Origin of the sequence: Streptomyces sp. NPDC096324, assembly GCF_044763015.1 — a bacterium.
Taxonomy (GTDB): Bacteria; Actinomycetota; Actinomycetes; order Streptomycetales; family Streptomycetaceae; genus Streptomyces.
In genome coordinates, this window is the sequence record NZ_JBIWFK010000018.1 from 1 (window position 1) to 56,566 (window position 56,566).

The 56,566-nt window shown below is 71.8% G+C and carries 49 protein-coding genes (1 of these 49 cut by a window edge); 20 read left to right on the forward strand and 29 right to left on the reverse strand.

Going from position 1 to position 56,566, the window contains the following annotated elements; all coding sequences use genetic code 11:
- Positions 1 to 614 precede the first annotated feature (614 nt).
- Positions 615 to 1,619, forward strand: a complete 1,005-nt coding sequence (trpS, locus tag ACIQ7M_RS35280) for a tryptophan--tRNA ligase (protein WP_403651847.1) — start codon at positions 615 to 617, stop codon at positions 1,617 to 1,619.
- Between the two features lie 27 nt (positions 1,620 to 1,646).
- Here trpS and proC read toward each other — a convergent pair whose 3' ends face one another.
- From proC to ACIQ7M_RS35295, 3 genes are all read right to left on the reverse strand, one after another.
- Positions 1,647 to 2,456, reverse strand: coding sequence for a pyrroline-5-carboxylate reductase (gene proC / locus ACIQ7M_RS35285; protein ID WP_355766105.1), 810 nt, complete (start codon positions 2,454 to 2,456; stop codon positions 1,647 to 1,649).
- 185 nt (positions 2,457 to 2,641) lie between these two features.
- A complete protein-coding gene (locus ACIQ7M_RS35290) occupies positions 2,642 to 3,481 on the reverse strand; it encodes an ABC transporter permease (protein WP_355766103.1) in 840 nt (279 codons plus the stop codon).
- On the reverse strand, positions 3,478 to 4,317 hold the full coding sequence (locus ACIQ7M_RS35295) for an ABC transporter ATP-binding protein (RefSeq protein WP_403651851.1): 840 nt from the start codon (positions 4,315 to 4,317) through the stop codon (positions 3,478 to 3,480). The genes ACIQ7M_RS35290 and ACIQ7M_RS35295 overlap by 4 nt, the downstream gene beginning before the upstream one ends.
- A 409-nt stretch (positions 4,318 to 4,726) precedes the next feature.
- Here ACIQ7M_RS35295 and ACIQ7M_RS35300 point away from each other — a divergent pair, with 409 nt between their 5' ends.
- Positions 4,727 to 6,148, forward strand: coding sequence for a SulP family inorganic anion transporter (locus ACIQ7M_RS35300; protein ID WP_403652047.1), 1,422 nt, complete (start codon positions 4,727 to 4,729; stop codon positions 6,146 to 6,148).
- Here the strand turns inward: ACIQ7M_RS35300 and ACIQ7M_RS35305 are convergent.
- From ACIQ7M_RS35305 to ACIQ7M_RS35315, 3 genes are all read right to left on the reverse strand, one after another.
- The gene (locus ACIQ7M_RS35305; RefSeq protein ID WP_403651854.1) at positions 6,112 to 6,933 is read right to left on the reverse strand and encodes a class I SAM-dependent methyltransferase; all 822 of its coding nucleotides are present in this window, start codon (positions 6,931 to 6,933) and stop codon (positions 6,112 to 6,114) included. The two genes, ACIQ7M_RS35300 and ACIQ7M_RS35305, sit on opposite strands and share 37 nt — an antisense overlap.
- A gap of 334 nt (positions 6,934 to 7,267) precedes the next feature.
- The gene (locus ACIQ7M_RS35310) at positions 7,268 to 7,708 is read right to left on the reverse strand and encodes an EamA/RhaT family transporter (protein ID WP_403652050.1); all 441 of its coding nucleotides are present in this window, start codon (positions 7,706 to 7,708) and stop codon (positions 7,268 to 7,270) included.
- Between the two features lie 188 nt (positions 7,709 to 7,896).
- Complete coding sequence (locus tag ACIQ7M_RS35315; RefSeq protein ID WP_386985356.1) at positions 7,897 to 8,217, reverse strand: peptidase; 321 nt, start codon at positions 8,215 to 8,217, stop codon at positions 7,897 to 7,899.
- Positions 8,218 to 8,351: 134 nt separating this feature from the next.
- On the opposite strand from ACIQ7M_RS35315, the gene ACIQ7M_RS35320 reads away from it, so the two are divergent.
- A complete protein-coding gene (locus ACIQ7M_RS35320; protein ID WP_403651857.1) occupies positions 8,352 to 10,511 on the forward strand; it encodes a PQQ-binding-like beta-propeller repeat protein in 2,160 nt (719 codons plus the stop codon).
- A 68-nt stretch (positions 10,512 to 10,579) separates the two neighbouring features.
- Here the strand turns inward: ACIQ7M_RS35320 and ilvD are convergent, their stop codons facing one another.
- From ilvD to ACIQ7M_RS35340, 4 genes are all read right to left on the reverse strand, one after another.
- Positions 10,580 to 12,433 (reverse strand): dihydroxy-acid dehydratase, encoded by a 1,854-nt coding sequence (gene ilvD, locus ACIQ7M_RS35325; RefSeq protein ID WP_403651860.1) that lies wholly within the window; start codon positions 12,431 to 12,433, stop codon positions 10,580 to 10,582.
- Between the two features lie 179 nt (positions 12,434 to 12,612).
- Positions 12,613 to 13,230, reverse strand: coding sequence for a TetR family transcriptional regulator (locus ACIQ7M_RS35330; protein ID WP_386985361.1), 618 nt, complete (start codon positions 13,228 to 13,230; stop codon positions 12,613 to 12,615).
- Complete coding sequence (locus tag ACIQ7M_RS35335; protein WP_355766083.1) at positions 13,227 to 14,051, reverse strand: sugar phosphate isomerase/epimerase; 825 nt, start codon at positions 14,049 to 14,051, stop codon at positions 13,227 to 13,229. The genes ACIQ7M_RS35330 and ACIQ7M_RS35335 overlap by 4 nt, the downstream gene beginning before the upstream one ends.
- A 604-nt stretch (positions 14,052 to 14,655) precedes the next feature.
- A complete protein-coding gene (locus ACIQ7M_RS35340; protein WP_403651864.1) occupies positions 14,656 to 15,588 on the reverse strand; it encodes a Ppx/GppA family phosphatase in 933 nt (310 codons plus the stop codon).
- Between the two features lie 126 nt (positions 15,589 to 15,714).
- Here ACIQ7M_RS35340 and ACIQ7M_RS35345 point away from each other — a divergent pair, with 126 nt between their 5' ends.
- On the forward strand, positions 15,715 to 16,554 hold the full coding sequence (locus ACIQ7M_RS35345; RefSeq protein WP_355766077.1) for a hypothetical protein: 840 nt from the start codon (positions 15,715 to 15,717) through the stop codon (positions 16,552 to 16,554).
- A 33-nt stretch (positions 16,555 to 16,587) separates the two neighbouring features.
- Here ACIQ7M_RS35345 and ACIQ7M_RS35350 read toward each other — a convergent pair whose 3' ends face one another.
- Complete coding sequence (locus tag ACIQ7M_RS35350; protein WP_403651868.1) at positions 16,588 to 18,387, reverse strand: hypothetical protein; 1,800 nt, start codon at positions 18,385 to 18,387, stop codon at positions 16,588 to 16,590.
- 424 nt (positions 18,388 to 18,811) lie between these two features.
- Between ACIQ7M_RS35350 and radA the strand changes: the two genes are divergently transcribed.
- Together radA and disA are read left to right on the forward strand one after the other, a co-directional pair.
- Positions 18,812 to 20,221, forward strand: a complete 1,410-nt coding sequence (radA, locus tag ACIQ7M_RS35355) for a DNA repair protein RadA (RefSeq protein WP_351866145.1) — start codon at positions 18,812 to 18,814, stop codon at positions 20,219 to 20,221.
- 68 nt (positions 20,222 to 20,289) lie between these two features.
- Positions 20,290 to 21,414: a DNA integrity scanning diadenylate cyclase DisA gene (gene disA / locus ACIQ7M_RS35360; RefSeq protein WP_355766069.1), complete on the forward strand. Its 1,125-nt coding sequence runs from the start codon at positions 20,290 to 20,292 to the stop codon at positions 21,412 to 21,414.
- Between the two features lie 239 nt (positions 21,415 to 21,653).
- Here the strand turns inward: disA and ACIQ7M_RS35365 are convergent, their stop codons facing one another.
- Complete coding sequence (locus tag ACIQ7M_RS35365) at positions 21,654 to 22,490, reverse strand: hypothetical protein (RefSeq protein WP_355766066.1); 837 nt, start codon at positions 22,488 to 22,490, stop codon at positions 21,654 to 21,656.
- A gap of 192 nt (positions 22,491 to 22,682) precedes the next feature.
- Here ACIQ7M_RS35365 and ACIQ7M_RS35370 point away from each other — a divergent pair, with 192 nt between their 5' ends.
- From ACIQ7M_RS35370 to cseC, 5 genes are all read left to right on the forward strand, one after another.
- On the forward strand, positions 22,683 to 23,600 hold the full coding sequence (locus tag ACIQ7M_RS35370) for an A/G-specific adenine glycosylase (RefSeq protein WP_403651873.1): 918 nt from the start codon (positions 22,683 to 22,685) through the stop codon (positions 23,598 to 23,600).
- Positions 23,601 to 23,847: 247 nt separating this feature from the next.
- Complete coding sequence (locus tag ACIQ7M_RS35375; RefSeq protein WP_355766061.1) at positions 23,848 to 24,387, forward strand: SigE family RNA polymerase sigma factor; 540 nt, start codon at positions 23,848 to 23,850, stop codon at positions 24,385 to 24,387.
- Complete coding sequence (locus ACIQ7M_RS35380; protein ID WP_355766058.1) at positions 24,375 to 25,025, forward strand: hypothetical protein; 651 nt, start codon at positions 24,375 to 24,377, stop codon at positions 25,023 to 25,025. Before ACIQ7M_RS35375 ends, ACIQ7M_RS35380 begins: the two co-directional genes overlap by 13 nt.
- A gap of 17 nt (positions 25,026 to 25,042) precedes the next feature.
- A complete protein-coding gene (gene cseB, locus ACIQ7M_RS35385; protein WP_386985372.1) occupies positions 25,043 to 25,750 on the forward strand; it encodes a two-component system response regulator CseB in 708 nt (235 codons plus the stop codon).
- Positions 25,751 to 25,856: 106 nt separating this feature from the next.
- A complete protein-coding gene (gene cseC / locus ACIQ7M_RS35390; protein ID WP_403651878.1) occupies positions 25,857 to 27,284 on the forward strand; it encodes a two-component system sensor histidine kinase CseC in 1,428 nt (475 codons plus the stop codon).
- Positions 27,285 to 27,474: 190 nt separating this feature from the next.
- Here the strand turns inward: cseC and ACIQ7M_RS35395 are convergent, their stop codons facing one another.
- A complete protein-coding gene (locus ACIQ7M_RS35395) occupies positions 27,475 to 29,088 on the reverse strand; it encodes an MDR family MFS transporter (protein ID WP_403651881.1) in 1,614 nt (537 codons plus the stop codon).
- Positions 29,089 to 29,259: 171 nt separating this feature from the next.
- On the opposite strand from ACIQ7M_RS35395, the gene ACIQ7M_RS35400 reads away from it, so the two are divergent.
- Positions 29,260 to 29,853 carry a TetR/AcrR family transcriptional regulator gene (locus ACIQ7M_RS35400; protein WP_355766110.1) on the forward strand — a complete coding sequence of 198 codons (594 nt, stop codon included), beginning with the start codon at positions 29,260 to 29,262 and terminating at the stop codon, positions 29,851 to 29,853.
- 203 nt (positions 29,854 to 30,056) lie between these two features.
- Here the strand turns inward: ACIQ7M_RS35400 and ACIQ7M_RS35405 are convergent, their stop codons facing one another.
- Positions 30,057 to 30,743 (reverse strand): M23 family metallopeptidase, encoded by a 687-nt coding sequence (locus ACIQ7M_RS35405; protein ID WP_386985376.1) that lies wholly within the window; start codon positions 30,741 to 30,743, stop codon positions 30,057 to 30,059.
- Between the two features lie 558 nt (positions 30,744 to 31,301).
- Here ACIQ7M_RS35405 and ACIQ7M_RS35410 point away from each other — a divergent pair.
- The gene (locus ACIQ7M_RS35410; protein ID WP_403651884.1) at positions 31,302 to 34,430 is read left to right on the forward strand and encodes an NACHT domain-containing protein; all 3,129 of its coding nucleotides are present in this window, start codon (positions 31,302 to 31,304) and stop codon (positions 34,428 to 34,430) included.
- Between the two features lie 99 nt (positions 34,431 to 34,529).
- Here ACIQ7M_RS35410 and ACIQ7M_RS35415 read toward each other — a convergent pair whose 3' ends face one another.
- Complete coding sequence (locus tag ACIQ7M_RS35415; RefSeq protein WP_355770549.1) at positions 34,530 to 37,058, reverse strand: ATP-dependent Clp protease ATP-binding subunit; 2,529 nt, start codon at positions 37,056 to 37,058, stop codon at positions 34,530 to 34,532.
- A gap of 430 nt (positions 37,059 to 37,488) precedes the next feature.
- On the opposite strand from ACIQ7M_RS35415, the gene ACIQ7M_RS35420 reads away from it, so the two are divergent.
- On the forward strand, positions 37,489 to 38,082 hold the full coding sequence (locus ACIQ7M_RS35420; RefSeq protein ID WP_403651888.1) for an SCO3374 family protein: 594 nt from the start codon (positions 37,489 to 37,491) through the stop codon (positions 38,080 to 38,082).
- Here the strand turns inward: ACIQ7M_RS35420 and ACIQ7M_RS35425 are convergent.
- From ACIQ7M_RS35425 to ACIQ7M_RS35470, 10 genes are all read right to left on the reverse strand, one after another.
- Positions 38,061 to 38,396 carry an Lsr2 family protein gene (locus ACIQ7M_RS35425; RefSeq protein WP_355770543.1) on the reverse strand — a complete coding sequence of 112 codons (336 nt, stop codon included), beginning with the start codon at positions 38,394 to 38,396 and terminating at the stop codon, positions 38,061 to 38,063. The genes ACIQ7M_RS35420 and ACIQ7M_RS35425 overlap by 22 nt on opposite strands.
- 229 nt (positions 38,397 to 38,625) lie before the next feature.
- Positions 38,626 to 39,195 (reverse strand): amino-acid N-acetyltransferase, encoded by a 570-nt coding sequence (locus ACIQ7M_RS35430; RefSeq protein WP_355770540.1) that lies wholly within the window; start codon positions 39,193 to 39,195, stop codon positions 38,626 to 38,628.
- Positions 39,196 to 39,204: 9 nt separating this feature from the next.
- Complete coding sequence (locus ACIQ7M_RS35435) at positions 39,205 to 39,645, reverse strand: BlaI/MecI/CopY family transcriptional regulator (RefSeq protein ID WP_403651892.1); 441 nt, start codon at positions 39,643 to 39,645, stop codon at positions 39,205 to 39,207.
- 158 nt (positions 39,646 to 39,803) lie between these two features.
- Positions 39,804 to 39,989, reverse strand: a complete 186-nt coding sequence (locus ACIQ7M_RS35440; RefSeq protein WP_328554209.1) for a hypothetical protein — start codon at positions 39,987 to 39,989, stop codon at positions 39,804 to 39,806.
- Positions 39,990 to 40,044: 55 nt separating this feature from the next.
- The gene (locus ACIQ7M_RS35445; protein WP_355770556.1) at positions 40,045 to 40,641 is read right to left on the reverse strand and encodes a hypothetical protein; all 597 of its coding nucleotides are present in this window, start codon (positions 40,639 to 40,641) and stop codon (positions 40,045 to 40,047) included.
- A gap of 308 nt (positions 40,642 to 40,949) precedes the next feature.
- Positions 40,950 to 41,747 (reverse strand): type III pantothenate kinase, encoded by a 798-nt coding sequence (locus ACIQ7M_RS35450; RefSeq protein ID WP_355770535.1) that lies wholly within the window; start codon positions 41,745 to 41,747, stop codon positions 40,950 to 40,952.
- An 8-nt stretch (positions 41,748 to 41,755) separates the two neighbouring features.
- Complete coding sequence (gene nadC, locus ACIQ7M_RS35455; protein WP_355770532.1) at positions 41,756 to 42,733, reverse strand: carboxylating nicotinate-nucleotide diphosphorylase; 978 nt, start codon at positions 42,731 to 42,733, stop codon at positions 41,756 to 41,758.
- A gap of 5 nt (positions 42,734 to 42,738) precedes the next feature.
- Positions 42,739 to 44,508, reverse strand: coding sequence for an L-aspartate oxidase (locus tag ACIQ7M_RS35460; RefSeq protein ID WP_355770529.1), 1,770 nt, complete (start codon positions 44,506 to 44,508; stop codon positions 42,739 to 42,741).
- A complete protein-coding gene (gene panC / locus ACIQ7M_RS35465; RefSeq protein WP_355770527.1) occupies positions 44,505 to 45,497 on the reverse strand; it encodes a pantoate--beta-alanine ligase in 993 nt (330 codons plus the stop codon). Before panC ends, ACIQ7M_RS35460 begins: the two co-directional genes overlap by 4 nt.
- Positions 45,494 to 46,432, reverse strand: a complete 939-nt coding sequence (locus ACIQ7M_RS35470) for a DUF2520 domain-containing protein (RefSeq protein WP_355770524.1) — start codon at positions 46,430 to 46,432, stop codon at positions 45,494 to 45,496. Before ACIQ7M_RS35470 ends, panC begins: the two co-directional genes overlap by 4 nt.
- A 219-nt stretch (positions 46,433 to 46,651) precedes the next feature.
- Between ACIQ7M_RS35470 and ACIQ7M_RS35475 the strand changes: the two genes are divergently transcribed.
- Entirely contained in the window at positions 46,652 to 47,887 is a 1,236-nt protein-coding gene (locus tag ACIQ7M_RS35475; protein WP_403651899.1) for a threonine aldolase family protein, read from the forward strand.
- 133 nt (positions 47,888 to 48,020) lie between these two features.
- On the opposite strand, the gene ACIQ7M_RS35480 is transcribed toward ACIQ7M_RS35475, so the two are convergent.
- Positions 48,021 to 48,230: a hypothetical protein gene (locus ACIQ7M_RS35480; protein WP_355775948.1), complete on the reverse strand. Its 210-nt coding sequence runs from the start codon at positions 48,228 to 48,230 to the stop codon at positions 48,021 to 48,023.
- A 158-nt stretch (positions 48,231 to 48,388) separates the two neighbouring features.
- Between ACIQ7M_RS35480 and ACIQ7M_RS35485 the strand changes: the two genes are divergently transcribed.
- Together ACIQ7M_RS35485 and ACIQ7M_RS35490 are read left to right on the forward strand one after the other, a co-directional pair.
- Entirely contained in the window at positions 48,389 to 49,498 is a 1,110-nt protein-coding gene (locus ACIQ7M_RS35485) for a DUF5937 family protein (RefSeq protein ID WP_389837622.1), read from the forward strand.
- A 204-nt stretch (positions 49,499 to 49,702) separates the two neighbouring features.
- Positions 49,703 to 51,091 carry an RNA-guided endonuclease InsQ/TnpB family protein gene (locus ACIQ7M_RS35490; protein ID WP_403651904.1) on the forward strand — a complete coding sequence of 463 codons (1,389 nt, stop codon included), beginning with the start codon at positions 49,703 to 49,705 and terminating at the stop codon, positions 51,089 to 51,091.
- Between the two features lie 25 nt (positions 51,092 to 51,116).
- On the opposite strand, the gene ACIQ7M_RS35495 is transcribed toward ACIQ7M_RS35490, so the two are convergent.
- Together ACIQ7M_RS35495 and ACIQ7M_RS35500 are read right to left on the reverse strand one after the other, a co-directional pair.
- Positions 51,117 to 51,788, reverse strand: coding sequence for a response regulator transcription factor (locus ACIQ7M_RS35495; RefSeq protein ID WP_355770753.1), 672 nt, complete (start codon positions 51,786 to 51,788; stop codon positions 51,117 to 51,119).
- Between the two features lie 53 nt (positions 51,789 to 51,841).
- On the reverse strand, positions 51,842 to 53,047 hold the full coding sequence (locus ACIQ7M_RS35500) for a sensor histidine kinase (RefSeq protein ID WP_386984889.1): 1,206 nt from the start codon (positions 53,045 to 53,047) through the stop codon (positions 51,842 to 51,844).
- Positions 53,048 to 53,199: 152 nt separating this feature from the next.
- On the opposite strand from ACIQ7M_RS35500, the gene ACIQ7M_RS35505 reads away from it, so the two are divergent.
- Positions 53,200 to 54,354 carry an SAM-dependent methyltransferase gene (locus ACIQ7M_RS35505; RefSeq protein WP_403651908.1) on the forward strand — a complete coding sequence of 385 codons (1,155 nt, stop codon included), beginning with the start codon at positions 53,200 to 53,202 and terminating at the stop codon, positions 54,352 to 54,354.
- On the opposite strand, the gene ACIQ7M_RS35510 is transcribed toward ACIQ7M_RS35505, so the two are convergent.
- Complete coding sequence (locus ACIQ7M_RS35510) at positions 54,319 to 55,470, reverse strand: NADH-quinone oxidoreductase subunit D (RefSeq protein WP_389837635.1); 1,152 nt, start codon at positions 55,468 to 55,470, stop codon at positions 54,319 to 54,321. The two genes, ACIQ7M_RS35505 and ACIQ7M_RS35510, sit on opposite strands and share 36 nt — an antisense overlap.
- Before the next feature lie 31 nt (positions 55,471 to 55,501).
- Between ACIQ7M_RS35510 and ACIQ7M_RS35515 the strand changes: the two genes are divergently transcribed.
- Positions 55,502 to 56,005, forward strand: a complete 504-nt coding sequence (locus ACIQ7M_RS35515; protein WP_355770742.1) for a PH domain-containing protein — start codon at positions 55,502 to 55,504, stop codon at positions 56,003 to 56,005.
- A 68-nt stretch (positions 56,006 to 56,073) separates the two neighbouring features.
- Positions 56,074 to 56,566, forward strand: the 5' end (the start) of a protein-coding gene (locus ACIQ7M_RS35520) for a PH domain-containing protein (RefSeq protein WP_355770759.1). It continues 827 nt past the right edge of the window; 493 of the gene's 1,320 nt are visible here — the first part of the coding sequence; the start codon lies at positions 56,074 to 56,076; its stop codon lies beyond the right edge, outside the window.

The window sequence follows — 56,566 nt, forward strand, 5'->3', positions numbered from 1 at the left end:
CCTCTCGGGCTTTCCTCCGGGCGCTTCCCTTCGGTCTTGCGTTTCCGACTCTATCAGACCGTTTCCGTATCCGATTTCCTCGGTGCTTTCCAGGTTCTCGCTTTCGCGTTTCCCTTTCCGGCGACTCCGACTCTATCAGATCCTTTCGGGCCTGACTCCCAGTCAGCGGGTTTCGCCTTCCCGGCCGTTGGGCCGTTCCGACGAGTGAGACATTAGCGGATTCGCGGCTCCCGAGCTAATCGGGGTGGCGCCCTTTCGAACGCGGAATCCTCATTTCGCAAACACGCATGAAAACGTGCCGACGACGAGTCGTCGATCGTTGAATGCTGGTGCGGAATGGCTGTCCGGGGACCGACCGGAGTCGACGCTCACGTCGGACAACTCGGAGAACACTACGGACGGGCCCGAGTCGTGTCAACTGCGGTCCGGACGGGCCGGCCGAGGCGTACGCTGACGTGCATGACTACGCGTACGTGCACCCAGCAGTGGTGGGCCGCCTGACGGCGGCCGTACACACGTATGTACCCAACGGCCGCCGCCTCGGCGGCCGTTTTTGTTGCCCCTCCTGGGGAGCCGGCCGGCGAACGCGGCGGCCTCGACCAGGAGGTTGAGAGATGACGCGGATCTTCAGCGGGGTCAAGCCGACCGGGCATCTGACGCTGGGGAACTATCTGGGCGCCGTACGCCGCTGGGCGGAGGTCGACCAGCACCGGGCCGAGGCCTTGTTCTGCATCGTCGATCTGCACGCGCTGACCGTGGACCACGATCCGGGGCGCGTCCGCAGGCTCAGCAGGCAGGCGGCGACCTTGTTGCTGGCCTCGGGGCTCGATCCCGAGCTGTGCACCGTGTTCGTACAGAGTCACGTGGACGAGCACGCGCGGCTGTCGTATCTGCTGGAGTGCGTCGCGACCGACGGCGAGATGCGACGGATGATCCAGTACAAGGAGAAGGCCGCCCTGGAACGTGAACGCGGTGGGAGTGTGCGGCTGTCCCTGTTGACCTATCCCGTGCTGATGGCGGCCGACATCCTGGCGTACGGGAGTGACGAGGTGCCGGTCGGGGACGACCAGACGCAGCATGTCGAGCTGACCCGGGATCTGGCGGTGCGGTTCAACCAGCGCTACGGGCACACGTTCGTGGTGCCTCGGGCCACCCGGCCGGAGGTCGCGGCGCGCGTCATGAACCTTCAGGAGCCGACGTCGAAGATGGGGAAGAGCGACGACGTCGGACCGGGTGTCGTCTATCTGCTCGACGAACCGGAAGCCGTGCGGAAGAAGATCATGCGTGCGGTGACGGACAGCGGGCAGGACGTCGCGTACGACCCGGAGACGCGGCCCGGGGTCTCGAATCTGCTGGAGATCCTCGCGGCGTGCGAGGGCGGCGACCCCGAAGTCCTGAGCGGCGGATACGCGTCGTACGGGGCTTTGAAGAAGGACACCGCGGACGCCGTGGTCGAGCTCCTCAGGCCCGTACAGGCGAGGCACAAGGAACTGTGCGCGGATCCCGCCCATGTGGAGGGGGTGCTGCGGGAGGGTGCGCGGCGGGCCAGGGAGATGGCCCGGCCGACGGTGGACTCGGCGTACGACGCCATCGGGTTGCTGCCGCCCTCGGCCGGTTGACCGAGGGCCGGTTGGAGCGCGGCCGGCTCAGCTGTTGCCGGAAGCGAGTTCGCGACTGCGGTCGCGGGCCGCTTCCAGTGCCGCGATGAGTGCGGCGCGTACGCCGTGGTTCTCGAGTTCGCGGATGGCGTTGATCGTGGTGCCCGCGGGAGACGTGACGTTCTCGCGGAGCTTCACGGGGTGCTCGCCGCTGTCGCGGAGCATCACGGCGGCGCCGATCGCCGACTGGACGATCAGGTCGTGCGCCTTGTCGCGGGGCAGGCCGAGCAGGATGCCCGCGTCCGTCATGGCCTCGACGAGATAGAAGAAGTACGCCGGTCCCGAACCGGAGAGGGCGGTGCAGGCGTCCTGCTGCGACTCGGGGACGAGAAGCGTCTTCCCCACGGCGCCGAAGACCTCCTCCGCGTACGCCACGTGCTCAGCGGTGGCGTGGCTGCCGGCGGAGATGACGGACATGGCCTCGTCGACGAGAGCGGGGGTGTTCGTCATGACGCGGACGACGGGGGTGCCGGGGGCCAGGCGCTCCTCGAAGAAGGAGGTCGGGATGCCCGCCGCGCCGCTGATGATCAGCCGGTCGGCGGGGATGTGCGGGGCGAGTTCGTCGAGGAGGGCGCCCATGTCCTGCGGCTTGACCGTGAGGATCAGGGTGTCGGCGGTCTTCGCCGCCTCCGCGTTGCTGACCGGGGTGACGCCGTGGCGTTCCCGGAGTTCCCGGGCCCGCTCCGGGCGGCGGGCGGTGACCAGGAGATCGGTGGGGGCCCAGCCGGCTCGGATCATTCCGCTGAGCAGGGCTTCACCGATCTTGCCGGTGCCGAGGACTGCGACTTTCTGAGGCATGGTTGCGGTGCCCTCCGGGGGTTGAGTCGTCCGCGTTCATCCTCCCACCGGGTTCAGGGGGGCGGGTGGGATGTCCGGTGGGCGGACGGCCCTCGGTCCGTCCGCCCGTTCGCTCGTCCCCTCGTCCGCTCGCGCAGTCCTGCACGTCGTACGGCTTCGCGGGGCCCGTACGGCGGCTACGGGTTCTACGGCGTCCTGCGTCGCAGGGTCGCCGCTCCGAGTCCCAGCACCAGCAGCGCGCTCCCGGCGACGATCAGCGCGTCGCGCACGAAGGTCGCGGTCATGTCGGTGTGGTGGAGGACCTCGTTCATGGCGTCGACGGCGTACGACATCGGGAGGACGTCGGAGATGGCCTCCAGGACGGGGTGCATGTTCGAGCGCGGGGTGAACAGGCCGCACAGGAGGAGCTGCGGGAAGACCACCGCCGGCATGAACTGGACGGCCTGGAACTCGGAGGCGGCGAACGCCGAGACGAAGAGGCCGAGGGCCGTTCCGAGGAGGGCGTCGAGGAGGGCGACCAGCAGGAGCAGCCAGGGGGAGCCCGTGACGTCCAGGCCGAGGAGCCAGACCGCGAGTCCGGTGGCCAGGGCGGACTGGACGATGGCGATCGCGCCGAAGGCGAGGGCGTATCCGGCGATCAGGTCGCCCTTGCCCAGGGGCATGGCGAGGAGGCGTTCGAGGGTGCCGGAGGTGCGCTCGCGCAGGGTCGCGATCGAGGTGACCAGGAACATCGTGATCATCGGGAAGATCCCGAGGAGGGACGCGCCGATGGAGTCGAAGGTGTCCGGGCTGCCGTCGAACACGTAGCGGAGCAGGACCAGCATCACGCAGGGGACGAGGATCATCAGCGCGATGGTGCGCGGGTCGTGCCGCAATTGGCGCAGGGCGCGGGCCGCGGTGGCCGTCGTGCGGGAGAGGTTGAGCGCGCTCGGGCGGGACGCCGGTGCGGGTGCCTCCGGGGTGCCGGGGTCCGGGTCCGTGGGCGCGGTGGGCGGGGTGGGGCTCGTGGCCGCGGTGGAACTCATCGGGCGGTCTCCTCGCGGGAGTCGGGGCCGGTGGCCGGGGAGTGCGCGGCCGGGGGCTTCTCGGTCGTGGTCGTCGCGGGTTCGCGCGCGGCGGCGACCGCCTCGTCGACGAGGTGGAGGAACGCGGCTTCGACGGTGTCCGAGCCGGTCCGTTCGCGGAGGGCGTCGGGGGTGTCGTCGGCGAGGAGTCCGCCCTCGCGCATCAGGAGGAGCCGGTGGCAGCGCTCCGCCTCGTCCATGACGTGGGAGGAGATCAGGAGGGTGGTCCCGCGCTGTTCGGCGATGGAGTGGAAGAGGGTCCACAGGTCGCGGCGCAGGACGGGGTCGAGGCCGACGGTCGGTTCGTCGAGGACGAGGAGTTCCGGGGCGCCGAGGAGGGCGACGGCGAGCGAGACGCGGCTGCGCTGGCCGCCCGAGAGATTGCCGGCGAGGGAGTCGGCGTGGGAGGCGAGGTCGACGTCGTCGATGACGCGGGTGACGTCCGCGTGGCGGCGTTCCGCGGCCGCCCGGCCCGGGTCGAGGATCGCGGCGAAGTAGGCGAGGTTCTGTCGGACGCTCAGGTCGTCGTAGACGGAGGGCGCCTGGGTGACGTAGCCGATGCGGGAGCGGAGCGCGGCGTCGCCGGCGGGGCGGCCGAGGACGTCGAGGGTGCCGCCGACCTTGGCCTGGGTGCCGACGGTCGCGCGCATCAGGGTGGATTTGCCGCAGCCGGAGGGGCCGAGGAGGCCGGTGATCTGGCCGCGCGGGACGGTGAAGTCGAGTCCGTGCAGGACGGTGCGGGTGCCGCGGACGACCGTGAGGCCTTCGGCGCGGACTGCGGGCGGGGAAAGGGGCACGGGGGTTCCTGTGGGGTGGGGCGGATGTGGACGCGGACGAAAATCATCGTGTGATGAATATTCCTCTGGTGGGGTGCGCCGGTCAAGGGCCGTGCGGCCCCCGGCCGTACGGCCCCACGCCGTGCGGGAGGAGCGCCGCCGTACGGCCGGGGCGCCGGGCGGCGCGGGCGTGCGTCGGCGCATGTCGGCGTGCGTCGGCGCGGCGGAAGGGGATCGTCCGCGGTGTCGCCGAACCGCGCGCTCCTGCGTTCGCGTGACTGCCGCCCGGAGGGGCTGTGCGATCAACGGGCTTACCTGACAATGGATTTCACTGTGCGAAACGGCTCCGTGCCGGGTCGCCGGGTCCGTCGTGCCCTCCCCCGGCACGGCACCCACGCATCTCCCGCTGTCGACCGGAGGTGCTGTCGTGTTGCGCAAAGCCGATCTGTTCGCGTCCCTCGTCGTCTTTCTGGTGGCGCTGCCCCTGTGTGTCGGGGTCGCCATAGCGTCCGGTGTGCCCGCCGAGCTGGGGCTGGTGACCGGAATCGTCGGTGGGCTGGTCGCCGGGACACTGCCCGGAAGCAGCCTGCAGGTGAGCGGGCCCGCGGCCGGGCTGACCGTGCTGGTGTACGACGCCGTGCAGACGTACGGGGTCCAGGCGCTCGGCGTGCTGGTCCTCGGGGCCGGTCTCGTGCAGCTCGCGCTCGGGGTTCTCCGGCTCGGCCGGTGGTTCCGGGCCGTGTCCGTGGCCGTCGTGCACGGGATGCTCGCCGGGATCGGGCTCGTGCTGATCGCGGGTCAGGTGTACGCCATGGGCGACGCGGCCGCGCCCTCCGGCGGGCTCGGGAAGATCGCCGGGATCGTCTCGCTGGCGGGTGCGGCCGATCCCGTGGCGCTGGCGATCGGCGGCGCCACCGTGGCCGTACTCCTGCTGTGGCCGCGGTGGCGGCGAGGGGCCCGGCTGGTACCGGCGCCGCTGCTGGCGGTGGGGCTCGCCTCGGCCGTGACCGGGGTCTTCGATCTCGCGGTGCGACGGGTCGAGGTCCAGGGGCTGTTCGATGCCGTGCGGACGCCGTCCGTCGCGGATCTGGGCCGGCTCTCGGAAGTCGGCGTGATCGGGACCGTGCTGGCGTTCGCGCTGATCGCTTCGGCGGAGTCCCTGTTCAGCGCGGCGGCGGTGGACCGGCTGCATCGGGGGCCGCGTACCGACTACGACCGCGAGCTCATCGCGCAGGGCGCCGGGAACACCGTGTGCGGGATGCTCGGGGCGCTGCCCATGACCGCCGTGATCGTGCGGAGCGCGGCCAACGTGCACGCGGGGGCGCGGACCAAGGCGTCGCGGGTGCTGCACGGGGTGTGGCTGCTGCTCTTCACGGCCGTCGTGCCCGCGGTGCTCGGGCTGATTCCGGTGGCGGCGCTGGCGGCGCTGCTGGTGCACGCGGGGTGCAAGCTCGTGCCGGTGCGGGAGCTGCGGACGCTGTGGCGCGGGCATCGCGGTGAGGTGGTCGTCCTCGCGGTGACCGCGGTGGCGATCGTGGTCGGGAACCTGTTCGAGGGGGTGCTGGTCGGGCTCGCGCTCGCCGTGGCCAAGACCGCCTGGGACATCAGTCATGTGCATGTGGAGACCGAGGACCGGGGGGCCGCGGGAATGGTCGTACGGGTCATCGGCAACGCCACGTTCCTGCGGCTGCCGAAGCTGCTGGACGCCTTGGAGGCGTTGCCGCACGACCGTGTCGTACGGCTGGAGCTGGGCGGGCTGCGGCACGTGGATCACGCGTGTGCGGCGGCCCTCGACGCGTGGGCCGCCGGGCGGAGTCACGAACGGATCGCCACCAGCAGCTCCACGACGTAGGTCTCCTCCACGGACCCCTCCGGGAAGGCCTGGAGGAGGTGGTTCCGCTCCTCGGCGAAGAACGCGCCGGTGGTCTCCTCGCCGAGGACCAGGAACTGCGAGTGGCTGCCGATGTTGGCGAGCCGGGTGTCGACCGGGACGCGCCGGCTCCAGCGGACCTGGCGGTGGTCGAAGGAGAGGGTGCCACTCGGGTCTGCGGCGAGGGAGCGGGCGGGGCGGCGGGAGCTGGGGCTCTGGGCCTTTTGGTCCTTCTCGTCCGGGCCGAGGAAGCGCTCGGCCCGGCGGGCCGCCGCCTCGATCCACGGGACGTCGAGCGCCTCGGTGTTCCACCACAGGGCCAGCGCGCCGCCGGGCCGCAGCACGCGCACCGCCTCCGGCACCGAGCGGCTCGGCTCGGTCCAGTGCCAGGACTGGGCGTAGGTGAGGAGGTCCAGGGAGGCGGCGGCGAGGGGCAGGGCGTCGCCGCTGCCCCGGACGATCGGGATGCCGGGGTGGACGCGCCGGAACTCCGCGGCCATGCCGGGTCCCGGCTCCACGGCGAGGACGTCAGCGCCGCGGTTGTGCAGGAGCGCGGTCGAGATGCCGGTGCCCGCTCCCACGTCGGCGGCCCGGGCACCGCTCATGGACCGGCCCGCGAGTGTCTCGACGGCGTCGAAGAGGGCGGGCGGGTACGAGGGGCGGTTGGCGGCGTACTGCGCCGCGGCGGCGTTGAAGGAATGGGCTCGCGCGGCGTGCCGGTCGGCTCCGGGCGAAGTGGAGGGGGAGGACGACGAGGAGGGCGTCATGGGGTCATGATCGCGGGTGCGTGCGGGGGCGGGGTAGGGGGTTTCCTGTCGTGCGGGGTCGCTGTCTCGGCGTTCGCGGCTGGGGCGGCCGGGGCGGGGCAGTGCGGGGTCGCTGGGCCGGCCGTCGCGGGTTCCGCGGGGTGAGAGGGCAGGGCGTGCCGTCTCGTTGTGCCGGCCGTCGCGGGTGCGGTCCGGTGGGGGGCGGGGCCGTGCCGGTACATCCGCCCGTCGCCGTTGGGTGAGGTGTGGTCGTCGGTGGCGACGGGCATGTGATGTACCGGCACGGCCCCTTCCGTGCGCTCCCGGGTGCGGGTGTGTCGTGGCCTGGGAGCTGTCAGGCGCGGTGGCGCTTCTTCGCGGGGTTGCCGGCGCGGCGCTTGGTACGGCGGATGTACTGCTCCCTCGCCGTCTCGTACTCCTCGCGGTGGAGCTTCTCGCCGGGGGCCTCGGCGAGGGAGCGGAAGAAGTAGGCGAGGAGGGAGCCGACGAAACCGATGGTGAGGAGGCCGCGCAGGGATGCCTGGCGGTCGGGGTCGGGGCGCTTGGAGAAGGCGCCCGAGGTGTGGCCGAACGCCAGCGCGCTGCACACCGCGAACATCACCACGACCAGCACCGTCACGAGCCTTCCCACGTCCGCGATGGCCAGGCCCTGGTAGGCGAAACGGAGCACGAAGCAGGCGGCGACCGCGGCGGCGAGGGAGCCGACGGCCACGCCGATCCGCCGGCCGGTGTAGCCGCCGTCGTGCTCCACCCAGGTCGTCCCGAAGAAGCGCAGGGGCTCGGGCTGGGGGCCCGCGGGGGTGCCGGTGCCGTTTCGGGTGGCGGGTCCCGTGGTGGTGCCGGTGGCCTTGCCCGTGGTGGTGCTGGTCTCGTCGCTCACCGGACGATTATCGCCCCGGCCCGGCGACGGCGGCCGTCACGGTTCCGGCGGCCGCCGCGGGTGTCCTTCGGCAAGGGGATCGGTCAGGAGCACTTCGGGGCGACGTAGCCGTCGGTGCCCGTCTGTACGTACGCGTCGGACACGAACTGGCCGTTCGAGATGTTGTCCCAGATCGAGCTCGTGCCGTAGGGGCCGCTGACGGACTCCCCGGGGCACTGGCAGTAGATCGGGACGCGCGAACCCGCGGCGAGGGTGCGGACGATGCCGAAGTGGGTCCCGGGGCCGCTGCGGACGTTGACGTTGTGACCCGGTGCGAGCGGGTACGTACGGAGCGCCTGCGCGGTGAGCGGCTCGGCTCCCGCTACGTCCGCCGCATCCGTGACGGCTATGTCTTCCGTGGCCATTTCGATCTCCCCCATTGATTGGTTCGCGCCAAACTCATGACGCGCGCCGAGGCTAGCAAGCCGCCGGGGTTTCGTACGAAGGATCGACTAGGCTCTGCGCGTCGCGCATGCGGTCGAACCCACGGGGGTGAGTGATGCCGCCACAGCGCAGCACTGGTACGGAATCGGAAGCGGAGCAACCGCGTTACGCCGGCCAGTATCTGCTGGAGACCAGACTCGGCTCCGGTGGCATGGGAATCGTGCATCTGGCGCGCTCCGCCTCCGGATTGCGGCTGGCCGTCAAGGTCGTACACGCCGAATTCTCTCAAGTGCCCGAGTTCCGGGGGCGGTTCCGTCAGGAGGTCGCGGCCGCGCGCCGGGTCAGCGGCGCCTTCACCGCACCCGTCGTGGACGCCGACCCCGAGGCCGAACGCCCGTGGATGGCCACCCTGTTCATCCCCGGACCGACGCTCGCCGAGCACGTCAAGCGGAACGGCGCGATGTCCACGGACCGGCTGCGCCATCTGATGGCCGGACTCGCCGAGGCCCTGCGGGACATCCACCGGGCGGGCGTGGTCCACCGTGACCTCAAGCCCAGCAACGTCCTGCTGGCGGAGGACGGGCCGAAGGTCATCGACTTCGGTATCTCACGCCCCTCCGACAGTGAACTCCGCACCGAGACGGGCAAATTGATCGGCACGCCGCCGTTCATGGCGCCGGAGCAGTTCAGCAGGCCGCGGCATGTCGGGCCGGCCGCGGACGTGTTCGCGCTCGGGTCGGTGATCGTGCACGCGGCCACCGGGAGCGGGCCCTTCGATTCGGACAGTCCGTATTTGGTCGCGTATCAAGTCGTGCATGACGAGCCGGACTTGACCGGAGTGCCGGAGGAACTGCTCGATCTGGTCGCGCGCTGTCTCGCCAAGGAGCCCGAGGACCGGCCCACTCCGGACGAGTTGATGGCCGCGCTGCGTTCGGTCTCGGCCTCGTACGAGACACGGACCTTCATTCCCGAGCAGCGCACCAGCGGTGAGGGACCGGTCCCGCCGGAGCGGAAGCCGCGGCCCCGGCCCGAGCGGCCGGAGGGCGCCGAGGACCGTACCCATGTGGCGGCCCGGAAGAGGGGCGGGCGACGCCGACGTCTGCCCGCGCTCGTCGCGGCCGCCGGGCTCGCCGTCGTCGCGGGTGCCGTGGGCGTCTTCGGTCTCCCGGGCGGGGCGCAGAGCCCGGCGGCGGAACACCACACCACTCCACCGTCCGGGAGCGCCTTCCGGCCCTGGAATCTCGACCTGAAGGTCTCCGGCTCCAGATCCGCGGGGCAGCCGCGGTGCGCGTACACGCCGAAGGCACTGCTCTGTGTCCGGCCCGGCGTCCTGGCGGCCGCGGTCGATCCGGACGACGGCAAGGTGCTGTGGTCGCGGAGCGACCCGGGCGACGCGAGCACGTTCAGCACACCGGCTCCGGTCCTCTCCGGGGGACTCCTGCTGGTCGGCAGCGAGAACGGGCTCCGGCTGACCGCGCTGGATCCCGCCACGGGCGCCACGCGCTGGAGCCGCGACGTCTCGCGCTACTCGGGCGGCTTCGTCCCGGTCGCCGGCGTCGTCCTGCTCACCGGCTCCGACTCCCGGGTCACCGCCCTGGACGCCGCCACCGGAAAGGAGAAGTGGCGGCACGCCATCCCGGGGATGACCTTGCCGCAGTTGCGCACGTACGGCGACGGGGTCGCCTATGCCGTGGCGGCGCCCGCCGTGACGGAGACGCGGGTGGCCGCGGTGGACCCGCGGACCGGTGCCGTGAAGTGGCAGCGCCGCGTCGAGGGGAGGCTGGACCTGGTGGCCGCCCGCGACGGGAGCGCGTGGTTCACCACGGTCACGGTCGACCTGTACGCCGACGCCGTCCTGCGCTACGACGTGGCGACCCGCACGCTCCACCGCACCGCGCTGCGCATCCCGCAGGCACAGGCGCAGACGGTGCTCCGGGGTGACACGGCCTATCTGCTGGGGAGTGAGGGTTCGCTGGTCGCCGTGGACACCCGTACCTCGAAGCAGCTCTGGCGGGTGGAGACGTCCGTAACCAAGGCGTCGGCGCCGGTCGTGTCCGGCCACCGTCTCTACCTCAGCGCGGTGGACGGGCGGCTCATCGCGGTCGACACGGACAAGGGTGTCCTGCTCGGACAGACGAAGGCCCGCCTGGGCGACCGGCGCGGCTCACTCGTCGGCGCGCTCCCGGCCCCGCTCCCCGCCGGCGGCAGGATCTTCGCCACCTCACCCGGCGGCACCCTCTTCGCCGTCGACGGGCGGGATCCCTCGGACTGGTGAGACGGGAAGGGGCCGCCCCGGCAGGGACGGCCCCTTCCCACAGCTCGACCGGCCCGGGGCCGGGCGGGCTAGCCCAGCTTCGAGACGTCGCGCACCGCGCCCTTGTCCGCGCTCGTCGCCATCGCGGCGTAGGCGCGCAGGGCGGCGGTCACCTTGCGCTCGCGGTCGGCGGGGGCGTAGACGCCGTTCAGGGCCTCGCGGCGCGTGGCCAACTCCTCGTCGGACACGAGCAGTTCGACCGAGCGGTTCGGGATGTCGATGCGGATGCGGTCGCCGTCGCGGACGAGGGCGATGGTGCCGCCGGACGCGGCCTCCGGGGACGCGTGGCCGATCGACAGGCCCGAAGTCCCGCCGGAGAAGCGGCCGTCGGTGATCAGGGCGCAGGTCTTGCCGAGGCCACGGCCCTTGAGGAACGAGGTCGGGTAGAGCATCTCCTGCATACCGGGGCCGCCCTTGGGACCCTCGTAGCGGATGACCACGACGTCGCCGTGCGTGATCTGCTTCTTGAGGATCTTGTCGACGGCTTCGTCCTGGGATTCGCAGACGACCGCCGGGCCCTCGAAGGTCCAGATGGACTCGTCGACGCCGGCCGTCTTCACGACGCAGCCGTCGACGGCGAGGTTGCCCTTGAGGACGGCGAGGCCGCCGTCCTTGGAGTAGGCGTGCTCGGCGGAGCGGATGCAGCCGCCCTCGGCGTCCTTGTCGAGCGCCTCCCAGCGCTCGGACTGGGAGAACGCCTCGGAGGAGCGGACGCCACCCGGGGCCGCGAACCACAGCTCGACCGCCTCGGGGGACGGGGATCCGGCGCGCACGTCCCAGGTCTTCAGCCAGTCGGAGAGGGACGGGCTGTGGACCGAGTGGACGTCCTCGTTCAGGAGGCCCGCGCGGTGCAGTTCGCCGAGGAGGGCGGGGATGCCGCCGGCGCGGTGCACGTCCTCCATGTAGTACGTGCGGTCCTTGGCGACGTTCGGGGCGACCTTGGCGAGGCACGGCACCCGGCGCGAGACCTCGTTGATCTCGTCCAGACCGAAGGGGACGCCCGCCTCCTGGGCGGCGGCCAGCAGGTGCAGGATCGTGTTGGTGGAGCCGCCCATGGCGATGTCGAGGGCCATGGCGTTCTCGAAGGCCGCGTGGGTGGCGATGTTGCGCGGCAGGACCGACTCGTCGTCCTGGTCGTAGTAGCGCCGCGTGATGTCGACGACCGTGCGGGCCGCGTCCTCGTACAGGCCCTTGCGGGCGGTGTGGGTGGCGAGGACCGAGCCGTTGCCGGGCAGGCTCAGGCCGATGGCCTCGGTCAGGCAGTTCATGGAGTTGGCGGTGAACATGCCGGAACAGGAGCCGCAGGTCGGACAGGCGTTCTCCTCGATGCGGAGGATGTCCTCGTCCGAGATCTTGTCGTTCACGGCGTCGGAGATCGCGTCGACCAGGTCGAGGGTGCGGACCGTGCCGTCGACCAGGGTCGCGCGGCCGGACTCCATCGGGCCGCCGGAGACGAAGACCGTCGGGATGTTCAGGCGCAGGGCGGCCATGAGCATGCCGGGCGTGATCTTGTCGCAGTTCGAGATGCAGATCAGGGCGTCGGCGCAGTGCGCTTCGACCATGTACTCGACCGAGTCGGCGATCAGGTCGCGGGAGGGCAGGGAGTACAGCATGCCGCCGTGGCCCATCGCGATGCCGTCGTCGACCGCGATCGTGTTGAACTCGCGGGCGATGCCGCCGGCGGCCGTGATGGCCTCGCTGACGATCCGGCCGACGGGCTGGAGGTGGGTGTGGCCCGGCACGAACTCCGTGAAGGAGTTGGCGACCGCGATGATCGGCTTCCGTCCGATGTCCGCACCCGGTACACCGGAGGCCCGCATAAGGGCGCGTGCGCCCGCCATGTTGCGGCCGTGGGTGACTGTGCGGGACCTCAGCTCGGGCATCGTCGCTCGCTCCTTCGGAGAGTTAAGACTGAGTCGAGCGTACGCCGGTGCTCCAGGATCCGGACAGGGCGTCCGCATCCCGGGACACACGTCTCGCCCAGCGGCTGTCCCGGCGGGGCGTCCGCGCAGGTCGGCGGCGTCCGCCGGGGTGAGGTCGCCGCGACGGACGCCTCACTCGCTCATGGGTTCGTCAGGTGTCCCTGCACCACGGGCGCCACTCTGTCCACGATGCGCTCCAGGTCCGCCGAGGCCAGCGGCTCGACCTTGATGACGTAGCGCAGCATCGCGACCCCGACGAGCTGGGCCGCCGCGAGCTCCGCGCGCAGCTCCGCGTCCGGGACGTCGAGCCCGGCCGCGACGCGGCGCAGGAGCTGGGCGGCGACGAGACGGCGGAAGACGGCGGCCGCGGCGTCGTTGTTCACCGCCGAGCGGACGATCGCGAGCAGCGGGGTACGGCTGGTGGGGTTCTCCCAGATGCCGAGGACGAAGCGGGTGAGGCGTTCGCCGACGCCGTCGAGGGGGCCGTCGACGATCTTCTCGGGTGCGTCGAACGCGGGGGCGACGGCGACTTCGACGGCCGCCTCGAAGACCTGATCCTTGGTGCCGAAGTAGTGGTGCACGAGGGCCGGGTCCACGCCGGCGGACTTGGCGATGCCGCGGATCGACGTCTTCTCGTAGCCGCGCTCGGAGAACTCCTCGCGGGCCGCCTCCAGGATGCGGTCACGGGTGGCGGGGCCGGCCTCGGTCTGGGTACGGGTGGGGCGTCCCCGGCCGCGGCGGGGGGCGGTGTCCGTCATCCGCGGGGCACCTTCACGGCCGAGGCGAGGTGGAGGCGGGTGAAGGCGAGGGCCTCGGCGAGGTCGGCCTCGCGCTCCGCGCTGGACATCGCCCGGCGGGTGTTGACCTCGATGACGACATGGCCGTCGAAGCCGGTGAGCGCGAGGTGGTCCAGGAGTTCCGCGCAGGGCTGGGTGCCGCGGCCGGGGACCAGGTGCTCGTCCTTGCTCGATCCGTTGCCGTCGGCGAGGTGGACGTGGCCGAGGCGGTCGCCCATGCGGTCGATCATCTGGAGGGCGTCGGTGCGGGCGGTCGCGGTGTGGCTGAGGTCGATCGTGAAGTGGCGGTAGTCGTCCTTCGTCACGTCCCAGTCGGGGGCGTACGCGAGCATCTCGCGGTCGCGGTAGCGCCACGGGTACATGTTCTCGACGGCGAATCGCACGTCCGTCTCGTCGGCCATGCGCCAGATGCCGGTGACGAAGTCACGGGAGTACTGGCGCTGCCAGCGGAACGGGGGGTGGACCACGACGGTGCTCGCGCCGAGCTTCTCGGCGGCGGCCTTCGCGCGCTGGAGCTTGGTCCACGGGTCGGTGGACCAGACACGCTGGGTGATCAGCAGGCAGGGGGCGTGGACGGCGAGGATCGGCATCCGGTGGTAGTCGCTGAGGCGGCGCAGCGCGTCGATGTCCTGGCTGACGGGGTCGGTCCACACCATGACCTCGACGCCGTCGTATCCGAGGCGTGCGGCGATCTCGAAGGCCGTCGCGGTCGACTCCGGGTACACCGAGGCCGTGGACAGCGCGACCTTCGCATCCGGGATCCGCACGACTGGTTCTGCCACGAGGGACAGCGTACGGGGTGCCTCCGGCGGTTGGGCGGGGGTGGCGGGCGGGGCCGAGGGGCTCCTGATCGGCCCCGGTGGGGGTTTCCCGGGCCTGCCGCGCGGGGGTATACGAGCCGTGTACGGGCCCGCCGGCCTGGGACGCTCCGGCCTCCGGCCGGGGGTGGGGTTCGGCTGCCGGCGAGTGGGGGCCGGGGGGTGGGGCGGGGGCCCGCTTGTGATCGATGCCACGGCCCTGCCGGGCGTTCCGGAGGGCGCCTTGTCGCCGTTGGGGCTTGTGTTGGTGGGCGGGATTCCCTTGCCGGAGGCTGGGCGCGCCGTTCCCCGCGCCCCTTCCTGGGGGCTGCCCGGCGGGTCGGCGCCTTGTTGCCGTTGGGGCTTGTGTTGGTGGGCGGGATTCCCTTGCCGGAGGCTGGGCGCGCCGTTCCCCGCGCCCCTTCCTGGAGGCTGCCCTCGGGGCGCTCCTCTGGGCCCGGCGGGTCGGCGCCCCGTCGCCGCGGGGGGGCCAGGAGCATCGGCGGGTTTCCCTTGCAGGGGGCTGAGCGCGCCGTTCCCCGCGCCCCCTTCGGGGCGCCTGACCGGCGCGGCCCCGTGCCGCCCCTCTCTACTCCGACGCCATCTGGTCCAGGCGGCGCAGGATGACGCCCTCTCTCAGGGCCCAGGGGCAGATTTCCAGGGTTTCCACGCCGAAGAGGTCCATGGCGGCCTCGGCGACCAGCGCGCCGGCGAGGAGCTGGCCGGAGCGACCCGGGGAGACGCCCGGCAGCTCGGCGCGTTCGTCGGCCGTCATGGACGCGAGGCGGGGGACCCAGTCCTCCAGCGAGCGGCGCTTGAGTTCGCGCTGGACGTACAGGCCGTCGGTGGAGCGGGCGGCGCCGGCGATCCGGGCGAGCTGCTTGAAGGTCTTGGAGGTGGCGACCACGTGGTCCGGGGCGCCGAAGCGGCTGAACTCCCCGACCGTCCGCGCGATCTGGGCCCGCACATGGCGGCGCAGCGCCCGCACGTCCGCCGGGTCCGCCGGGTCGGTGGGCAGCCAGCCCGCGGTGAGCCGGCCGGCACCGAGCGGCAGCGACGCCGCCGCGTCCGGCTCCTCGTCCATGCCGTACGCGATCTCCAGGGAGCCGCCGCCGATGTCGAGGACGAGCAGCTTGCCCGCTGACCAGCCGAACCAGCGGCGGGCCGCCAGGAAGGTGAGCCGTGCCTCCTCGGCGCCGGTGAGGACCTGGAGGTCGACGTCGGTCTCGGCCTTCACCCGGGCCAGAACCTCGTCGGCGTTGCCGGCCTCGCGCACGGCGGACGTGGCGAACGGGAGCAGGGCCTCGACACCCTTGTCCTCGGCGGCCTCCAGGGCGTCCTGGACGGTCTCGATCAGCTTGTCGACGCCATCGGGGTCGATCGCGCCGTTCTCGTCGAGCAGTTGGGCGAGCCGCAGATCGGCCTTGTGCGAATGCGCGGGCAGCGGTCGGGCGCCGGGGTGGGCGTCCACCACCAGCAGATGCACCGTGTTCGAACCCACGTCGAGGACACCGAGTCTCATGTACGGAACGCTACTGCCAGCACCGCCGTTCACGTGGGGCGGGGCGAAAGCCCACGTCGAACGGTGACCTGTGGGCAAACCACGGGGGCGTCCCCGGAGCGGTCCGAAGCGACTTACCCTGGACGCGTGCCAAAGACGAAAAAGGCGAAGTCCGACAAATCGGCCGCGAGCTCCGTGCAGGCGAAGGCCGCCAAGTCCCGGAAGCCCGAGAAGAAGAGCGACGAGAAGGGGCTCGACTTCGCTCGCGCGTGGGTGGAGTTCCCCGATCCCGCCGATGACGAGCAGGTCTTCCGGTGCGATCTGACCTGGCTGACCTCCCGGTGGAACTGCATCTTCGGGAGCGGCTGCCAGGGCATCCAGGCCGGCCGAGCCGACGACGGCTGCTGCACGCTGGGCGCGCACTTCTCCGACGAGGACGACGAGAAGCGGGTGGCCGAGCACGTGGCCCGGCTCACCCCGGAGATCTGGCAGCACCACGACGTGGGCACGGAGACGGGCTGGGTGTCCAAGGACGAGGACGGCGACCGCCAGACCCGCCCGTACGAGGGCTCCTGCATCTTCCAGAACCGTCCCGGTTTCGCCGGTGGCGCGGGCTGTTCGCTGCACATCCTGGCCGTCAAGGAGGGCCGCGAGCCGCTGGAGACCAAGCCGGACGTGTGCTGGCAGCTCCCGGTCCGGCGCACGTACGAGTGGATCGACCGGCCCGACGACACCCGGGTGCTCCAGGTCTCCATCGGCGAGTACGACCGCCGTGGCTGGGGACCCGGCGGCCACGACCTGCACTGGTGGTGCACGTCGGCGACCTCGGCACACGGCGCCGGCGACCCGGTGTACGTCTCGTACCGTCCGGAGCTGATCGAGCTGATGGGCGAGGCGGGCTACGGCCGCCTGGCCCAGCTCTGCGAGGAGCGGCTGGCGTCACAGCTCCCGCTGCTGGCCCCGCACCCCGCGGACCCGGTGGACTGAGCGACCCGCGGACGCGGGCGGCGGGTCCGGGCGCTACGGAGCGCCCGTTCCCGGGTCTCCGCCCTCGCCCGGCGGCGCCGAAGAGGTTCCCGGGTCCGGGGAGGACGTGTCGGTGGCGCTGTCCGTCGGCGTCGGGTCGCTCTGTGTCGGGGACGGGTCCTGGCTGGGGGTGGCGGCCGGTGTCGAGCCCGGCCCCGAGGGGGTCGGGGTGCTCGCCGCGGGGTCCGGCTTCCCGCCGGGACGGGACGCGCCCGCCTTGCCGTACCCGGTGATCGTGACCACCGCGCCCGCAGGGGCGATCGCCACCCGCGCGGTCCAGTGGCCCGTCGGCTCGCGCAGGTGGTCGACGTACACCTTGACCGTCAGCGACTCGCCCGGATCGAGGGTCCCCGAGGACTGGCTGAGGTAGAGCCAGGCCGCGCCGGTGCGCGCGGACCAGCGGACCGGGGAGCTGCCGGACGCGGTCAGCTTGACCAGGGTCGTGTCGCCGCTGGTCGCGGCCACCACCGCCAGATGTCCCGGGGTCGCCCCACGGGCGCTGACGACCTCGACGGACACGTCCGAGGACCCGCCGCCCGCGGCGGAGCGGGCGCCGGGTCCAGCGCTGGCGTTTCCGGCGTTCTCGTAGCCGCCGGCCTGTCCGCCGTCCAGGCCCTCGGAGTCCTGGGCCTCGCTCGTGCTGGCCGGGCGGCCGTCCACGCCCTCGCCGGTCAGGGGCGCCCCGCGGTAGGCGGCCCAGAGGGCGAGAACGGGTGCGGCGACCACGGTGGCGACGATCGTCGTCGTGACGGCCCGCGCTCGCAGGCGGTCCCTCCGGGCGGCGTGGTCCTTGGGATCCATCGGAAAGCCGCGCCGGTCGAAGCGCGGGGCGCTGCTCCGCGCGCGGGGGGCGTGCGCCATCGCGGTGCACAGGGCCGCCTGCGGGGCCTGGAGCACGGGAAGCGCCGCGGGCGTGACGCTGGTGCCGGGCCAGGCGCCGGGGACCGCGCGTTCGGCGGTGCGGCGGCAGCGCGGGCAGTCGTCGACGTGCCGGACCAGCTCGCCGCGCAGGGTGGTGCTCAGCACGAGCCGGCTGTCGCCGGTGAGCCGGGCGACGCTGGGGCAGGCGCCGGTCTCCACGACGGCGAGGGCCGCCCGGGTGCGTTCGACCTCGCAGGCGGCGGAGGCGAGCAGTTCACGCGCCACGGCGAGGTCGATGCCGAGGACGGCGGCGACCTCGTGGGCGGCGAGCTGGTGGCGCACCGCGAGTTCGAGTGCCTCGCGCTGCTCCGGGGTGGTCCCGGCGGCCTCCGGCCAGGCAAGCAGGGAGAGTTCGCGACGGCGGTGGTCCTGGACCTCCTCGGGCACGGGAGCGGTGCTCAGCACCTCGGCCGCGCGCCGGTCGGCGGCGGCCTTGCGCGCCGCGTCCGCAGCGGCCCCTTCACGGGCTCCGCCCGCGGTTCCCGGTGGGGAGCTCTTCCGGGGCGTGTGCCGCACGGAGGCGTGCGCCGCCTGGCGCTTGCGCCGGGCTTCCGTGAGCTTGCGCAGACACGACCAGCGGGCGAGCGCGTAGAGCCAGGCCCTGCGGTCGCCGGCGGCCTCGGGGCCGCGCGGGCCACGCCGCTCGGCGAGCGCGAGGGCGTCCCCCAGGGCGGCGGTGGCCGCGTCGTGGTCGCACAGCACGGACAGGCAGTAGGTGAACAGGCCGTCCAGATAGGGCTCGTACCGCGCGGGGGGACGCGGGACCAGGGTGCGGGGGGTCGCGCCACGGGGCGCGGCCGTCCGCTTGCGCGCGGCTCCGTGCGCCCGGTGTGCGCCGGTGGTGTGCGTGGAGGTCTCCGGACTGCTGCTCATCACCCGTGCGACCGTAGGTGCCCGGGGCCAGGCCCTTCCTCCCCCTTGAGCACATTTAATCCGTACGGGTGAAACGATCCCTCATAAGGGGACAGGAACCCTCGACCCCTGGCCTGGGCCGTCACCGGGGGCGATGGCAGTCCATGGCAGATGGGACGGCAGCGGGCCCGCGCGAGGACCGGTCGCGCGGGGGTGGGAACGGGGCACGGGGGCTCGCGGCACGGTTCCGCGGGGGCGGCGACGGGGACAGGGGCGAGGGCAGGGGGCAGGGGGCAGGGGGCAGGGGGCAGGGGGCAGGGACAGGGGGCAGGGACAGGGCAAGCGGCGGGGCCGAACCGGGGCCGGGGCCTGGCCCTGAGCGGGGAGCGGGTGGGTCCGTACCGTCGCGTGCCGGGTTGTCAGTGGCTCCGGCTACGGTTCGGTCATGGCTGCCCGTACGAAATCCGCGAAGGACCGGCCGTCCTACCGCTGCACCGAGTGCGGCTGGCAGACGGCCAAATGGCTCGGCCGCTGCGCCGAATGCCAGGCATGGGGGACGGTCGAGGAGTACGGCGCGCCCGCCGTCCGTACGACGGCACCGGGCCGGGTCACCACGTCAGCGGTACCCATCGGGCAGGTCGACGGCCGTCAGGCCACCGCCCGCAGCACCGGCGTGCCCGAGCTGGACCGTGTCCTCGGCGGCGGTCTCGTGCCCGGAGCCGTCGTCCTCGTCGCGGGCGAGCCCGGTGTCGGCAAGTCCACGCTGCTGCTGGACGTGGCGGCCAAGTCGGCGAGTGACGAACACCGCACCCTGTACGTGACGGGCGAGGAGTCGGCGAGCCAGGTGCGGCTGCGCGCGGACCGCATCAAGGCGATCGACGACCACCTCTATCTCGCCGCGGAGACCGACCTGTCGGCCGTCCTCGGTCATCTGGACGCGGTGAAGCCGTCGCTGCTCATCCTGGACTCCGTGCAGACCATCGCCTCCCCGGAGATCGACGGCGCCCCCGGCGGCATGGCCCAGGTCCGGGAGGTCGCCGGCGCGCTCATCCGCGCCTCCAAGGAGCGCGGCATGTCCACCCTGCTCGTGGGCCATGTCACCAAGGACGGCGCGATCGCCGGACCCCGGCTGCTCGAACACCTCGTGGACGTCGTCCTGTCCTTCGAGGGCGACCGGCACGCGCGCCTGAGGCTCGTCCGAGGGGTCAAGAACCGCTACGGCACGACGGACGAGGTCGGCTGCTTCGAGCTGCACGACGAGGGCATCACGGGGCTCACCGACCCGTCGGGGCTCTTCCTGACGCGCCGAGCCGAGCCCGTCCCGGGCACCTGCCTGACCGTCACCCTCGAAGGCCGCCGTCCGCTGGTCGCCGAGGTCCAGGCGCTCACGGTGGACTCCCAGATCCCCTCCCCGCGCCGTACGACCTCCGGTCTGGAGACCTCCCGCGTCTCGATGATGCTCGCCGTCCTGGAGCAGCGCGGCCGAATCAGCGCTCTGGGCAAGCGGGACATCTACTCGGCGACCGTCGGCGGTGTGAAGCTCACCGAGCCCGCCGCGGACCTCGCCGTCGCGCTCGCCCTGGCGTCCGCCGCCAGTGACGTCCCGCTGCCGAAGAACCTCGTCGCGATCGGCGAGGTGGGGCTCGCGGGCGAGGTCAGACGGGTCACGGGCGTCCAGCGCCGGCTGGCCGAGGCCCATCGTCTGGGCTTCACCCACGCCCTCGTACCGACCGATCCGGGCAAGGTCCCCGCCGGTATGAAGGTCCTGGAAGTGGCCGACATCGGCGCGGCTCTGAGTGTCCTTCCGCGCTCGCGTCGCAGAGAGGCCCCACGGGACGAGGAGCAGCGCCGGTAGACTTTGCCCTGGTCTCGCCCGTCCGTACGAAACGAGGGCGACCGAAAACCTGCGACCGGAGGAGTGCAGTGGCAGCCAACGACCGGGCGGCAGCTCCCGGAAAGTCCGGCGGGAGCTCCGGTGCCGATGGCCTGATGCGCGCCTCACTGAGCGCCGTGGCACCCGGCACGGCACTGCGCGACGGGCTGGAGCGGATCCTCCGGGGCAACACGGGCGGACTCATCGTGCTCGGCTCCGACAAGACCGTCGAAGCGATGTGCACGGGTGGATTCGTCCTGGATGTCGAGTTCACCGCGACCCGGCTGCGCGAGCTGTGCAAGCTCGACGGCGGCATCGTGCTCGACAAGGACATCACCAAAATCCTCCGGGCCGGCGTGCAGCTCGTGCCCGACCCGACGATCCCGACGGAGGAGACGGGCACCCGGCACCGCACCGCGGACCGGGTGAGCAAGCAGGTCGGCTTCCCCGTCGTCTCGGTCTCCCAGTCGATGCGGCTGATCGCCCTGTACGTGGACGGTCACCGCCGTGTGCTGGAGGACTCCGCCGCGATCCTCTCCCGCGCCAACCAGGCCCTGGCCACCCTGGAGCGGTACAAGCTCCGTCTCGACGAGGTCGCGGGGACGCTGTCGGCGCTGGAGATCGAGGACCTCGTCACGGTCCGGGACGTCTCCGCGGTCGCGCAGCGGCTGGAGATGGTGCGCCGTATCGCCACCGAGATCGCCGAGTACGTCGTGGAACTGGGCACGGACGGACGGCTGCTGACCCTCCAGCTCGACGAGCTGATCGCCGGCGTCGAGCCCGACCGCGAGCTGGTCGTCCGGGACTACGTGCCCGAGCCGACCGCCAAGCGTTCGCGCACGGTCGACGAGGCGCTGTTCGAGCTGGACGCGCTCGCCCACGGCGAGCTGCTCGAACTCTCCACGGTGGCCAAGGCGTTGGGGTACACCGGCTCTCCCGAGGCACTCGACTCCGCGGTCTCCCCGCGCGGCTTCCGGCTTCTCGCCAAGGTGCCCCGGCTGCCCGGCGCGATCATCGACCGGCTCGTGGAGCACTTCGGCGGGCTCCAGAAGCTGCTCGCGGCGAGCGTGGACGATCTCCAGACGGTGGACGGCGTGGGCGAGGCGCGGGCCCGCAGCGTGCGCGAGGGCCTGTCCCGTCTCGCGGAGTCCTCGATCCTGGAGCGGTACGTCTAGAGCCTGGAGCGACACGTCCAGGGCTTGCAGCGACACGTCCAGGGCTTGGAGCGACGTCCAGGATCTGGAGCGACGTCCAGGATCTGGAGCGGCACTTCCAGATCCTGGAGCGCCGTGTCCGGGAGTTCTTCGGGGGGCCTCGTCGCGGACCGGTACGGCGTTCGCCGTCATCCGGCCGCGGGCGGTCGGTCCGGGCCCCGGGTTCACCGGGGCCCGCTCCTGTCGGGGGAGGGTGCCGCTCAGTCCTTGGACAGGACGAACGACGCCTGCGCCTTCGCCAGCCCGGGGGCCTTCGCCTCGACCAGGTAGGTACCCGCGGGGGCCGACCCCGAAGGGGGCGTGGCGCACGCGGGGGCGCCGGGCTTGCGGTCCCACTTCACCGTGTGGACGGCCTGGCCGCCGGCCGGTACCCGCAGGAAGTAGCCCGCGGCGTCCTTCGGGCAGTCGTCCGAGGCCCAGATGTCCTCGTCGGCGCCCGCCTGAGTGATCGTCAGAATCGCGTTCTTCGGGCCGACATCGACCTTGCAGTCGCTGCCCGAGCTGTTCCTGGCGACGATCTCGATCTCGGGCTGCTCGCCGGGCGCGTAGGTGTTGCGCACGCTCTTGAGCGTCAACTTGACGTTCGCCGGGGTGCAGTTGGGGACGGTGGAACCGGCCGGGAGCCGGTCGGCCGCCTCGCCGCCGTTCTTGGACCCGTCGTCGGAACCGCCGCCGGTGCTGTCGCCGGATCCCGTGGAGCCGTCGCCCGAACCGTCGCCCGAGCCGTCACCGGAACCGCCGCCCGACGCCCCGCCGCTGTCGCTTCCGCTCCCGCCGCCGTCACCGCCGCCGCTCGACTCGTCGCGGCCGCCCGGGTGTTGGCTGATCGCGGGGCCCGAACCGGAGGGGCCCGGCGTGATCGAGGGAGCGGGGTTCTTGCCGTTCGAACCGCCGGCGCCGTTGTGGCCGCCGCCTCCGGTGCCGACCACCCAGACGGTGAGGATCGCCAACAGCCCTAGTACGGACAGCAGAACGGCCCTCCGACGCCAGTAGATGGTGGAGGGTAGCGGCCCGACCGGATTGCGCAGAGATCCCACGGCGCAAACTGTACGAGAGATCGGCGGCGCCGCAGGCCCTACCCGCCGCCCCCGCACCAACTTTTCCGGATCATCATCCCGGCGGACATCCGTTCCGGCGCCGCGGCGGTCACCCGGTGCGGTCTTTCACCACCGCCCGCCCCCGGCGTCGTCCCCGCATCGCCACCGCCGCATGGCAGGATCGACCTTGCCATGACTGCACCCACCAAGCCCACCGGGCCCACCCGGAACGCCCCCGGCGAGGACCTCCACACCCCCGTCATCGCCTGGTTCGACGAGCACGCCCGCGATCTGCCCTGGCGGCATACCGATGCCGGCCCCTGGGCGGTGATGGTCAGCGAGTTCATGCTCCAGCAGACCCCGGTCAACCGCGTCCTGCCCGTGTACGAGCAGTGGCTGGCGCGCTGGCCGCGCCCCGCCGATCTGGCGAAGGACGCGCCCGGGGAGGCGGTCCGGGCCTGGGGCCGGCTCGGCTACCCGCGCCGCGCCCTGCGGCTGCACGGCGCCGCGGTGGCCATAACGGAGCGGCACGGCGGCGACGTACCGACGGATCACGCGCAGTTGCTGGCGCTGCCCGGCATCGGGGAGTACACGGCGGCGGCGGTCGCGTCGTTCGCGTACGGCCAGCGCCATCCCGTCCTGGACACGAACGTCCGCAGGGTCTTCGCCCGGGCCGTCACCGGCGTGCAGTACCCGCCGAACGCCACCACCGCCGCCGAGCGCAGGCTCGCCCGCACCCTGCTGCCCGAGAGCGAGAGCACGGCGGCGCGCTGGGCCGCCGCCTCGATGGAGCTCGGCGCGCTGGTCTGCACGGCGAGGAACGAGTCGTGCCACCGCTGCCCGATCGCCGCGCGGTGCGCCTGGCGGCTGGCCGGCAAGCCCGAGCACGAGGGACCGCCGCGCAAGGGGCAGACGTACGCGGGCACGGACCGTCAGGTGCGCGGCAAGTTGCTGGCCGTCCTGCGGGAGGCGCACGCCCCGGTGCCGCAGAGCGCGCTGGACCGGGTGTGGGACGAGCCGGTGCAGCGGGGCCGCGCCCTCGACGGGCTCGTCGCCGACGGACTGGTCGAACCGCTCCCCGGCGCTCTGTATCGGTTGCCCCTCACCTGAGAAAGACACCATAGGCGGATCAACCGGGGCATAGAGCCTCGTTCCTTTACCCCGTACCTACAGCCGTTACACAACCGACGGACAGCCGAGTGCTGGCCGCAGGCTGTCTCGGACAACCCCGTGACAACGCCTCCGTAGCTTCAGTGCCGTACCGCGGAAGCGCCGCCCCACCAGAGGCGGCGGCGGTGCGCAGGCAACGGAGAACCGGCAGCGGGCAGGTCGGAAACGGGGACGGAGGCGGTTGATCATGGCGCAGGGCGAGGTGCTCGAATTCGAGGAGTACGTCCGAACCCGGCAGGACGCGCTGCTGCGCAGCGCCCGCCGCCTGGTCCCCGATCCCGTCGACGCCCAGGACCTGCTCCAGACGGCGCTCGTGCGGACGTACGGCCGCTGGGAGGGCATCGCGGACAAGCGTCTGGCCGACGCCTATCTGCGCCGCGTGATGATCAATACGCGGACCGAGTGGTGGCGGGCCCGCAAGCTCGAAGAGGTGCCCACGGAGCAACTGCCGGACGCGTCCGTGGAGGACGCCACCGAGCAGCACGCGGACCGTGCGCTGCTGATGGACATCATGAAGGTGCTGGCACCCAAGCAGCGCAGTGTCGTGGTGCTGCGACACTGGGAGCAGATGTCCACGGAGGAGACGGCCGCCGCGCTCGGCATGTCGGCCGGAACGGTCAAGAGCACGCTGCACCGGGCGTTGGCCCGGCTCCGCGAGGAGCTGGAGAGCCGCGACCTGGACGCACGCGCGCTCGAACGTGAGGAGCGGGAGCGTTGCGCGGCGTAGGAGCCCGGGCCAGAACGGCCCTGAAGGCGGGGAGTTCGGCGGCGGCCGGGCTCGCCGCCCTCGGCCTTTTCGTGACCGCGTGCGCCACCGGCGGCACCGGTGCCCGCGACGAGGGGCCGGCGGGCAGCGACGGGGTGGCCAAGGGCAGCATCAAGCCCGTCGTCTCCGGCACTCCGTCCAAGGCCCCGAAGCGCGTGGACGCGGTCAAGCTCGTCAAGGCCGATCCGGAGGTCAGCGCGGCGGTCAAACGCGACCTGAAGCCGTGTGTCGCCGACGAGTACCCGGTCGACGTGTCGTACGGCGACCTGACCGGCGGGGCCTCGAACGACATCGTGATCAACGTGATGACCTGTGCCGACGCCGTGGGTGTCGGCAGTTACGTCTATCGCGAGCAGAACGGCCGGTACGAGAACGTCTTCAAGACCGAGGAGCCTCCGGTCTACGCCGAGATCGACCGGGGCGATCTCGTGGTCACCCAGCAGCTCTACGAGAAGGGCGACCCGGTGTCGTACCCGTCGAGCGAAGAAGTGATCACCTACCGCTGGACCTCGGCGCGCTTCGTCGAGCAGTCCAGGATCCACAACGACTACAGCAACGCGGTGGGCGGCTCCGGTTCGCCCGCCCCGGACGCGAACTGAGAACGCGGAGCAGCCGGATGGCAGAGCAGACCCACGTCCTGTTCGTCGAGGACGACGACGTCATCCGCGAGGCCACACAACTCGCCCTGGAGCGCGACGGCTTCGCGGTCACGGCCATGCCCGACGGGCTCTCGGGCCTGGAGGCGTTCCGCGCCGACCGTCCCGACATCGCCCTGCTGGACGTGATGGTCCCCGGGCTCGACGGGGTGTCGCTGTGCCGCCGTATCCGCGACGAGTCGACCGTGCCGGTCATCATGCTGTCCGCGCGCGCCGACTCGATCGACGTCGTGCTCGGTCTGGAGGCCGGCGCCGACGACTATGTGACCAAGCCCTTCGACGGCGCCGTGCTGGTCGCCCGGATCCGCGCGGTGCTGCGCCGGTTCGGGCACGCGAGCGGCGGCGCGGGCGCGGCGGCCGACACCGGCGCGCCGGTGGAGGGCGGGGTGCTCGTCTTCGGTGAGCTGGAGGTCGACACCGAGGGCATGGAGGTGACCCGGGGCGGTACGCCGGTGGCGCTGACGCCCACCGAGATGCGGCTGCTCCTGGAGTTCTCGTCCGCGCCGGGGACGGTGCTGAGCCGCGACAAGCTGCTGGAGCGGGTGTGGGACTACGGCTGGGGCGGGGACACCCGGGTGGTCGACGTCCATGTGCAGCGGCTGCGTACGAAGATCGGCCAGGACCGTATCGAGACGGTCCGCGGCTTCGGCTACAAGTTGAAGGCCTGAGCACGCCGTGCGGGGGATTTTTCAGCGCTCGGCTCCGGGGAGGCCCTCGGCCGTGGGACGGGTTCCGGTTCCGGGCGGGCGTGCGGAAGCGGGGGGTGGCGTGGGCATGGGTGCGCGCGAGGGAGCGGGTCCCGGCGGGGGCGAGGTTCTCGGCGGGGGCCGCAGACCGGGCCGGGCCGGCGGCCGGGGCATCGGCATAGGGATCGACCGGTGCGCGGACTCGGGTACGAGCATCCGTACGGGCATCCGCTGGAAGCTCAGCACGGCGATCGCCCTGGTCGGCGCGCTGGTCGCCGTCGCGCTGAGCCTGGTCGTGCACAACGCGGCCCGGGTCTCGATGCTGGACAACTCGCGTGACCTCGCCGACGAGCGCATCCAGCTCGCCGAGCGCATGTACGGGCCGGGTCGGCCGCCGCCGTTCGGCGCCAAGATAGACGACCCCTCCATTCCGTCGGACCTGATCTCGAAGGTCTCGGAGGGGCGGCGGGCGACCTACGTCTCCGACAGCTCGAACGGTGTGCCGGACATCTGGGCCGCCGTCCCGCTCAGGAACGGGCAGGTGCTGTCCTGGCACGAGCGCTTCACGGACCGCAACGCGGACGTGATGAAGGACCTCGACCAAGCGTTGATCATCGGCTCGATCGCGGTCGTCCTCGGCGGCAGCGCGCTCGGCGTGCTGATCGGCGGGCAGCTCTCGCGCCGGCTGCGCAAGGCGGCGGCCGCGGCGAACCGGGTCGCCAAGGGCGAGCCGGACGTCCGGGTGCGGGACGCGATCGGCGGTGTCGTGCTCGACGAGACCGATGATCTGGCGCGGGCCGTGGACGCCATGGCCGACGCGCTCCAGCAGCGCCTGGAGGCCGAGCGCCGGGTGACCGCCGACATCGCCCATGAACTGCGTACCCCGGTGACCGGGCTGCTCACGGCGGCCGAGCTCCTGCCGCCCGGGCGGCCCACCGAGCTCGTACGGGACCGTGCGCAGGCCATGCGCACGCTCGTCGAGGACGTCCTGGAGGTCGCCCGGCTCGACGGCGCCTCCGAGCGTGCCGAACTGCAGGACATCATGCTCGGTGAGTTCGTGGCCCGGCGGATCGCCGCCAGGGGGGCGGACGTCGAGGTGCGGGTGGTGCACGAGTCGGAGGTCACGACGGACCCGCGCCGGCTGGAACGTGTCCTGCTCAACCTGCTGGCGAACGCGGCACGGCACGGCAGGCCGCCGATCGAGGTCACGGTCGAGGGCCGGGTCATCCGCGTCCGCGACCACGGCCCGGGTTTCCCCGAGAAGCTCCTCGCCGAGGGGCCGAGCCGGTTCCGCACCGGCAGCGCCGACCGCGCGGGCGACGGCCACGGACTCGGCCTCACCATCGCCGCGGGCCAGGCCCGGGTGCTCGGCGCACGGCTGACCTTCCGCAACGTACGGCCCGCCGGGGCTCCGGAGGGCGTGCCCGCCGAGGGCGCGGTCGCGGTGCTGTGGCTGCCGGAGCACGCGCCGACGAGTACCGGGAGCTACCCGGTGCTGCCGATGTCCGGGAAGTAGGGACCGCGGTCACGAGGCCTGTCGCGACCTCGACGGACGCGCGACCTCGACGGACGACGGTCACCGCGCGCGGGAGTGGGTACACGGGAGCGCGCGGAAGGCACACAGGAGAAGGCCCCCGGGGCGGACAGCGCCGGGGGCCTTCGGTGTGAGGAGTGCGGGGGCCGGGAGGACCGGCCCCGCGATCAGGTCAGACCGGCTCGGCGAGGTGGACCGGGGGTGCGTCCTCCGGCGTACCGCCCTCGCCGGGCTTGGGCGCGCCCGCCCCCTTGAGGGCGACCTCCTTGACGAACACGGACGAGAGCATCACGATCACGGCGACCGCCGCGCCCAGCAGGAAGGCCGAGTGCGTACCGGCCGACACCGCGTGCTGGTAGGCCTCGCGGACCGGTGCCGGCAGCTTCGCCAGGCTCGCCGCGTCGAGCTGTGCCGACTGCTCGGTGATCTTCGAGCCCAGGGCGCCGGCCTTCTCGGCCATGACGTCCTGCACGCGGTGGTTGAACAGCGCGCCCATGATGGCGACACCGAACGACGAGCCGAGCGTACGGAACAGGGTGGTGGAGGAGGACGCGACGCCCATGTCCTTCATCTCCACGCTGTTCTGCGCCACCAGCATGGTGACCTGCATCAGGCAGCCCATGCCCAGGCCGAGGACGGCCATGTAGACGCCGGACATGAAACGGGTGGTGTCCGTGTCCATCGTCGACAGCAGGTAGAGACCGATCACCATCAGCACACCGCCGATGACGGGGAAGATCTTGTAGCGGCCGGTGGCGGTGGTGACCCGGCCGGCGACCATCGACGTCACGAGCATCGCGCCCAGCATGGGCAGCAGGAGCAGACCGGAGTTGGTCGCGGACGCGCCCTGTACGGCCTGCTGGTAGAGCGGCAGGAACAGCGTGGCGCCGAACATGGCGAAGCCGGTGACGAAACCGATGATCGACATCAGGGTGAAGTTGCGGCTGCGGAAGATGTGCAGCGGCACGATCGGCTCGGCGGCCTTGGACTGCCAGTAGACGAACCCGACCAGCGCGGCGACGCCGAGGCCGATGAGCTCCATGATCCGCGCGGACGACCACGCGTACTCCGTGCCGCCCCAGGTGGTGACGAGGACGATGGAGGTGATGCCGATGGTCAGCAGCGCGGCACCGAGGTAGTCGATGCGCGTCTCGGACCGCTTCTTCGGCAGGTGCAGGACGATGCTGATCGCGGCGAGCGCGACCGCGCCGAGCGGCAGGTTGATGTAGAAGGACCAGCGCCAGCCCCAGTTGTCGGTGATGGTGCCGCCGATCAGCGGACCGCCGATCATCGCCAGCGCCATGATGCCGGCCATCATGCCCTGGTACTTGCCGCGCTCACGGGGCGGGATCAGGTCGCCGATGATCGCCATGACACCGACCATGAGGCCGCCGGCGCCGAGACCCTGAATGGCCCGGAATCCGATCAGCTCACCCATGTTCTGGGCCATGCCGCTCAGCGCGGAGCCGATCAGGAAGATCACGATCGACGTCATGAAGGAGCCCTTGCGGCCGTACATGTCGCCGAGCTTGCCCCAGATCGGGGTGGAGGCCGCGGTGGCGAGGGTGTACGCCGTCACGACCCAGGAAAGGTGTTCGAGTCCGCCGAGCTCACCCACGATGGTCGGCATGGCCGTGCCGACGATCATGTTGTCGAGCATCGCCAGCATCATCGTGAGCATCAGCGCGAGCAGGACCACGCGCACGCTGCGCTGCTGCTTCTCGCCCTCGGCCGGTTTCCCGGTCTGCTCGGCGGCCGGTTCGGCCGCCTTCGTCGTGTCCGCCATCGTTCCCACTCCCCTGAGTACCTCTGCCGTCGGACGGCTACTTACTTGCCGACCGGCAAGCTCATCACATCCGGGAAAATAGTCCTCTAACTAGCCGGGCGTCAAGTAAGTAGGGCTAGTTTTACCTGCCGGTCGACAGGTAAGTTTCCAAGGAGCGTGAGGGAGACGAGGATGGGCGGCACCATGGACGGCATCAAGCGGCAGCGCCGAGGCGACACCCGGCAGCGCATCCAGGACGTAGCCCTCGAACTCTTCTCCGAGCACGGCTACGAGAAGACCTCGCTGCGCGAGATCGCCGAGCACCTGGACGTCACGAAGGCGGCACTCTACTACCACTTCAAGACGAAGGAAGAGATCCTGATCAGCCTCTTCCAGGATCTGACCCGGCCGCTCGACGAGCTGATCGAATGGGGCAGGCAGCAGCCGCACAGCCTGGAGACCAAGCAGGAGGTGCTGCGCCGCTACAGCGAGGCCCTCGGCGGCGCGTCCCCGCTCTTCCGTTTCATGCAGGAGAACCAGGCGACGGTACGCGAGCTGAGCATCGGCGAGACCTTCAAGGACCGCATGATCAGCATGCTGGAGATCATCAAGGAGCCCGAGGCGCCGCTGACCGACCAGGTCCGCTGCATCAGCGCGCTGTTCACGATGCACGCCGGAATGTTCGTGCTCAAGGAAGTCGAAGGCGACCCCGAGGACAAGCGCAAGGCAGTCCTCGAGGTCGCGATCGATCTGGTGACACAGGCCCACGGGGGCGGGGCCTCCTAGGGCCTGTCTGGCAATTCGCGTCGTCGCCCGAAGGGCGGCCCGGCGGCGTCAGGTGCGGGCTCTCGGCGTGCCGGCCCCAGACCCGCGTACTGGACGTACTCGGGTCTGGGGCCGGTGCGGCGAGAGTCCGTGCATGGCGTCGCCGAGCAGACGGGAATTGCCAGACAGGCCCTAGCACCGGAGGCCGGCGCCCGTCAGGTGGGTCAGACCTTGACGCCCATGTTGTGAAGGAACGTCACGGGGTTGACGGCCGAACCGTAGTTGGGGGTCGTACGGATCTCGAAGTGCAGGTGCGGGCCGCTGGAGTTACCGGTGTTGCCGGACAGGGCTATGTGCTGACCGGTGGAGACGACCTGACCGATGCGCACGTCGATGCGCGACAGGTGCGCGTACTGCGAGTACGTGCCGTTGGCGTGCTTGATCACGACGGCGTTGCCGTACGCCGGACCGTCACCGGCGCCGTTGCCGCCCGCCTTGACGACGGTGCCGCCGTGGGCGGCCATGACGTTGGTGCCCGTCGGCACGGCGAAGTCCTGGCCCGAGTGCTTGTGGGCCCACATGCCACCGGCCTGGTTGAAGCTGGCCGAGAGGGAGTACTTCGCGACCGGGTCGATCCAGGACGCGGCCTTCTTCTTCGCGGCGGCCTTCTTCGCGACGGCCGCCTTGGTGACGGCGGCCTTCTTCGCGGCGGCGGCCTTGGCCTGAGCGGCGGCCTGGGTGTGAACGGCGTTGGCCGCGGTGACGGTGGCGCTGCTGCTGACGCCCGTTTCAGCGGCGGTCGCGACCCCTGCGCCCAGCACGACCGAGGCGCCCAGACCGACGGTCAGAACGGCCGCCCGAGTGCGAGCCATGGACGTAAGGGACTTGCGGGACGTGACGCGCTTCGACATGAAAACCTCGTGGAGACGGGGACAAGGGACTGAACAACAACTCCGGCGGACTGCTCGCTGCCGTGTTGGCCATTCATTGGTAACCCGCGCCCCCAGCCGCACTCAAACCCCCCATCTACGGTCTGAAGTAGTACTTCATGCCAAAACTTCCCGAACCTTGACACCGCGGACATCCGGCGAGGGATCTTGTCCCTTTGGCCCGGAAAGCAGGGTTTAACCCCACTTCAGGCCTGCACATCCCTTGCCAAACCTGCCCGCGGCCCACGCGTCGGGGCGACCTGCCGACAGTCCTCGCCACCCCGGGCCAATGGTCCTTTTTGTCCGTTTTCGCATATCCACTATTCGACCTAGTACCGGACAAACCGCCTGTGCGTCATGTCACCGGGGCCCCGCCTCCGGGCACCCCTGAATGTGACGCGGGCTACGCGGCCTGCCCCTGCTTTCAAGGGTCTTGGGGCGTCGCCGGACCCTTCACGGGCACCTCGCGGCAGTGCTGCGCCAACCGGCCGCCGGACCATACGGTTGTCCTTCCGGCCCAACGCTCTCCGGGGGAACGTCATGGACCCAGTAACCGTCGGCACGCGCCTGGCCTCGAGTGTGGCCGCGCCGCTGGTCAGGAAACTCTTCGTGGCCGAGGGACCGGGAGCGGGGCTCGTCGACAAGCCCGTACGGATCTCGGCGCTCGTCTCCTTCAAGGGCGAGAGACGGGTCGTCGGAGAGAGGGAACTGGCCCATCTCTCGGCCGCCCTCGTCGGACGGGCGCTGCGCGGCGGGGAGCGCCCCTTCCCCGCCGACGAGGAACAGGCCGTCGTCCATGCCCTCGGCCGGACGCTGCACGCCCTGGGCGACCTCACCATGACGGACGTCCAGGCGGTGGAGCTCGGCCACCGGGCACTCGCCGTGCGGCTGCGCGGGGCCGCCGGGGACCCCGCACGGGACCTGTCCTTCGACGCGACCCTCTTCTACGAGGGGCTGCTCGACACCGCCTGCCTCCACGTCCTGCACTTCTTCACCCAGCGCTCGACGTTCGTCCCCCGCACCCTCGTGGAGCAGAGCCGCAGACAGCGCGAGCTCATCGCCAAGGTGGACGAGCTGATCGCCCGCACGCCCCTGACGGGCGGCACCGACCAGGCCTTCGAGCAGCGCTATCTCGCCCATGTCGCCACCCGGCACGGCCACCTCACCATCTACGGCATCGACCTCGTCGACTCCCCGGAACGCTGGCCGCTGGACGCCGCCTACCTCAGCCTCCAGGCCCTGCGCCCCCCGGGGGACGAGGAGACCACCGCGCCCGAGGGCGTGGGCATCGCCGCCGGCGCCTCACTGCCCGCCGAACAGGCGCTCGCGGAACAGGACCTCGTCCTCCTGCGCGGGGTGGCCGGCTCCGGCAAGACCACGCTCGTACAGTGGCTGGCGGTGACCGCGGCGCGCGGGGAGCGGGGCGACCGCGTCCCCTTCGTCCTCCCGCTGCGCACCCTCGTCCGCCGTCCCGACGGCCTGCCGGCCCCCGACGCGTTCCTGTCCGCCGTCCGGATCCCCTTCCACGCGACCCAGCCGGACGGCTGGAGCGACAGGGTGCTCCGCCACGGCCGCGGCCTCCTGCTCGTCGACGGGCTCGACGAGATCCCCGAGCGTGACCGCGAACACACCCGCCGCTGGCTGCGCGAGCTCCTCGACGCCTACCCCGGCAACCAGTGGCTCGTCACGTCCCGCCCGTCGGCCGTGCGCGACGACTGGCTCACCCCCGACGGATTCACCGAACTCGTCCTCTCGCCCATGACCGGCGACGACGTGGCGGCCTTCATCCGCCGCTGGCACGCCGCGGCACGCCCGGACGCCCCCGACACGGACCGCCTCGACGGCTACGAGCGATCCCTCCTCGACGCCGTGCGCACCAAGCCGGACCTCGGCCGCCTCGCCACCAACCCCCTGATGTGCGGGCTGATCTGCGCGCTGCACCGGGACCGGCGGGGCTATCTGCCGCACGGCAGACAGGAGTTGTACGACGCAGCGCTCTCCATGCTGCTCTCGCGCCGTGACGAGGAGCGCGACATGTTCGTCACCGGAGACGGTCACGACGGCGTCCATCTCACCGAACTCCCGCAGATCCAGCTTCTGCAACGGCTCGCCTACTGGCTCATCCGCAACAACCGGTCGGAGATGGACCGGGACCGCGCCGAACGCATCGTCGCCGACGTCCTGCCCTCGCTCCCGGCCGCCGCCCGGCAGGGCGACGCCGCGCGGATCCTGCGCCACCTCGTCGTGCGCAGCGGCCTTCTGCGTGAACCCGCCCCGGGAACCGTGGAGTTCGTCCACCGCACCTTCCAGGACTACCTGGGCGCCAAGGCCGCAGTGGAGGAAGGGGACTTCGGACTCCTGGTGCGCAACGCCGGGGAGTCCCAGTGGGCCGATGTGGTCCGGATGGCCGTCGCCCACGCCCGGCCCCGCGAACGGGCCGAACTGCTCGTCTCCATGACCGGCGCCGCGGCACGGCTCGACGGCGCGGCGGCGACCCGCGTACGGCTGCTCGCCCTCGCCTCGCTGGAGCACGCCACACAGCTCGCGCCCGAGGTGCGGGCCGCCGTGGAGGACGACGCGGCCGCGCTCATCCCGCCGAGGACGTCGTCGGAGGCCCGCGCCCTGGCCGAGGCCGGCCCTCTCGTCCTGGAACTGCTGCCGGGACCGGAGGGGCTGACCGACGCCGAGGCCCACGGCGTCGTGGTCACCGCGTCCCTGATCGGCACCGGCGCGGCCATCCCCGTACTGGCGCGCTTCCGCTCGCATCCAGCCCGGTCCGTACGGGCCCAACTCGCCTGGGGATGGCACCGGTTCGACACCGAGCGGTACGCGTCCGAGATCATCGCCCGGCTGGACCCGGCCGGCCTGTACTTCTCCGCGCACTCGACCGCCCAGCTCCACGTGCTGCGCGACCTGGGCGGCCGGCCCCGGCTGCAGATCGTGGGAGACATCGACCCGGCGGAGCTGCGCGCCTGCCTGCTCCCGGACCAGGTGACCCGGCTGATGCTGCGGCACAACAACCGCCTGGGGGATCTGGGCTTCCTGACGGCACAGCGGCGGCTGGAGCAGCTCAACCTCGATCAGTGCACGGGGATCGGTGATCTCGGGCCGCTCGCGGAGCTGCCGCTACGGGGGCTGTACCTGATGTCCGATTCAGGACGGCCCTTGGTCCCCGACGGTCTGGCGGGGCTGACCTCGCTGCGGGAACTGAACGTCGGACACCGGCTCCCGGGTCGGTCGCTGAGCGAGACGCTCCCGCTGGACGCGCCGCTGGAAGTCGTCTGCTTCGGGCGGGACGTCCTCCGCGACACCGGGATGCGGGGGCTGCGCCACTGGGGGTCCCTGCACACCCTGTGGCTGAGCCGGGAGCCGGGCGAGCTCACCCCCGACGACTGGTCCGAGGTCGCCGCGCTGCCGGCGCTCAGGGAACTGCGGATCCACCGGGCCGCTCTCGGATCCCTCGTGTCGGCGCCGCCGCTGCCGTCCGTCGAACACCTGGAACTGAGGAAACTGGCGGGGAACGAGGACCTTTCAGGGCTCCGAGCCCTGCTGCCGAATCTGCGGACGGTCAATTTCGCCCTCAATTCGGACGCCGGCACCGTGCCGGAGCGGCTCGCGGTTCAGTTGCCTGGCGACCACACGACCACCACCACCCACAACGTTCTGTGACTCCTCCCCGCCCCGTTCCGGGAATCCTCCCGGACGGGAAAAAGGGGCTGCCCCGGGACCGAAGTCCCGGGGCAGCCCCTTTTCAGGCGGACCCGGAGGTCACGCCTCCTTGCTCAGGTTGGGACCGGCACCGCCGGCGGCCTGCTCGATCGGCGGGACGTCGGGGAGCGCCGACTTCTCCTCACCCCGGAAGGTGAAGGTCTTGGTGTCGCCCTCGCCCTCCGTGTCGACGACCACGATGTGGCCGGGACGGAGCTCACCGAAGAGGATCTTCTCCGAGAGGATGTCCTCGATCTCGCGCTGGATGGTCCGGCGCAGCGGCCGGGCGCCCAGGACGGGGTCGTAGCCCTTCTTCGCGAGGAGCGACTTGGCGGTCGGGCTGAGCTCGATGCCCATGTCCCGGTCCTTCAGACGCTCGTCGACCTTGGCGATCATGAGGTCGACGATCTGGATGATGTCTTCCTCGGTGAGCTGGTGGAAGACCACCGTGTCGTCGACACGGTTCAGGAACTCGGGGCGGAAGTGCTGCTTCAGCTCCTCGTTGACCTTGGCCTTCATCCGGTCGTAGTTCGTCTTGACGTCGCCCACGGCCGCGAAGCCGAGGTTGAAGCCCTTGGAGATGTCCCGGGTGCCGAGGTTGGTCGTCATGATGATGACCGTGTTCTTGAAGTCCACGACCCGGCCCTGGGAGTCGGTCAGACGACCGTCCTCCAGGATCTGCAGCAGCGAGTTGAAAATGTCCGGGTGGGCCTTCTCGACCTCGTCGAAGAGGACGACGGAGAACGGCTTGCGGCGGACCTTCTCGGTGAGCTGGCCGCCCTCTTCGTAGCCCACGTAGCCGGGGGGCGAACCGAAGAGACGCGAGACCGTGTGCTTCTCGCTGAACTCCGACATGTCGAGGGAGATCAGCGCGTCCTCGTCGCCGAAGAGGAACTCCGCGAGGGTCTTCGACAGCTCCGTCTTACCGACACCCGAGGGGCCGGCGAAGATGAAGGAACCACCGGGCCGCTTCGGGTCCTTCAGACCCGCTCGCGTACGGCGGATCGCCTGCGAGAGCGCCTTGATGGCGTCCTTCTGGCCGATGACCCGCTTGTGGAGCTCGTCCTCCATGCGCAGCAGACGCGAGGACTCCTCCTCGGTCAGCTTGAAGACCGGGATGCCGGTGGCGGTGGCCAGGACCTCGGCGATGAGCTCGCCGTCGACCTCGGCCACGACGTCCATGTCGCCGGCCTTCCACTCCTTCTCGCGCTTGGCCTTCGCCGCCAGCAGCTGCTTCTCCTTGTCGCGGAGGGAAGCCGCCTTCTCGAAGTCCTGGGAGTCGATGGCCGACTCCTTGTCGCGGCGCACGCCCGCGATCTTCTCGTCGAACTCGCGGAGGTCCGGCGGCGCGGTCATCCGGCGGATACGCATCCGGGAGCCCGCCTCGTCGATCAGGTCGATCGCCTTGTCGGGCAGGAAGCGGTCCGAGATGTACCGGTCGGCGAGCGTCGCCGCCTGCACCAGGGCCTCGTCGGTGATGGACACACGGTGGTGGGCCTCGTACCGGTCGCGCAGGCCCTTGAGGATCTCGATCGTGTGGGGGAGGGAAGGCTCCGCCACCTGGATCGGCTGGAAGCGGCGCTCGAGGGCCGCGTCCTTCTCGAGGTGCTTGCGGTACTCGTCCAGCGTGGTCGCGCCGATGGTCTGGAGCTCACCGCGGGCCAGCATGGGCTTCAGGATCGAAGCGGCGTCGATGGCGCCCTCGGCGGCACCCGCACCGACCAGCGTGTGCAGCTCGTCGATGAACAGGATGATGTCGCCGCGGGTGCGGATCTCCTTGAGGACCTTCTTCAGGCGCTCCTCGAAGTCACCGCGGTAGCGGGAGCCGGCGACCAGCGCACCGAGGTCGAGGGTGTAGAGGTGCTTGTCCTTGAGGGTCTCGGGCACCTCGCCCTTGACGATGGCCTGGGCGAGGCCCTCGACGACGGCGGTCTTGCCGACGCCGGGCTCGCCGATGAGCACCGGGTTGTTCTTGGTGCGGCGGGACAGCACCTGCATGACCCGCTCGATCTCCTTCTCGCGCCCGATGACCGGGTCGAGCTTGGACTCACGAGCGGCCTGGGTGAGGTTCCGGCCGAACTGGTCGAGGACCAGGGACGTGGAGGGAGTGCCCTCGGCAGGACCGCCACTGGCGCCGGCGGTCTCCTTGCCCTGGTAACCGGACAGGAGCTGGATCACCTGCTGCCGCACCCGGTTGAGGTCTGCGCCCAGCTTGACCAGGACCTGGGCGGCGACGCCCTCGCCCTCACGGATCAGGCCGAGCAGGATGTGCTCCGTGCCGATGTAGTTGTGGCCCAGCTGAAGGGCCTCGCGGAGCGAGAGCTCCAGGACCTTCTTGGCACGGGGGGTGAAGGGGATGTGGCCGGACGGGGCCTGCTGCCCCTGCCCGATGATCTCCTCCACCTGCTGGCGGACCGCCTCGAGCGAAATCCCGAGGCTCTCCAGGGCCTTAGCGGCGACACCCTCACCCTCGTGGATCAGGCCCAGGAGGATGTGCTCGGTGCCGATGTAGTTGTGGTTGAGCATCCGGGCTTCTTCCTGAGCCAGGACGACAACCCGCCGCGCGCGGTCGGTGAACCTCTCGAACATCGTTAATCGCTCCTCAGAGCGGTCAGGCAGTAAGGGGACGCTCCCCTCCCTGTCCTTCCGCAGCTTAGTCCCGCAAGCGGGGACCGCTCATTCCAACTGCCGACACCGTCCTTGGCCTCCTGACCCCGAACGCCGACATCTGCTCCAACCTGATGGTGCGAGACGATGTTCCCGCAGGCCAGGCAGATACCCTCTCCCGCTGTACGCCGATGGCGAACGTGAGATGCCCGAGCCCTGCGTGTCGCCTCTCCCACTAGGCATGTCTTACCCGTGCGCACTGACAGTCCATGCCGCGCGCACCGGTTCCCTCCGCTACGGGCGAACATCAATGCCCGGCGGAACGCTCCCGCACGCCCCATTTCCCGGAACTCTGTGTGTTCACGGAAATGCCCAGCGTAACTCGGGGGGTCTTCCGGCTGTTGCTGCTTGCATGGTTCCCGCCGTCCCTGTCCCCCGTCGTCCGTCCGATCCGGGTGATCCCGTCGATCCGGTGTGCCAGTGGTACGAGAACGAACTGGGCTGGGCGGCAGTGCCCGGGGCGCCGGTACGGCTGGTCACGGGGCTGCGCTTCGACGTCCTGGAGGTGCCGGCGGAGGCGGGATTCCCCGCGCTGCGGCATCTGGGTCCGGCGTCCCCGGTGGCTCTGTGCGGGGAGCGGATGCGGCTGCTGGTGGCCGCGGGGAGCGCGGAGGAGCTGCCGGGGCTGCTCGACTGGCTGGAGTGGGGCGCTCTCGCGCTGGATCTCACGGCGATCGGCGCGGGCGGAAGCGTCGAGGCTCCCCCGCCCACGGCCGGTCCGGAAACGGGGAGTGGCCCACGAGGGGCCGCCCGCTGGCTGCGGCCCCCGGAGCCCGGCCGCGCGGTGGAACCGGCGTTGCCGACACTGTCGGCGCTGGGCGGCGGGGCCGCCGGCGGGGGCGTTGGGGGCGCCCCCGATCTCGTACGACTCGTGCAGACGATGGCGACACACTGCCACCGCGTGAGGCTGCGGCGAGCGTGCGCTCAGCCGTTGGCCTTCTCGTAGGCCTCGCGAATGGACGCGGGAACACGGCCGCGGTCGTTGACCTCCAGGCCGTTCTCCTTTGCCCAGGCGCGGATCTGCGCGGTGTCCTGGCTGCCACCGGAAGCGACGCGGGCCTTTCCGCGTCCGCCCGAAGCACGGCCTCCGGTACGACGGCCGCCCTTGACGTAGGCGTCGAGAAGACCACGGAGCTTGTCCGCATTGGCGGTCGTGAGATCGATTTCGTACGTCTTGCCGTCCAGCGCGAACGTCACGGTCTCGTCCGCCTCGCCACCGTCGAGGTCGTCGACAAGAAGGACCTGAACCTTCTGTGCCACCGGATTTCCTTTCATCGATAACTTCTAGGGCAAGGAGGGCCTCGCGGCGTCCGCCGTTTCGCCGTCCCTTGTTATATGCAGTACTGCAGTACGTCGGAAAGCAAACCGCTTTTGCTGGAAAAACACAAACCCCTGGGGGAGACTCACTGGACTCCGCCCGCACGGAAACATGCGCGTTTCGGACATAGGGAACGTGGGCAACGCACTCCGCCGGAATAGCCGGTCGCGATCACAGATGCAGAAGCATCCGGCTGTTGCCCAAGGTGTTCGGTTTCACTCGTTCGAGACCGAGGAACTCCGCGACGCCCTCGTCATAGGAACGCAGGAGCTCGGCGTACACATCGGTGTCGACGGGTGTCTCACCGATCTCCACGAAGCCGTGCTTCGCGAAGAAGCCGACTTCGAAGGTCAGACAGAAAACCCGTCGAACACCGAGCCAGCGGGCGGTCTGGAGCAACTTCTCCAGCAACTGATGACCGACGCCCAGGCCCTTGACCGTGGGGTTCACCGCGAGAGTGCGGACTTCCGCGAGGTCTTCCCACATCACATGGAGGGCTCCGCAGCCGACCACCTCGGCGTTGTCGTCGCGTTCCGCGACCCAGAACTCCTGGATGTCCTCGTAAAGGGTGACGGTGGGTTTGTCGAGCAGGATACGGCGGCGCACGTTCGCGTCGAGGAGTCCGCGTACGGCCGCGACATCGCTGGTCCTGGCCCGCCGGACGGTGACGGCTTTAGCGCTGACTTCGGGATGCTCCGCCGGAAGCTCTGCCGGAACCTCCGCGGGATGCTCTGCTGACATGAGCGGACGCTATCGCCCGGAGGCGTCCCCGTCGGCGGCGGGGTTCTCCTCGGAGGGCTCGGGCGCCGGTGGCCTTTCGGCGGCTTCGGGGGCTCGCGGTTCGGGCCCTTGGACGATGCGCATGGCATCCCTGAGGGCCACGCGCTGTTCCTCGCTCATCATCCCGAAGAAGGCGACGAGAGCGGCTGCCGGGTTGTCGCTCTGCGACCAGGCGTCGTTCATCAGGGCCGCCGAGTAGGCGGCCCGTGTGGAGACCGCCTCATATCGATAGGCCCGGCCTTCCGCCTCGCGGCGCACCCAGCCCTTCTGATGGAGATTGTCCAAAACGGTCATCACCGTGGTGTAGGCGATGGACCGTTCCTGTTGAAGGTCTTCCAGGACTTCCCGAACGGTCACCGGGCGGTTCCACTTCCACACCCGCGTCATGACCGCGTCTTCGAGTTCTCCCAATGGGCGAGGCACAGTTCAGAACAATAGTGGTAGATGGTCAACAAAAAGGGCGTACGACTCGAAGGACGCAGGAAACGTCCGAGTCGTACGCCGGTGACGGCGTGGCGGCCCGGTGCGCGGAGGGGTCCGGCGGGAGCCGCGCGGGGCCGCCCGGGGCTTCAGGCCCCGGCGTCCTTGGGGGCCGAGGCCTGCTGGGCGGCCTCCACGCGCGCGAGGGCGGCGTCGACGACCCCGTCCTCCTTGGCCTTGTTGGCCCCGCCCTGACTCTTCACGATCGTCACGATGAGCCCGATGAAGAACACGGCCATCACTACCGGGGGCACGAGCGCGGAGACGTAGTCCATGCCTCCAGAGTAGCCAGGGGGCGCCGTCGGGCTCAGCCGGGGTCCGCGACGGGCCCTAGCCCGCCGCGAGTTGCTGTGGCGGGTCGGCCGGAGGGGGGCCGGGCTTGCGGCGGGGCGGGAAGACCTCGCCCGGGGTGGGGATCGGCCGGTCCGGGCGGGGGGAGCGGACCGGCGGCTGGGGCTGCGGTCTCGGCTCGGGCCTCCGGTCGGGCTCCTCGGCGGCGCGGCCGCCGGGGAGGGCCAGCAGACGGGTGCGGGACGCGGGTACCGAGGCGACGGCGCGGCCCGCGAGCCGGGCCCGCACGTCCTGCTCGGCGAGGCCCTGGCAGCGCTCCAGGAGAGCCGCCGCGACCGGGTTGCCGCGCAGCGCGCGGAGCACGGCGAGGTCGTCGGGGTTCGGCCGGTATCCGGAGGCGAGGACCTCCTCCAGAAGGGCCAGATAGCCGGCGGCGGTGCCCGGCAGGGCAGCCCGGTAGCGGGCGAGGTCGGCCAGCAGGAAGGCCCGGAGCCTGGCCCCCTCGTGGGCCGCCTCGTCGAGGGACTCGGCGAGGCGGAGGCAGTCCTGGACGTCCTCGGCCGAGACGGGGCAGGGGTGCAGGGCGAGGGCGAGGGCACGGCGGAGCACACGCAGCTCCTCCGCACCGAACGCCATGCCGCCGTGGGATCCGTAGGGCGTGGGCATGGGGCGACGATACGTGCTAATCAGACAAAATCCGCATAGCGGAAGAAATGTGGCGCGTCCCGTTTTCGGCGCGTCCCGCTTTCGCCGGGCGCGGGGTGCCGGCCGGGGAATTCCGTCCCGGAATCCGGAAGCCCGCCGGGCGCCGCCGCTGCCCCGCCGAAAGGGAAGCCGAGAGGGAGGCCGAGAGGGCTCCCCGTTCGTCGGCCCCGGACGCCCGAGGGGGCCCCGCGAACGCGGAGCCCCCTCGGTACCGGCCGCCCGCCTCGGCGGGCGGCCGGTCACAGACGCGAGACGTTCCGCTCGTACACCAGACGCAGCCCGATCAGCGTCAGCCACGGCTCGTGCTCGTCGATCACCGAGGACTCGCCGAGGACCATCGGAGCCAGTCCGCCGGTCGCGATGACGGTGACGTCCTCGGGATCGTCGGCCAGTTCGCGCGCCATCCGCTTCACGACCCCGTCGACCTGGCCCGCGAACCCGTAGATGATGCCGGACTGCATCGCCTCGACGGTGTTCTTGCCGATCACCGCGCGCGGCCGGGCCACCTCGATCTTGCGGAGCTGCGCGCCCTTGACGCCGAGCGCCTCGACGGAGATCTCGATGCCGGGGGCGATGACGCCGCCGATGTACTCGCCCCGCGCGCTGACCGCGTCGAAGGTGGTCGCCGTACCGAAGTCGACGACGATCGCCGGTCCCCCGTACAGCTCGACGGCCGCCACGGCGTTGATGATCCGGTCGGCGCCGACCTCCTTGGGGTTGTCCGTGAGGATCGGCACGCCCGTCTTGACGCCCGGTTCGACGAGGACGGCGGGGACATCGCCGTAGTAGCGCCGCGTCACCTCGCGCAGCTCGTGCAGCACGGACGGCACGGTCGCGCAGATCGCGATGCCGTCGATGCCGTCGCCGAGTTCCTCGCCGAGCAGCGGGTGCATGCCCATGAGGCCCTGCAGCAGCACGGCGAGTTCGTCGGCGGTGCGGCGCGCGTCGGTGGAGATGCGCCAGTGCTCGACGATCTCCTCCCCGTCGAAGAGGCCGAGGACCGTGTGGGTGTTGCCTACGTCGATGGTCAGCAGCATGGCCGGGGTTACTCCGCCGCTCGCAGGTCGAGGCCGATGTCGAGGATCGGGGAGGAGTGCGTGAGCGCGCCCACCGCCAGGAAGTCGACGCCCGTCTTCGCGTAGGCCGCGGCGTTGGCGAGGGTGAGCCGGCCGGACGCCTCCAGCAGGGCACGGCCGGCGACGAGGGCGACCGCCTCCTCGCACTCGACCGGCGTGAAGTTGTCCAGCAGGATCAGGTCGGCGCCCGCGTCGACGACGTCACGCAACTGGTGCAGGGTGTCGACCTCGACCTCGACGGGGACCTCCGGGAACATCTCCCGTACGGCCTCGAAGGCCTCGGCCACACCGCCCGCGGCGACCACGTGGTTGTCCTTGACCAGCGCCGCGTCGGACAGCGACATGCGGTGGTTGACGCCGCCCCCGCAGCGCACCGCGAACTTCTCCAGGGAGCGCAGGCCCGGCGTGGTCTTGCGGGTGTCGCGCACGCGCGTCCCGGTGCCCTCCAGGGCGTCCGCCCACGCGCGCGTGGCGGTCGCGATGCCGGACAGACGGCACAGGAGGTTGAGGGCGCTGCGTTCGGCCGTCAGCAGGTCGCGGGTGCGCGTGGTGACGCTCAGCAGCTTCTGGCCGGCCTCGACGCTGTCGCCGTCGTCGACGTGCCGCTCGACCTCGAACTCGTCGGTGCAGACCACCGACAGGACGGCCTCGGCGACGCGCAGGCCCGCGACGACGCCCGCGTCCCGGGCCGTGAAGTCGGCGGTGGAGACGGCGTCCTCGGGGATGGTCGCGACCGTCGTCACGTCCACGCCGTGGTCGAGGTCCTCCTGGATCGCCACGTTCGCGATGTCCTCGACCTCCAGGGGGTCGAGCCCGGCGTCGGCGAGGAGCTGGGCGAGGGCGGGATCGAGGCCGCACTCCATGTACGCCTCGTCCATGTCTGCGCCGCAGCCGCAGCCGTCGCCGCAGCCGCCGCTCTCGGCGAGGGGAAGGTCGTGGGTGCTCACTTCGGTCACTGCTCCTGGGGACGGGACGGGGGCGCCGGGTGGGGCTGCCGGGATGTCGGGGGGAAGTCTGCGGTATCGGTGGTGCGGACGGCGAGGGTCCGGTCGGGATTCAGCCGTACGACGATGTGGCGGCGCCACTGGTCGTCGTCGCGGTCGGCGTGGTCCTCCCGCCAGTGACAGCCGCGGGTCTCCTCGCGCAGCAGGGCGGCGGCGACCAGGACGCGGGCCACGCACAGCAGGTTGGTGGCCTCCCAGGTGTCGACGCCGGGCTCGGAGGTCTTGCCGTTCTCGTCGAGGGCGTCCCGCGCGTCGGTGTGCAGTCGCTGGAGCTGCTCGGCCGCGGCCGCGAGGGACTCGGCGGAGCGCAGCACACCGGCGCCGACCGTCATGATCCGCTGGATCGCGAAGCGGGTCTCGGGGGCGAGCAGCGGGTGCGCGGGCGTCTCGGGGTGCGGCACCGGCTGGGGCACGCGCGCGTGCGGACCGTTCTCGGCGTGGCTCGCCGCGATGTCGGCGGCGATCCGCTCGGCGTAGACGAGGCCCTCCAGCAGGGAGTTGGAGGCGAGCCGGTTGGCGCCGTGGACGCCCGTGCAGGCGACCTCCCCGCACGCGTACAGGCCGGGGACCGTGGTGCGGCCCCGGGCGTCGGTGCGGACGCCGCCTGAGGCGTAGTGGGCGGCCGGGGCGACCGGGACGGGCTCGGTCACCGGGTCGATGCCGTTGGCGCGGCAGGCGGCGAGGATCGTGGGGAAGCGGTGCTCCCACATGTCGGCGCCGAAGTGCCGGGCGTCGAGGTACATGTGCTCGGCGTCCTGCTCCTGCATGCGGCGCGTGATGCCCTTGGCGACGATGTCCCGGGGCGCCAGTTCGGCCAGCTCGTGCTGTCCCACCATGAAGCGCACGCCGTCGGCGTCGACCAGGTGGGCGCCCTCCCCGCGTACCGCCTCGGAGACCAGCGGCTGCTGACCCTCCGCGTCGGGGCCGAGGAAGAGCACGGTCGGGTGGAACTGGACGAACTCCAGGTCGGAGACCTCGGCGCCGGCGCGCAGCGCGAGGGCCACGCCGTCGCCCGTGGAGACGGACGGGTTGGTGGTCGCGGAGTACACCTGGCCCATGCCGCCGGTCGCGAGGACCACGGTGGGGGCGTGGACGGCGCCCACGCCGTCGTGCTGGCCCTCTCCCATGACGTGGAGGGTCACGCCCGCGGTGCGGCCCTCGGCGTCCGTCAGGAGGTCGAGGACGAGGGCGTTCTCGACCGTGCGCAGACCGCGGGCGCGGACCGCCTCGACGAGGGCCCGGGAGATCTCGGCGCCGGTCGCGTCACCGCCCGCGTGCGCGATGCGGCGGCGGTGGTGGCCGCCCTCGCGGGTGAGTTCGAGGTCGCCCTCGGAGGACTCGTCGAAGTGGGCGCCGGTCGCGATGAGCCGGCGGACGGCGTCCGGGCCCTCGGTGACGAGGATGCGCACGGCCTCCTCGTCGCACAGGCCCGCGCCCGCGACCAGGGTGTCGTCGAGGTGCTGCTCGGGGGTGTCGCCCTCGCCGAGCGCGGCAGCGATGCCGCCCTGCGCCCAGCGGGTGGAGCCGTCGTCCAGGCGGGCCTTGGTGACCACGACGGTCCGCAGCCCCGCGGCCTCGCAGCGCAGCGCGGCGGTGAGCCCGGCGACGCCGGAGCCGACGACCACGACGTCCGCGCTCAGGGCCCAGCCCGGGGCGGGCGCGTGCAGGCGTATGCCGGTGCCAGTGGAGGTGTCTGAACCTGTGCCTTTGCCGGTCACGAGGCGGCTCCGAAGGTGAGGGGAATGTTGTCGATCAGGCGGGTCGTCCCGACCCGGGCGGCGACGGCGAGGACCGCCTCGCCGGTGAAGTCGTCCGGGATCTCGGTGAAGTCGTCCGGGTCGACGAGAGCGAGATAGTCCAGGACCAGCGGCGGCCGCAGACGGGCCGCCTCGTCGAGGACCAGCCGGGCGGCCGAGCGGACGCCGCCGGGCCAGCCGGGGACGGCCTTGGCGACGGCGTGCGCGTCGGCCGCGGCCCGGGACTCGCCTATGGCGCTGAGGGCCTCGGCGCGCTCGCGCGTGGCGGGCACCTCCAGGGCCCTGGCGCGCAGCGCCTCCTGGGCGGCGTGCCGGTCACGGCCGGCGAACAGGGCCTGCGAGAGGGCGAGCGCGGTGCGCCGCTCCTCGGCCGAGAGGTAGCGGTTGCGGCTGGAGAGGGCGAGCCCGTCCTCCTCGCGCACGGTGGGAACGGCGGTGATCTCCACGCCGAAGTTCAGGTCGCGCGCCATGCGCCGGATCAGGGCGAGCTGCTGGGCGTCCTTCTGGCCGAACAGGGCCACGTCCGGCCGGGTCAGGTGCAGCAGTTTGGCGACGACGGTGAGCATGCCGTCGAAGTGGCCGGGCCGCACGGAGCCCTCCAGGCGCTCGCCCATCGGTCCCGCGGAGATCCGGACCTGGGGTTCGCCGCCGGGATAGACCTCGTCGGCGGAAGGGGCGAACACGACGTCCGCGCCCGCCTGTTCGGCGATCTTCAGGTCGGCGTCGAGCGTGCGCGGGTAGCGGTCGAGGTCCTCGCCCTGTCCGAACTGGAGAGGGTTCACGAAGACGGTGACGACCACCTCGCCGGCCTCTCCGGCGATCTCGCGGGCGGTGCGGATCAGGGTGGCGTGGCCCTCATGGAGGGCGCCCATGGTCATCACGACGGCTCTGCGGCCGGTCCGGGTCCGCGCGGACAGTTCGCCGGCGGTGCGCAGCAGGGCGGTGGTCATCGGGTGTCTCCCTCGGTCCCCTGGGTCGCGTCCGTCCCGTCGGCGAGTACTCCCAGGAGGTCCTCGGCGAGTTCCGGCTTGAGCAGTCCGTGGGCGAGCGCGCGGTCGGCGGTCGCGCGGGCCATCGCCAGATAGCCGGCGACGGTTTCGGGGGCGTGCCGGCGCAGTTCGGCGACGTGCGCGGCGACCGTGCCCGCGTCCCCGCGCGCGACGGGTCCGGTCAGGGCCGCGTCGCCCGACCTGAGGGCGTTGTCCAGGGCGGCGCCGAGGAGGGGGCCGAGCATGCGGTCGGGGGCCTCGACACCGGCGGTGCGCAGCAGCTCCATCGACTCGGCGACCAGGGTCACCAGGTGGTTGGCGCCGAGCGCGAGGGCCGCGTGGTACAGCGGCCGGGACTCCTCGGCGATCCACTCGGGCTCGCCGCCCATCTCGATCACGAGGGCCTCGGCGGCCAGCCGGAGCTGGTCGGGGGCGGTGACGCCGAAGGAGCATCCGGCGAGCCGCTGGACGTCCACCGCGGTGCCCGTGAACGTCATCGCGGGGTGCAGGGCGAGCGGCAGGGCGCCCGCTCTGAGGGCCGGGTCGAGCACCCGCGCGCCGTACCGTCCGGAGGTGTGCACCAGGAGTTGTCCCGGGCGGACGGCGCCCGTGTCGGCGAGTCCTTCGACGAGCCCGGGGAGCGCGTCGTCGGGAACGGTCAGCAGGACGAGGTCGGCGCGCTCCAGGACCTCGGCCGGGGACACCAGCGGGACGTCGGGCAGGAGCTGCGCGGCACGCCGCCTGGAGGCGTCGGAGACGCCGGAGACGGCCACCGGGCGGTGTCCGGCGAGCTGGAGCGCGGCGGCGAGCGCGGGTCCGACCCGGCCGGCGCCGACGACGCCGACGGTCAGCCGCGCGGGGCGGTCCTTGGGCTCTGGCTGGGGATACGTACTCACGCGACGGCGGCCTTCCGTTCCAGTCCGCTCGGGGTACCGGACGATTTCTCGTCATGTTAACGCGATTGGTCCGGGGGGAGTCCGGCCGTCCACAGGCTGTGGGTTTCCGCACGCCGGGACGCCCGTGGGGACCCTGGCCGGGTGAACGGGATTTCCACAGGTCACCGGCGTGCGGAATTCGAGGTGACCGGCCGGGCCCGCGCGGGACATGATCCTGGGATGAGCGATACGGCGGCACGAAGCGGAACGGACCCCGCGGAGCGGGACGGGACGGAGCCCGCGGGGCAGGGCGGGGAGGGGACGGCGGGGCTGTCTCCAGAGCAGCGGTTCGAGCGGCGCGCGGCGGCCTGGAAGGCGGCCGGGCGGGTGCTGTGGCGGCCCGGCTACCAGTCGTCCCTGCGCGAGCGCCTGGCCTGGCTGAACGAGGGCGCCGGTGACGTGTGCGACCTCGACGAACGGGTCGACATGTACGGCGGCGGCCTCGTCGAGACCCTGGAGGAGCGGGTCGCCGAACTGCTGGGCACGGAGGCGGCGGTCTTCTTCCCGACCGGGACGATGGCCCAGCAGGTCGTCCTGCGCTGCTGGGCGGGCCGGACCGGGAATCCGACCGTGGCCCTGCACGGGCTCAGTCACCCGGAAGTCCATGAACGGCAGGCGTTCAGCCAGGTCAGCGGCCTGCGCCCGGTCCGTCTGACGAGCGAGCCCCGGCTGCCGACCGCCGAGGAGGTGCGGGACTTCCCCGAGCCGTTCGGCGCGCTGCTGCTGGAGCTGCCGCTCCGGGACGCCGGTTTCGTCCTGCCCACCTGGGAGGAGCTCACCGAGGTCGTGGAGGCGGCCCGGGAGCGGGACGCTGTGGTGCACATCGACGGGGCCCGGCTGTGGGAGTGCACTCCGCACTTCGGCCGCCCCCTGGCGGAGATCGCGGGCCTCGCGGACAGCGTGTACGTCTCGTTCTACAAGTCGCTCGGCGGGTTCGGGGGTGCGGCCGTCGCGGGGCCGAAGACGCTCGTGGACGAGGCGAAGACCTGGCGGCACCGGTACGGCGGCATGATCATCCATCAGTTCCCGACCGTCCTGTCGGCGCTGGTCGGCCTGGAGCGGGAGCTGCCCCGGCTGCCGGAGTACGTCGCCCACGCGCGCGTGGTGGCCGGTGCCCTGCGCGAGGGCTTCACGGAGGCGGGGGTCCCCTGGGTCCGTGTCCACCCGGAGGAGCCGCACACCCACCAGTTCCAGGTCTGGCTGCCGTACGACCCCGACGTCCTCGGGGACGCGGCGCTGCGGCAGGTCGAGGAGACGAGGACGGGCCTGTTCGCCCAGGGCTGGAACCGGGGCGGCCCGGGACTCGCGTACACCGAGGTCACCGTGGCCGAACCGGGTCTGGAGTGGACGGCGGACGACGTGAAGGCGGCGGTCCGCGCGTTCGTGGAGAGACTGCCGGACCGGAACGCCTCGTAGTCCGGGGGCGCGCACGGCCCCTCGTGGGACGAGGGGGCGTACGGCCTCCCGTAGGACGGAGGCCCGCGCGGCCCCTCGTAGGACGAGAGTCCGGGCGGTCACGGCGCGGCGTCCGGGGAGGGCGGGGTGGGTCTCAGCGGGACGGACGGCCGTGCAGCCACCGGGCCAGGGCTCCGCGCAGGCGGCCACGGGCCGGATGTCCGGCCATGACGGCCCGGAACCGCCGGTAGTCGCGCACCTCCCGCGCGGTCTCCCAGTCGTGGCTGCCGGGTGCCGGAGGAGCGGCCTCCCCGTGCTGCGAGGACCGGTAGCTGTCCAGGATGTACTGCTGGGTGATGCTCATGGCCGACCGCCTCTCGGGAGAGGGATGGGATCCGAAGGACCCTCGCTGACCGCTCCGGTCGTCCCAGGTTGCGCCTGATCACAGCTGCTGTCGCTCCGATTGACGGCCGTCGTCAATCGGCGGCGGCCGCTGTCGGTGGCGGGGTGCACCATGGGGGCATGAGCGTGCACATCGACATCGGCGGCCTGCGGCCGGAGCGGGTCGCCGTCGTGCCGTCGCCGCTGGCCGAGCTGGGGATGGCGCTGCACGCGCTGGCGGAACCGGGGCACCACCCCGGGTTGCAGGGCTGGACGACGGGAGTGACCGCCGGACTCGACGCCCATCTCGCGGACCGGATGTGCGAGGCGGACTTCCTGTGGCGTACGACGTTCTCGGACCTGTTCCTGCCGTGCGCGGGCGTCCCGGGCGGGGCCTCGCTGCCGGGCGGGACACTGGCCGAGGACCTCGACCTGCTGGACAAGCTCACCGACGAGCAGTTCGTGGACGCGGCCCTGGAGTTCACCTGCGCGCTCGCGTACGGCACCGAGGGGCCGCACGCCCTCTCCGACCCCGAGGTGCGGCGCCGCGCCGTGGACCTGGCCGCCTCGCGGGGGCCGCAGCAGACCCGGTTCACCGAGCGGCTGCTGGTGGACCCGCCGGGCGTGCGCGCCTGGCTGCGGCAGTTCCTCGAGGACTGCGACGACGCCTTCTTCGCGGAGACCTGGGCCCGGCTGCGCCACCCGCTGGCCGCGGAGGCCCGTCACAAGACGGATCTGCTGCGGCACAAGGGCCTTTCCGAGGCGCTGGCCTCCGTGTCCTCCGCCCTGTCCCTGGACGAGGCGGCGCGGATCATCACGGTCGACAAGCTGACCGAGGGGAGCACGACGGTCACGGCGGACGGCGGTCTGCTGCTGGTGCCCACCAGCCTCGGCCGCCCGCACCTGATGGTGCTGCACCGCTATCAGTGGCAGCCGGTGCTGCACTACCCGGTCAGCTCCCCCGAGTTGGCCGCCCCGCCCTCCGTCGAGCAGCTCACCCTGCGGATGGCCGCCCTGTCGCACCCGGTCCGGATGCGCATCTGCCGTCATCTGGCCCGCAGCGCGTACACCACCGGCGAGCTCGCCCAGGTGCACGGCATGACCGCGCCGGAGATATCCCGGCACCTGAGTGTGCTCAAGAAGGCGGGGCTGATCACCACGCGGCGGCGCGGCCGCTATGTGCTGCACCAGCTCGACGTCGGGGTGGTGGCCCGGCTGGGGAGCGACTTCCTGGAGGGGATCCTGCGCTGAGTGCGGCACACCAGTCCCTGTCCGGGGCGCACGCCCCGTCGAGGTGTCGTCACAGCGCTGAACGTGACCACGAACAGGCGGGGGTGACGGACGGTCATGGGGTACAGAGGCCGACCCAGTTGGAAGCCGGTGATGGTCACTCACACAGGTGAAGTCGATCGATGGTTCGCACGGTCGGGGAACGCGCGAGCTAGGTTCGCGGTCATGGCACGGTTTCGGATGTACCCGACGAGCGAGCAGGCAGGCATCATGCTCGGCCACTGCGCGCACGCCCGGTACGTCTGGAACCTTGCCGTGGAGCAGCACACGCACTGGCGCAAAGGGCGGAGAGCGGCGCCCGGCTTCGCCGAGCAGTGCCGCCAGCTCACCGAGGCCCGGCGTGACAACGCGTGGCTGGCCGCCGGCAACGCCGATGTGCAGCAGCAGGCCCTGAGGGATTTCGCCAAAGCCAAGAACACCGTTTTCACCTCCGGCTTCGGTGAGCCGACCTGGCGCAGGAAGCATGTGCACGAGGGCTTTCGCGTCATCGGTACGGACCGCATCGCGGAGTTCGAATCCGACGGCTCACCGAAGCTGAACGCCACGGGCAAGCAGGTCATGGGCCGCTCGGTCGTGGTGCGCAAACTCAACCGGCGATGGGCACGGGTGAAGGTGCCCGGCTGCGGCTGGGTCCGCTTTCGGCTCAGCCGCAATGGCAAGGGATCTGAACTGCCGAAGGCGAAGACGTTCCGTGTCACCGGCCGCAACGGCCAGTGGCACATTGCCTTCGCCGTCGTCCCCGCCCCCATCGAGGCGCCCGGCACGGATGAGGTCATCGGCATCGACCGGGGCGTGGTCGTCACCGCCGCCCTCTCCGACGGGCGGAAACTGAACTGCCCCCAGCTCACCGTCAGGGAACGCGCCCGGATCCGCAAACACCAGCGCCGCGCCGCCCGCGCACCCAGGGGCAGTGAGCGCAAATCCGCCGAGTACGCGAAGGCCGCCAGGCTCAAAGCGCGTGAAGCCGCCCGGCGCAAGGACTGGTGCGAGAAGACCAGCACGATGCTGGCCCGCACCTATGACCTGGTGCGGTTCGAGAAGCTCGACATCAAGAGCATGACCCGATCGGCCAGAGGAACCACCGAGCGGCCCGGCAAGCAGGTCGCCCAGAAGGCCGGGCTGAACCGGGCAATCCTGGCCCAGGGCTGGGGCCTGCTCCGCCAACGCACCGGGCACAAGGCCCCGGGGCGCATCGAGGACGTCCCCGCCCCCTACACCAGTCTGCGATGCAGCGCCTGCGGATGGATCGACAAGAACTCGCGCAAGAGCCAAGCCGAGTTCGTCTGCTCCTCCTGCGGCTTCACCTGCAACGCCGACACCAACGCAGCAGCCAACGTCGCGGCAGGACAGGGCGGGATCCCCCGCCCCCGGCGATCAGCCGGTGCCGGAGGGGTGACAGCGGCCACCGGCCGTTCGAACACCCGTGAACCCCAATCCGTACGGGTTGGAATCCCCCTCTTTCAAGAGGGGGAGGATGTCAAAGGAGCATGCGCAGACGACGACACTCTCGTCCCGCACAGCACCCTGCACCGGCCGCCGGGCATACAGCCCTAAAGCACGGAGTGCCCCGTCCCGTTGCTCAGCCGAGGCCGCCCGCCCGGACGATTCCCGTCTCGTAGGCGAGGACGACCACCTGGACCCGGTCGCGCAGTCCCAGCTTGGTGAGGATGCGCCCGACATGGGTCTTCACGGTGGCCTCCGAGAGGACGAGACGGGCCGCGATCTCCCCGTTGGACAGGCCCTGCGCGACGAGGATCATGACCTCGCGCTCGCGCTCGGTGAGCCGTTCGAGCCCCTTGTGCTGGGGCTCCTTGCCGGCGTTGGGCAGCAGCGGCGCGAACCGGTCGAGCAGGCGGCGGGTGGTGGACGGCGCGACCACGGCGTCGCCGCTGTGCACGGACCGGATGGCGGCGAGCAGCTCGCCCGGGGGCACGTCCTTGAGCATGAAGCCGGAGGCGCCGGCCTTCAGTCCGGAGAACGCGTACTCGTCGAGGTCGAAGGTGGTGAGGATCAGCACCTTCGGCGGGTTCGGGTCCGAGCAGATGCGGCGGGTGGTCTCCACACCGTCGAGCTTCGGCATGCGCACGTCCATGAGGACCACGTCGACCTCGGTGGCGGCCAGCACCTGCAGGGCCTCGACGCCGTCGCCCGCCTCGGCCACGACCTCCATGTCCGGCTGGGCGGCGAGCACCATCCGGAAGCCGGTGCGCAGCAGCACCTGGTCGTCGACGAGCATCACGCGGATCGCCATCGGGGGCCTTTCACAAGGTCGGGTCCGGTCGTCGGACCGGGTGTGTACAGGTGTCAGTGGGCCGCTTTGAGCGGCAGCAGGGCGCTGATACGGAAACCTCCACCGGGGCGCGGCCCCGCGTCCAGGGTGCCGCCGACCATGCCGACGCGCTCCCTCATGCCGATCAGGCCGTGGCCCTGCCCGTCGGCGCCGCCCTCCTCGTACAGCTCGTGGGGGGCTCCCTTGCCGTCGTCCTCGACGAGCAGACCGAGTCCGTCGTCGAAGTAGACCAGACGCACGCTCGCGCCCGCGTTCGGGCCTCCGTGCTTGCGGGTGTTGGTCAGCGCCTCCTGGACGATGCGGTACGCCGTGAGCTCCACACCGCTGGGCAGGGGGCGCGGGGTGCCCTCCACCTTGAAGTCGACGGGGAGGCCCGAGGTGCGGCACTGCTCGATGAGGTCGTCGAGCTGCTCGACGTCGGGCTGCGGCACGTACTCGCCGACCTCCTGGTGCTCGCCGGTGCGCAGTACGCCGAGCAGCCGGCGCATCTCGGCGAGGGCCTGCCTGCCGGTCCCCGAGATGGTCTCCAGCGCCTTCCTGGCCTGCTCCGGCGCGGTGTCCATGACGTAGGCGGCGCCGTCGGCCTGAACCACCATCACCGAGACGTTGTGCGCGACGACGTCGTGCAGCTCGCGCGCGATCCGGGCGCGCTCGGCGGCGACCGCGACCTTGGCCTGTGCCTCGCGCTCCTTCTCCAGGCGGGCGGCCCGCTCCTCCAGTTGCGCGAGGTAGGCGCGGCGGGTGCGGATCGAGTCGCCGAGGACCCAGGCGAGGGCGAACGGAACGGTCTGGAAGATCGCTATGAAGACACCGCCCGGTCCGCTGGCCTCGTGCGCGGGCCAGCGGAGCTGCGCGAGCGTGCCCGCGCACAGGCCGCCGACCAGTGCGAGCCGGGAGGCCCAGCGGGCACCGTTCGCGGCGACGGTGTAGATGATCACCAGCATCGCGAAGTCCTCGGGCGCCGAGGGGACGTCCAGGACGAGCTGGGCGAGGCCCGCGGCCACGGCCAGGAGCAGCATCTTCTCGGGCATGCGGCGGCGCAGCGCGACGACCGCGCTCAGCGCGACGGCGATCGGGAGCGCCACGGCGGTCGACTGTGGCCCCTCCGCGGCGCCGTTGACATTGGTGATGCTCACCAGGGAGATCCCGAGCAGGGCGACGGCCCAGAAGCTGTCGACCCATGTCGGGTACCTGCGGAGAAGGTCATAGAGGCGCTGCACGTAACCCAGAGTAGGGAGGCGCGCGGTGTGCCCGGGTCAACCGGAGGACCGATCCGGGACCGCTCCTCGTACTCCCCAAGGTGGATGTCGCCCGCTCCGGGGCCACCGGGAAGCGGCCCTAGAGGCCCCGGGGTGTGGCCTAGCCTGACCCGGTGAACGGTCTGGCGGCGGGTGAGTGGCGCGGGTGGCGCGAGGCGACGGAGGAGGCCCTGTACGGGCCCCGGGGGTTCTATCGCCGGCCCGAGGGACCGGCGGGGCATTTCCGGACCTCGGTGCACGCCTCCCCGCTGTTCGCGGGTGCCGTGGCACGGCTGCTGTGCCGCCTCGACGCGGCGCTCGGCCACCCGGACCCGCTGGCCTTCGTGGACATGGCGGCCGGCCGCGGCGAGCTGGTGACCGGCGTCCTCGCCGCCCTCCCCGCCGAGGTGGCCGGCCGTGTGCGCGCGTACGCCGTCGAGCGGGCGGACCGGCCGGAGGGCCTCGACCGGCGGATCTCCTGGCTCGACGAGCCGCCGCGGGGGATCACCGGGCTGCTGTTCGCCAACGAGTGGCTGGACAACGTGCCCGTGGACGTCGCCGAGGCCGACCCGGACGGAGCGCCGCGGCGGGTCCTGGTCCGCGCCGACGGAACGGAACGCCTCGGAGAGCCGGTCACCGGGGAGGACGCCCGATGGCTGCGGACCTGGTGGTGGCCCGTTCCTGACGAGGGGCCCGCCACGGGAGCGGAACAGGACCCCGAACGCGTACAGGAAGCACCCCGCCCACCGGGGGCGGGCGTGGCTCGCGGGGCGCCCTCGGCTCCCGGCGGGGGCGCGCGTGCCGAGATCGGGCTCCCCCGGGATCTCGCCTGGGCCTCCGCCGTGGCCGCGCTCGACCGGGGACTCGCCATCGCCGTCGACTACGGACACCTCGCGGGCGGACGGCCGCCCTTCGGGACCCTCACCGGCTTCCGGGAGGGACGCGAGACGACACCGGTGCCGGACGGCTCGTGCGACATCACCGCGCATGTGGCGCTCGACGCGTGCGCGCTGCCCGGAGGCCGCGTGGTGACCCAGCGCGCGGCGCTGCGCGCGCTGGGTGTGAGCGGCGCCCGCCCCCCGCTCGCCCTCGCGTCGACGGACCCCGCCGCCTATGTGCGCGCCCTCGCCGGTGCCGGGCAGGCGGCGGAACTCACCGCGCCGGGCGGACTGGGCGGCTTCGGCTGGCTGCTCCAGCCCGTCGGCTTCCCCGGCGGGCTCCGGGACTCCCCCGACGCCGTGCTGCGCGAGGCCCTACTTGTCGATGTCCCCGACCACGAAGAACAGTGACCCGAGGATCGCCACCATGTCGGCGACGAGCGTCCCGGGCAGCAGTTCGGTGAGCGCCTGGATGTTGTTGAAGGACGCGGAGCGCAGCTTCAGCCGGTACGGGGTCTTCTCGCCCTTGCTGACGAGGTAGTAGCCGTTGATGCCGAGCGGGTTCTCGGTCCAGGCGTACGTGTGCCCCTCGGGCGCCTTCAGGACCTTCGGCAGGCGCTGGTTGACGGGCCCGGGCGGCAGCTCGGCGAGCCGGTCCAGACAGGCGTCCGCGAGGTCCAGGGAGTTGTGCGTCTGCTCCAGGAGGCACTCGAAGCGGGCCAGGCAGTCGCCCTCCTCGCGCGTGACGACCTTCAGGGTGTCCTGGAGCTCCCCGTAGGCGAGGTAGGGCTCGTCGCGGCGCAGGTCGAAGTCGACGCCGGAGGCCCGCGCGATGGGGCCGCTCACCCCGTACGCGTGCACGGCCCCCGGAGCGAGCACGCCCACCCCGCGGGTACGTCCCCGGAAGATCTCGTTGCCGAGCACCAGGTCGTCGTACACGTCCATCCGCGCGCGCAGCGCGGCGACGGAGGCACGCGCGCGTGTGGTCCATCCGGCCGGAAGGTCCTCCTTGAGGCCGCCGACGCGGTTGAACATGTAGTGCATGCGTCCGCCGGAGACCTCCTCCATGACGTGCTGGAGCTCCTCGCGCTCCGTGAAGGCGTAGAAGATCGGGGTGATCCCGCCGAGCTCCAGGGGATAGGAGCCGAGGAACATCAGGTGGTTGAGGACCCGGTTGAGCTCCGCGAGCAGCGTGCGTGTCCACACCGCGCGCGCGGGGACCTCCATGCCGAGCATCCGCTCCACGGCGAGGACGACGCCCAGTTCGTTCGAGAAGGCCGACAGCCAGTCGTGGCGGTTGGCGAGCATGATGATCTGGCGGTAGTCGCGTGCCTCGAAGAGCTTCTCGGCGCCGCGGTGCATGTAGCCGATGACCGGCTCCGCGTGCTGGATCCGCTCACCGTCGAGTACGAGCCGCAGTCGCAGCACGCCATGGGTCGCGGGGTGCTGGGGGCCGATGTTGAGCACCATGTCGGTGCTCTCGGCAGCTCCGCCGATGCCGACCATGGTCTCCGTCGTGGGAGTCATGGCCACAGTCTCTCGTACGTACGCTTGCCGCATGGAGACGGGGAGCGCGCGGATCGAGGAGAGCGTCCCGGGGGAGCCGGTCTGGACCGGACTGCCCCCGGGGCTGCTGCGTATGCGACGACTGTTGCTGGTGGTGTGGCTGGGGCTCCTGACGATCGCCGTCGGACTGCTCCTCGCCCTGTTCGCGGGTCCGGGCTGGGCTGCCTTCGCCCTGCTGCCGCTCGCCCTCATCGCGTGGGGCTGGCGCGTGCTGGGGCGCAACTGGCGCTCCTGGCGGTACGCGGAGCGCGCGGACGACCTGCTGATCAGCCGGGGCGTGCTGTGGCGCGAGGAGACCGTGGTGCCGTACGGGCGCATGCAGCTCGTCGAGGTGACCTCCGGGCCGCTGGAACGTCACTTCGGGCTCGCCAGTGTGCAGCTCCACACGGCCGCCGCGGCCACCGACGCGTGCATCCCGGGTCTCGACCCGGCCGAGGCCGAGCGGTTGCGGGACCGGCTGACCGAACTGGGCGAGGCACGATCGGCGGGCCTGTGAGCACGGCCTCCCCGGACTCCTCGGGGCCCCCGTCCGCCGCGTCCGGCGCCCTCCCCGGCACACCGGCCGTGCCGGGCGACGGCGCGTCCGTGGCGGAGGAGAAGCCGCTGTCCGAGCGGCGGCTGCATCCCGTGACGCCGTTCCGGCGGGCCTGGGCCCCGGTCGCGGTCCTCGCCGGCTGGGCCGTCCACGACCCGGGCCAGGCGCAGGAGCAGATCTCCCGGCTCACGACGACCGCGCTGCTCCTGGGGCTCGTGGTGATCGTGCCGGGTGCCGCTCTCTACGGCTTCCTGAGCTGGTGGTTCACCCACTTCGCGGTGACCGACACCGAACTGCGCATCCGTACCGGCCTGTTGTTCCGCCGCACCGCGCACATCCGGCTCGAACGCCTCCAGGCCGTCGACATCACGCAGCCGCTGCTGGCCCGCGTCGCGGGCGTCGCCAAGCTCAAGCTCGATGTCGTCGGCGCCGACCAGAAGGACGAGCTGGCCTATCTGGGCGAGGGCGAGGCCCGGCGGCTGCGTGCCGAACTCCTCGCCCGCGCGGCCGGGTTCGCGCCCG

Bases quoted from the DNA above. Each gene is read 5' to 3' on its own strand.
- trpS (WP_403651847.1), top strand. From the start codon at position 615: ATGACGCGGATCTTCAGCGGGGTCAAGCCGACCGGGCATCTGACGCTG.
- proC (WP_355766105.1), bottom strand. From the start codon at position 2,456: ATGCCTCAGAAAGTCGCAGTCCTCGGCACCGGCAAGATCGGTGAAGCC.
- ACIQ7M_RS35290 (WP_355766103.1), bottom strand. From the start codon at position 3,481: ATGAGTTCCACCGCGGCCACGAGCCCCACCCCGCCCACCGCGCCCACG.
- ACIQ7M_RS35305 (WP_403651854.1), bottom strand. From the start codon at position 6,933: ATGACGCCCTCCTCGTCGTCCTCCCCCTCCACTTCGCCCGGAGCCGAC.
- ACIQ7M_RS35315 (WP_386985356.1), bottom strand. From the start codon at position 8,217: ATGGCCACGGAAGACATAGCCGTCACGGATGCGGCGGACGTAGCGGGA.
- ACIQ7M_RS35320 (WP_403651857.1), top strand. From the start codon at position 8,352: ATGCCGCCACAGCGCAGCACTGGTACGGAATCGGAAGCGGAGCAACCG.
- ilvD (WP_403651860.1), bottom strand. From the start codon at position 12,433: ATGCCCGAGCTGAGGTCCCGCACAGTCACCCACGGCCGCAACATGGCG.
- ACIQ7M_RS35330 (WP_386985361.1), bottom strand. From the start codon at position 13,230: ATGACGGACACCGCCCCCCGCCGCGGCCGGGGACGCCCCACCCGTACC.
- ACIQ7M_RS35340 (WP_403651864.1), bottom strand. From the start codon at position 15,588: ATGAGACTCGGTGTCCTCGACGTGGGTTCGAACACGGTGCATCTGCTG.
- ACIQ7M_RS35350 (WP_403651868.1), bottom strand. From the start codon at position 18,387: ATGAGCAGCAGTCCGGAGACCTCCACGCACACCACCGGCGCACACCGG.
- radA (WP_351866145.1), top strand. From the start codon at position 18,812: ATGGCTGCCCGTACGAAATCCGCGAAGGACCGGCCGTCCTACCGCTGC.
- ACIQ7M_RS35370 (WP_403651873.1), top strand. From the start codon at position 22,683: ATGACTGCACCCACCAAGCCCACCGGGCCCACCCGGAACGCCCCCGGC.
- ACIQ7M_RS35375 (WP_355766061.1), top strand. From the start codon at position 23,848: ATGGCGCAGGGCGAGGTGCTCGAATTCGAGGAGTACGTCCGAACCCGG.
- cseB (WP_386985372.1), top strand. From the start codon at position 25,043: ATGGCAGAGCAGACCCACGTCCTGTTCGTCGAGGACGACGACGTCATC.
- cseC (WP_403651878.1), top strand. From the start codon at position 25,857: ATGGGTGCGCGCGAGGGAGCGGGTCCCGGCGGGGGCGAGGTTCTCGGC.
- ACIQ7M_RS35395 (WP_403651881.1), bottom strand. From the start codon at position 29,088: ATGGCGGACACGACGAAGGCGGCCGAACCGGCCGCCGAGCAGACCGGG.
- ACIQ7M_RS35400 (WP_355766110.1), top strand. From the start codon at position 29,260: ATGGGCGGCACCATGGACGGCATCAAGCGGCAGCGCCGAGGCGACACC.
- ACIQ7M_RS35405 (WP_386985376.1), bottom strand. From the start codon at position 30,743: ATGTCGAAGCGCGTCACGTCCCGCAAGTCCCTTACGTCCATGGCTCGC.
- ACIQ7M_RS35410 (WP_403651884.1), top strand. From the start codon at position 31,302: ATGGACCCAGTAACCGTCGGCACGCGCCTGGCCTCGAGTGTGGCCGCG.
- ACIQ7M_RS35415 (WP_355770549.1), bottom strand. From the start codon at position 37,058: ATGTTCGAGAGGTTCACCGACCGCGCGCGGCGGGTTGTCGTCCTGGCT.
- ACIQ7M_RS35420 (WP_403651888.1), top strand. From the start codon at position 37,489: ATGGTTCCCGCCGTCCCTGTCCCCCGTCGTCCGTCCGATCCGGGTGAT.
- ACIQ7M_RS35430 (WP_355770540.1), bottom strand. From the start codon at position 39,195: ATGTCAGCAGAGCATCCCGCGGAGGTTCCGGCAGAGCTTCCGGCGGAG.
- ACIQ7M_RS35440 (WP_328554209.1), bottom strand. From the start codon at position 39,989: ATGGACTACGTCTCCGCGCTCGTGCCCCCGGTAGTGATGGCCGTGTTC.
- ACIQ7M_RS35445 (WP_355770556.1), bottom strand. From the start codon at position 40,641: ATGGCGTTCGGTGCGGAGGAGCTGCGTGTGCTCCGCCGTGCCCTCGCC.
- ACIQ7M_RS35450 (WP_355770535.1), bottom strand. From the start codon at position 41,747: ATGCTGCTGACCATCGACGTAGGCAACACCCACACGGTCCTCGGCCTC.
- panC (WP_355770527.1), bottom strand. From the start codon at position 45,497: ATGACCACCGCCCTGCTGCGCACCGCCGGCGAACTGTCCGCGCGGACC.
- ACIQ7M_RS35475 (WP_403651899.1), top strand. From the start codon at position 46,652: ATGAGCGATACGGCGGCACGAAGCGGAACGGACCCCGCGGAGCGGGAC.
- ACIQ7M_RS35480 (WP_355775948.1), bottom strand. From the start codon at position 48,230: ATGAGCATCACCCAGCAGTACATCCTGGACAGCTACCGGTCCTCGCAG.
- ACIQ7M_RS35485 (WP_389837622.1), top strand. From the start codon at position 48,389: ATGAGCGTGCACATCGACATCGGCGGCCTGCGGCCGGAGCGGGTCGCC.
- ACIQ7M_RS35490 (WP_403651904.1), top strand. From the start codon at position 49,703: ATGGCACGGTTTCGGATGTACCCGACGAGCGAGCAGGCAGGCATCATG.
- ACIQ7M_RS35495 (WP_355770753.1), bottom strand. From the start codon at position 51,788: ATGGCGATCCGCGTGATGCTCGTCGACGACCAGGTGCTGCTGCGCACC.
- ACIQ7M_RS35510 (WP_389837635.1), bottom strand. From the start codon at position 55,470: ATGACTCCCACGACGGAGACCATGGTCGGCATCGGCGGAGCTGCCGAG.
- ACIQ7M_RS35515 (WP_355770742.1), top strand. From the start codon at position 55,502: ATGGAGACGGGGAGCGCGCGGATCGAGGAGAGCGTCCCGGGGGAGCCG.